At 70.7% G+C, this 53,600-nt stretch carries 47 protein-coding genes and 1 riboswitch; of the genes, 27 read left to right on the top strand and 20 right to left on the bottom strand.

Features of this window, described 5'->3' with window-relative positions; genetic code table 11:
• From ACIBVL_RS42185 to ACIBVL_RS42175, 3 genes are all read right to left on the bottom strand, one after another.
• Positions 1 to 869: alpha-amylase family glycosyl hydrolase (locus ACIBVL_RS42185; protein WP_399106406.1), on the bottom strand; the 869-nt coding region annotated here is incomplete at its 3' end.
• Positions 866 to 2,971 carry an alpha-1,4-glucan--maltose-1-phosphate maltosyltransferase gene (locus ACIBVL_RS42180; RefSeq protein ID WP_399106404.1) on the bottom strand — a complete coding sequence of 702 codons (2,106 nt, stop codon included), beginning with the start codon at positions 2,969 to 2,971 and terminating at the stop codon, positions 866 to 868. The genes ACIBVL_RS42185 and ACIBVL_RS42180, both read right to left, overlap by 4 nt.
• A 173-nt stretch (positions 2,972 to 3,144) precedes the next feature.
• A complete protein-coding gene (locus ACIBVL_RS42175) occupies positions 3,145 to 4,350 on the bottom strand; it encodes a S8 family peptidase (RefSeq protein WP_399106402.1) in 1,206 nt (401 codons plus the stop codon).
• 222 nt (positions 4,351 to 4,572) lie between these two features.
• On the opposite strand from ACIBVL_RS42175, the gene ACIBVL_RS42170 reads away from it, so the two are divergent.
• A complete protein-coding gene (locus ACIBVL_RS42170; RefSeq protein WP_399106400.1) occupies positions 4,573 to 7,197 on the top strand; it encodes a glycosyltransferase family 1 protein in 2,625 nt (874 codons plus the stop codon).
• Positions 7,198 to 7,245: 48 nt separating this feature from the next.
• On the opposite strand, the gene ACIBVL_RS42165 is transcribed toward ACIBVL_RS42170, so the two are convergent.
• From ACIBVL_RS42165 to glgX, 7 genes are all read right to left on the bottom strand, one after another.
• The gene (locus ACIBVL_RS42165; protein WP_399106398.1) at positions 7,246 to 7,527 is read right to left on the bottom strand and encodes a hypothetical protein; all 282 of its coding nucleotides are present in this window, start codon (positions 7,525 to 7,527) and stop codon (positions 7,246 to 7,248) included.
• A 107-nt stretch (positions 7,528 to 7,634) separates the two neighbouring features.
• Positions 7,635 to 8,153, bottom strand: coding sequence for a DUF1990 domain-containing protein (locus ACIBVL_RS42160; RefSeq protein WP_399106396.1), 519 nt, complete (start codon positions 8,151 to 8,153; stop codon positions 7,635 to 7,637).
• A gap of 71 nt (positions 8,154 to 8,224) precedes the next feature.
• On the bottom strand, positions 8,225 to 9,886 hold the full coding sequence (locus tag ACIBVL_RS42155) for a M4 family metallopeptidase (RefSeq protein ID WP_399106394.1): 1,662 nt from the start codon (positions 9,884 to 9,886) through the stop codon (positions 8,225 to 8,227).
• A gap of 286 nt (positions 9,887 to 10,172) precedes the next feature.
• Complete coding sequence (locus tag ACIBVL_RS42150; protein ID WP_399106392.1) at positions 10,173 to 12,215, bottom strand: M4 family metallopeptidase; 2,043 nt, start codon at positions 12,213 to 12,215, stop codon at positions 10,173 to 10,175.
• A 262-nt stretch (positions 12,216 to 12,477) separates the two neighbouring features.
• Positions 12,478 to 14,337: an ABC transporter ATP-binding protein gene (locus ACIBVL_RS42145; protein ID WP_399106390.1), complete on the bottom strand. Its 1,860-nt coding sequence runs from the start codon at positions 14,335 to 14,337 to the stop codon at positions 12,478 to 12,480.
• Positions 14,334 to 16,112, bottom strand: a complete 1,779-nt coding sequence (locus ACIBVL_RS42140; RefSeq protein WP_399106388.1) for an ABC transporter ATP-binding protein — start codon at positions 16,110 to 16,112, stop codon at positions 14,334 to 14,336. The genes ACIBVL_RS42145 and ACIBVL_RS42140 overlap by 4 nt, the downstream gene beginning before the upstream one ends.
• 140 nt (positions 16,113 to 16,252) lie before the next feature.
• Entirely contained in the window at positions 16,253 to 18,487 is a 2,235-nt protein-coding gene (gene glgX / locus ACIBVL_RS42135) for a glycogen debranching protein GlgX (RefSeq protein WP_399106386.1), read from the bottom strand.
• Positions 18,488 to 18,640: 153 nt separating this feature from the next.
• On the opposite strand from glgX, the gene ACIBVL_RS42130 reads away from it, so the two are divergent.
• From ACIBVL_RS42130 to ACIBVL_RS42115, 4 genes are all read left to right on the top strand, one after another.
• Entirely contained in the window at positions 18,641 to 19,885 is a 1,245-nt protein-coding gene (locus tag ACIBVL_RS42130; RefSeq protein ID WP_399106384.1) for an Ig-like domain-containing protein, read from the top strand.
• A 166-nt stretch (positions 19,886 to 20,051) separates the two neighbouring features.
• Positions 20,052 to 21,299: an Ig-like domain-containing protein gene (locus ACIBVL_RS42125; RefSeq protein WP_399106382.1), complete on the top strand. Its 1,248-nt coding sequence runs from the start codon at positions 20,052 to 20,054 to the stop codon at positions 21,297 to 21,299.
• A 75-nt stretch (positions 21,300 to 21,374) separates the two neighbouring features.
• Positions 21,375 to 22,142, top strand: coding sequence for an enoyl-CoA hydratase/isomerase family protein (locus tag ACIBVL_RS42120; RefSeq protein ID WP_399106380.1), 768 nt, complete (start codon positions 21,375 to 21,377; stop codon positions 22,140 to 22,142).
• 206 nt (positions 22,143 to 22,348) lie between these two features.
• Positions 22,349 to 22,957 (top strand): ATP-binding protein, encoded by a 609-nt coding sequence (locus tag ACIBVL_RS42115; protein WP_399106408.1) that lies wholly within the window; start codon positions 22,349 to 22,351, stop codon positions 22,955 to 22,957.
• Between the two features lie 88 nt (positions 22,958 to 23,045).
• Here ACIBVL_RS42115 and ACIBVL_RS42110 read toward each other — a convergent pair whose 3' ends face one another.
• Complete coding sequence (locus ACIBVL_RS42110) at positions 23,046 to 23,978, bottom strand: S1 family peptidase (RefSeq protein WP_399106378.1); 933 nt, start codon at positions 23,976 to 23,978, stop codon at positions 23,046 to 23,048.
• 213 nt (positions 23,979 to 24,191) lie between these two features.
• Here ACIBVL_RS42110 and ACIBVL_RS42105 point away from each other — a divergent pair, with 213 nt between their 5' ends.
• Positions 24,192 to 25,067, top strand: coding sequence for a polysaccharide deacetylase family protein (locus tag ACIBVL_RS42105; RefSeq protein WP_399106376.1), 876 nt, complete (start codon positions 24,192 to 24,194; stop codon positions 25,065 to 25,067).
• A complete protein-coding gene (locus ACIBVL_RS42100) occupies positions 25,067 to 26,254 on the top strand; it encodes a YncE family protein (protein WP_399106374.1) in 1,188 nt (395 codons plus the stop codon). Before ACIBVL_RS42105 ends, ACIBVL_RS42100 begins: the two co-directional genes overlap by 1 nt.
• Here ACIBVL_RS42100 and ACIBVL_RS42095 read toward each other — a convergent pair.
• Positions 26,221 to 26,883, bottom strand: coding sequence for a GNAT family N-acetyltransferase (locus ACIBVL_RS42095; RefSeq protein ID WP_399106372.1), 663 nt, complete (start codon positions 26,881 to 26,883; stop codon positions 26,221 to 26,223). The two genes, ACIBVL_RS42100 and ACIBVL_RS42095, sit on opposite strands and share 34 nt — an antisense overlap.
• A gap of 58 nt (positions 26,884 to 26,941) precedes the next feature.
• Between ACIBVL_RS42095 and ACIBVL_RS42090 the strand changes: the two genes are divergently transcribed.
• From ACIBVL_RS42090 to ACIBVL_RS42075, 4 genes are all read left to right on the top strand, one after another.
• A complete protein-coding gene (locus ACIBVL_RS42090; RefSeq protein ID WP_399106370.1) occupies positions 26,942 to 27,853 on the top strand; it encodes a MerR family transcriptional regulator in 912 nt (303 codons plus the stop codon).
• 58 nt (positions 27,854 to 27,911) lie between these two features.
• Positions 27,912 to 28,124, top strand: coding sequence for an EF-hand domain-containing protein (locus tag ACIBVL_RS42085; protein ID WP_399106368.1), 213 nt, complete (start codon positions 27,912 to 27,914; stop codon positions 28,122 to 28,124).
• Between the two features lie 93 nt (positions 28,125 to 28,217).
• Positions 28,218 to 28,679, top strand: a complete 462-nt coding sequence (locus ACIBVL_RS42080; protein ID WP_399106366.1) for a hypothetical protein — start codon at positions 28,218 to 28,220, stop codon at positions 28,677 to 28,679.
• Positions 28,680 to 28,851: 172 nt separating this feature from the next.
• Positions 28,852 to 29,673 carry an NADPH-dependent F420 reductase gene (locus ACIBVL_RS42075; protein WP_399106364.1) on the top strand — a complete coding sequence of 274 codons (822 nt, stop codon included), beginning with the start codon at positions 28,852 to 28,854 and terminating at the stop codon, positions 29,671 to 29,673.
• On the opposite strand, the gene ACIBVL_RS42070 is transcribed toward ACIBVL_RS42075, so the two are convergent.
• The 5 genes from ACIBVL_RS42070 to gcvT form a co-directional block, all read right to left on the bottom strand.
• Positions 29,674 to 30,216 carry an MOSC domain-containing protein gene (locus ACIBVL_RS42070; protein ID WP_399106362.1) on the bottom strand — a complete coding sequence of 181 codons (543 nt, stop codon included), beginning with the start codon at positions 30,214 to 30,216 and terminating at the stop codon, positions 29,674 to 29,676.
• Between the two features lie 154 nt (positions 30,217 to 30,370).
• The gene (locus tag ACIBVL_RS42065) at positions 30,371 to 31,738 is read right to left on the bottom strand and encodes an L-serine ammonia-lyase (protein ID WP_399106360.1); all 1,368 of its coding nucleotides are present in this window, start codon (positions 31,736 to 31,738) and stop codon (positions 30,371 to 30,373) included.
• 119 nt (positions 31,739 to 31,857) lie between these two features.
• Entirely contained in the window at positions 31,858 to 33,123 is a 1,266-nt protein-coding gene (glyA, locus tag ACIBVL_RS42060) for a serine hydroxymethyltransferase (protein WP_399106358.1), read from the bottom strand.
• Between the two features lie 8 nt (positions 33,124 to 33,131).
• Positions 33,132 to 33,509, bottom strand: a complete 378-nt coding sequence (gcvH, locus tag ACIBVL_RS42055) for a glycine cleavage system protein GcvH (protein ID WP_399106356.1) — start codon at positions 33,507 to 33,509, stop codon at positions 33,132 to 33,134.
• A gap of 111 nt (positions 33,510 to 33,620) precedes the next feature.
• The gene (gcvT, locus tag ACIBVL_RS42050) at positions 33,621 to 34,778 is read right to left on the bottom strand and encodes a glycine cleavage system aminomethyltransferase GcvT (RefSeq protein ID WP_399106354.1); all 1,158 of its coding nucleotides are present in this window, start codon (positions 34,776 to 34,778) and stop codon (positions 33,621 to 33,623) included.
• Positions 34,779 to 34,928: 150 nt separating this feature from the next.
• Positions 34,929 to 35,028: riboswitch (glycine riboswitch) on the bottom strand.
• A 176-nt stretch (positions 35,029 to 35,204) separates the two neighbouring features.
• Here gcvT and ACIBVL_RS42045 point away from each other — a divergent pair.
• The 10 genes from ACIBVL_RS42045 (at position 35,205) to ACIBVL_RS42000 (ending at position 46,646) form a co-directional block, all read left to right on the top strand.
• Positions 35,205 to 35,873 carry an AAA family ATPase gene (locus ACIBVL_RS42045; protein ID WP_399106352.1) on the top strand — a complete coding sequence of 223 codons (669 nt, stop codon included), beginning with the start codon at positions 35,205 to 35,207 and terminating at the stop codon, positions 35,871 to 35,873.
• A 103-nt stretch (positions 35,874 to 35,976) separates the two neighbouring features.
• Positions 35,977 to 36,771 (top strand): enhanced serine sensitivity protein SseB, encoded by a 795-nt coding sequence (locus ACIBVL_RS42040; RefSeq protein ID WP_399106351.1) that lies wholly within the window; start codon positions 35,977 to 35,979, stop codon positions 36,769 to 36,771.
• A gap of 162 nt (positions 36,772 to 36,933) precedes the next feature.
• Positions 36,934 to 37,731, top strand: a complete 798-nt coding sequence (locus ACIBVL_RS42035) for an enhanced serine sensitivity protein SseB C-terminal domain-containing protein (RefSeq protein WP_399106350.1) — start codon at positions 36,934 to 36,936, stop codon at positions 37,729 to 37,731.
• A gap of 371 nt (positions 37,732 to 38,102) precedes the next feature.
• On the top strand, positions 38,103 to 39,110 hold the full coding sequence (locus ACIBVL_RS42030) for an ABC transporter permease (protein ID WP_399106349.1): 1,008 nt from the start codon (positions 38,103 to 38,105) through the stop codon (positions 39,108 to 39,110).
• Positions 39,111 to 39,226: 116 nt separating this feature from the next.
• Positions 39,227 to 41,026 (top strand): ABC transporter substrate-binding protein, encoded by a 1,800-nt coding sequence (locus tag ACIBVL_RS42025; protein ID WP_399106347.1) that lies wholly within the window; start codon positions 39,227 to 39,229, stop codon positions 41,024 to 41,026.
• 110 nt (positions 41,027 to 41,136) lie between these two features.
• Positions 41,137 to 42,135 carry an ABC transporter permease gene (locus ACIBVL_RS42020; protein ID WP_399106345.1) on the top strand — a complete coding sequence of 333 codons (999 nt, stop codon included), beginning with the start codon at positions 41,137 to 41,139 and terminating at the stop codon, positions 42,133 to 42,135.
• On the top strand, positions 42,132 to 43,229 hold the full coding sequence (locus tag ACIBVL_RS42015) for an ABC transporter ATP-binding protein (RefSeq protein WP_399106343.1): 1,098 nt from the start codon (positions 42,132 to 42,134) through the stop codon (positions 43,227 to 43,229). Before ACIBVL_RS42020 ends, ACIBVL_RS42015 begins: the two co-directional genes overlap by 4 nt.
• Positions 43,226 to 44,455 carry an ABC transporter ATP-binding protein gene (locus ACIBVL_RS42010; protein WP_399106341.1) on the top strand — a complete coding sequence of 410 codons (1,230 nt, stop codon included), beginning with the start codon at positions 43,226 to 43,228 and terminating at the stop codon, positions 44,453 to 44,455. Before ACIBVL_RS42015 ends, ACIBVL_RS42010 begins: the two co-directional genes overlap by 4 nt.
• A 95-nt stretch (positions 44,456 to 44,550) precedes the next feature.
• Entirely contained in the window at positions 44,551 to 45,942 is a 1,392-nt protein-coding gene (locus ACIBVL_RS42005) for a M1 family metallopeptidase (RefSeq protein ID WP_399106339.1), read from the top strand.
• A 47-nt stretch (positions 45,943 to 45,989) separates the two neighbouring features.
• Entirely contained in the window at positions 45,990 to 46,646 is a 657-nt protein-coding gene (locus ACIBVL_RS42000) for a trimeric intracellular cation channel family protein (protein ID WP_399106337.1), read from the top strand.
• Here ACIBVL_RS42000 and ACIBVL_RS41995 read toward each other — a convergent pair.
• The gene (locus ACIBVL_RS41995; RefSeq protein WP_399106335.1) at positions 46,555 to 47,787 is read right to left on the bottom strand and encodes an alpha/beta hydrolase; all 1,233 of its coding nucleotides are present in this window, start codon (positions 47,785 to 47,787) and stop codon (positions 46,555 to 46,557) included. The genes ACIBVL_RS42000 and ACIBVL_RS41995 overlap by 92 nt on opposite strands.
• Before the next feature lie 124 nt (positions 47,788 to 47,911).
• On the opposite strand from ACIBVL_RS41995, the gene ACIBVL_RS41990 reads away from it, so the two are divergent.
• Positions 47,912 to 48,772 (top strand): thioesterase family protein, encoded by an 861-nt coding sequence (locus ACIBVL_RS41990; RefSeq protein ID WP_399106333.1) that lies wholly within the window; start codon positions 47,912 to 47,914, stop codon positions 48,770 to 48,772.
• Here ACIBVL_RS41990 and ACIBVL_RS41985 read toward each other — a convergent pair.
• Positions 48,759 to 49,346, bottom strand: a complete 588-nt coding sequence (locus ACIBVL_RS41985) for a TIGR03086 family metal-binding protein (protein WP_399106331.1) — start codon at positions 49,344 to 49,346, stop codon at positions 48,759 to 48,761. The genes ACIBVL_RS41990 and ACIBVL_RS41985 overlap by 14 nt on opposite strands.
• An 88-nt stretch (positions 49,347 to 49,434) precedes the next feature.
• Here ACIBVL_RS41985 and ACIBVL_RS41980 point away from each other — a divergent pair, with 88 nt between their 5' ends.
• Both ACIBVL_RS41980 and ACIBVL_RS41975 read left to right on the top strand, forming a co-directional pair.
• Positions 49,435 to 50,448 (top strand): helix-turn-helix transcriptional regulator, encoded by a 1,014-nt coding sequence (locus ACIBVL_RS41980; RefSeq protein WP_399106329.1) that lies wholly within the window; start codon positions 49,435 to 49,437, stop codon positions 50,446 to 50,448.
• A gap of 114 nt (positions 50,449 to 50,562) precedes the next feature.
• Positions 50,563 to 50,901 (top strand): hypothetical protein, encoded by a 339-nt coding sequence (locus tag ACIBVL_RS41975; protein WP_399106327.1) that lies wholly within the window; start codon positions 50,563 to 50,565, stop codon positions 50,899 to 50,901.
• A 72-nt stretch (positions 50,902 to 50,973) separates the two neighbouring features.
• Here ACIBVL_RS41975 and ACIBVL_RS41970 read toward each other — a convergent pair whose 3' ends face one another.
• Positions 50,974 to 51,600, bottom strand: coding sequence for a TetR family transcriptional regulator (locus ACIBVL_RS41970; RefSeq protein ID WP_399106325.1), 627 nt, complete (start codon positions 51,598 to 51,600; stop codon positions 50,974 to 50,976).
• Between the two features lie 122 nt (positions 51,601 to 51,722).
• Between ACIBVL_RS41970 and ACIBVL_RS41965 the strand changes: the two genes are divergently transcribed.
• Genes ACIBVL_RS41965 through ACIBVL_RS41955 form a run of 3 tightly spaced genes read left to right on the top strand, consistent with a single transcriptional unit; the run spans position 51,723 to position 53,429 of the window.
• Positions 51,723 to 51,890 (top strand): hypothetical protein, encoded by a 168-nt coding sequence (locus tag ACIBVL_RS41965; protein ID WP_399106323.1) that lies wholly within the window; start codon positions 51,723 to 51,725, stop codon positions 51,888 to 51,890.
• Between the two features lie 30 nt (positions 51,891 to 51,920).
• A complete protein-coding gene (locus ACIBVL_RS41960; protein ID WP_399106321.1) occupies positions 51,921 to 52,199 on the top strand; it encodes a DUF4190 domain-containing protein in 279 nt (92 codons plus the stop codon).
• Between the two features lie 60 nt (positions 52,200 to 52,259).
• The gene (locus ACIBVL_RS41955; RefSeq protein ID WP_399106319.1) at positions 52,260 to 53,429 is read left to right on the top strand and encodes a cysteine desulfurase family protein; all 1,170 of its coding nucleotides are present in this window, start codon (positions 52,260 to 52,262) and stop codon (positions 53,427 to 53,429) included.
• Positions 53,430 to 53,600 lie beyond the last annotated feature (171 nt).

Below are 53,600 nucleotides of genomic sequence, written 5' to 3'. Positions count from 1 at the left end.
ACCGGGAAGTGGAACGCCATGTGGCATTCGTCGCCGCCGGACTGGAAGTCTCCGAAGTAGTCGACGACGTCCTCCGGCCACTGGTTGGCCTCCGCGAGGATCACCGTGTCCGGGTAGTGCGAGTCGATCTCCTTGCGGACCCGCCTGAGGAACTCATGGGTTGCCGGAAGGTTTTCGCAGTTGGTGCCCTCCTGCGCGTACAGGTACGGCACCGCGTCCAGCCGGAACCCGTCGATGCCCAGGTCCAGCCAGAACCGCAGCGCGGAGATCATCTCCTCCTGCACGGCCGGGTTCTCGTAGTTGAGGTCCGGCTGGTGCGAGAAGAAGCGGTGGAAGAAGTACTGCTTGCGGACCGGGTCGAAGGTCCAGTTGGAGACCTCGGTGTCGACGAAGATGATCCGGGCGTCGGCGTACTGCTTGTCGTCGTCGGCCCACATGTAGTAGTCGCCGTAGGGCCCGTCGGGGTCCTTCCTCGACTCCTGGAACCACGGGTGCTGGTCGCTGGTGTGGTTCATGACGAAGTCGATGATCACGCGCATTCCGCGCTGATGGGCCGCGTCGACGAACTCCACGAAGTCGGCGAGGTCGCCGAACTCCGGGAGGACCGCGGTGTAGTCGGAGACGTCGTATCCGCCGTCCCTCAGGGGCGATTTGAAGAAGGGCGGCAGCCAGAGGCAGTCGACACCCAGCCACTGCAGGTAGTCGAGTTTGGCGGTGATGCCCTTGAGGTCGCCGACGCCGTCGCCGTTGCTGTCCTGGAAGGAGCGGACGAGGACCTCGTAGAAGACGGCGCGCTTGAACCAGTCGGGGTCGCGGTCCTTGGCGGGGGTGTCCTCGAACGTGTCCTGAACGGGTTCGTTGACGATCATCGTGTGGGTGACCCTCCGATCTGCGGGTTGGACGGTCGCAGGACGGTGAGGACGTGCGCGGGCCGGGTGCCCGGTTCGAGGCGCACGTAGTTGGCCCTGCCCCAGTGGTAGGTCTCGCCGGTGAGCTCGTCGCGCACCGGCACCGACTCGTGCCAGTCCAGGCCGAGTTGCGGCATGTCCAACGAGACCGTGGCCTCCTGGGTGTGGTGGGGGTCGAGGTTGACGACCACCAGAACCGTGTTCGAACCGCTCCTCTTCGAGTAGACGATCACCGCCTCCTGGTCGGCGTGGTGGAAGTGCAGGTCGCGCAGTTGCCGCAGGGCCGCATTCGCCCGGCGGATCTCGTTGAGCCGGGTGATGAGCGGCGCGAGGGTGTCGCGGGTGTTCCAGTCACGGGGCTTGAGCTGGTACTTCTCCGAGTCGAGGTACTCCTCGCCGCCGGGCCGCAGCGGGGTGTTCTCGTACAGCTCGTAGCCGCTGTAGACGCCCCAGGTAGGGGAGAGGGTGGCGGCGAGGACGGCCCGGACGGCGAAGGCGGGCGGGCCGCCGTGCTGGAGGTACTCGTGCAGGATGTCGGGGGTGTTGACGAAGAAGTTGGGCCGCATGTAGGAGGCGGCCTCCCCCGAGAGTTCGGTGAGGTACTCCGTCAGCTCCTGCTTGGTGGTGCGCCAGGTGAAGTAGGTGTAGGACTGCTGGAAGCCGATCTGGGCGAGGGTGTGCATCATCGCGGGGCGGGTGAAGGCCTCGGCCAGGAAGACGACGTCGGGGTCGGTGCGGTTGACGTCCGCGATGACCCGTTCCCAGAAGACGACCGGCTTGGTGTGCGGGTTGTCGACCCGGAAGATCCGTACGCCGTACGACATCCAGTGACGCAGGACGCGCAGGGTCTCGGCGATCAGGCCGTCCATGTCGGCGTCGAAGGCGATGGGGTAGATGTCCTGGTACTTCTTCGGCGGGTTCTCCGCATAGGCGATGGTGCCGTCGGGCCGGTGGTGGAACCACTCGGGGTGTTTGTGCACCCACGGGTGGTCGGGGGAGCACTGCAGCGCGAAGTCCAGGGCGATTTCGAGGCCCGCGGCCTGCGCCTCCCGCACGAACCAGGCGAAGTCCTCGATGGTCCCCAGGTCGGGGTGGACGGCGTCGTGCCCGCCCTCGGGGGAGCCGATCGCCCACGGCACACCGACGTCGTCCGGGGTGGCGTCGAGGGTGTTGTTGCGGCCCTTGCGGAAGGTCGTCCCGATCGGGTGGATCGGCGGGAGGTAGACGACGTCGAAGCCCATCGCGGCGATGGCGGGCAGGCGTCGGGCCGCGGTGCGGAAGGTGCCGTGCGGGTTCTCCGCGGTTCCCTCGGAGCGGGGGAAGAACTCGTACCAGGAGCCGAACAGCGCCCGTTCACGCTCCACGAGGAGCGGCAACGGCTCGCAGGAGGTGACCAGTTCCCGCAGCGGATACCGGGACAGGACCGCGTCGACCTCCGGTGTCAGCGCCGACGCCAGACGGGAGGCCGGCGGGCGGGTCTCGTCGCGCAGGGCGCCGACGGCGGCGCGCAGGACGGCGCGTTTCCCGCCCCCCTTGGGCACACCGGCCAGCGCGCGCTCGTACAGCCGTGCGCCCTCCTCGAGGACCAGTTCGGTGTCCATCCCCGCCGGGATCTTGATCTGGGCGTGGTGCCGCCAGGTGCCGACCGGGTCGCTCCAGGCCTCCACGTGGTACGTCCAGCGGCCCGGCGCGTCCGGGGTGACGTCGGCGCCCCACCGGTCGGTGCCGGGGGCGAGTTCGCGCATCGGGGTCCAGGGGCCGGGCCGGCCCTCGGGGTCCGTCAGCACGACGTTGGCGGCGACGGCGTCGTGGCCCTCGCGGAACACGGTGGCCGAGACCTCGAACGTCTCACCGGTGACCGCCTTCGCGGGCCGGCGCCCCTGCTGGACGAGGGGGCGGACGTCGAGGACCGGGATGCGCCCGACGGCGGTGGCGGGAGCGGCGGAGGATCGCTCCGCGACGGGCGGACCGGTGTCGACGGGGCGCACGGGGAGCGCTTCGGAGACTTCGGTCGCCTTGGTACGGGGTGTCGGGGGTGATGACGAGTGGTGCGTGGCGGGCATGACCGCTCCTGTCCGCATCAACGAGGGTGGGCGGATGGATGTGGGGTCGAGTACCGGGGGAGCCTTCCCACCCTAAACGGGTGAGCATTCCGGCACTTTGTTAACTACTCACGCGTATGTCTACACACAAGACCGGCCCCGTTCGGGACGAACGGAGCCGGTCGCGTGGTCCGTTACGTGAAGGGCGGTACCTGCAGGAGTTTGTTCGGTGAACCGGCCCCCGGACGGGAGACCTTGCCGTTCGCCGCGCCCCCGACCAGTTCCCTCGCGACCTGGGCGGGCGTGGCCCTCGGGTGGTCGGCGAGATACAGCGCGGCCACGCCCGCCGCGTGCGGCGCCGCCATCGACGTACCCGAGGAGGTGGTGCGGCCCGTGTCACCCGTGTACGAGGCGGAGGTGATCGACACGCCGGGGGCGAACAGGTCCAGGGCCGAGCCGTAGTTGGAGAAGCCGGCCCGGGTGTCCCTGCGGTCGACGGCGCCCACGGTGACCGCTTCCCGCACGTCGGCGGGGGATTCGAGAGCGGCGGCGCGGCCTCCGTTGCCCGCGGCCACGACATAGGTGACGCCGGATCTGATGGAGGCGCGGACGGCCGCGTCGAGCTGGGCGTTGTAGGAGCCGCCCAGGCTGAGGTTGGCGACGGCGGGCTTGCGCGCGTGCCGGGTGACCCAGTCGATACCGGCGATGGCCTGAGCGGTGGTGCCCGCGCCCGCGCCGTCGAGGACGCGTACGGCGACCACCTTCGCCTTCCCGGCGACGCCGAGGTCCTCGCCCGCGACGATCCCGGCGACATGCGTGCCGTGCCCGTTGCCGTCGGAGGCGGTGCGGTCGCCGCCGACGAAGTCCCAGCCGTAGCTCGCGCGGCCGCCGAAGTCCTCGTGGGTGATCCGGATCCCGGTGTCGATGACGTACACCGTCACCCCGGCGCCCGCGGACCTGGGCGCTCGGTAGCCGCCGTCCAGCGGCAGGGCCTGCTGGTCGACCCGGTCCAGCCCCCAGGACGGCGGGTTCCTCGCGCCGGCGTCCACGGTCACGCGGGTGTCCTGGACGACCGAGGCGATGCGCGGGTCTGCCGCGAGTCGCCGGGCCTGTCTCGCGCTCGCCCGGACGGCGAAGCCGTTGAGGACCGTGCCGTAGATATGGCTGATTCTCGCCCCGTACGCGCTTACCAGCCGCCGCCCGGCGGCGGAGGACGCGGGTGCGCCCCCCTTCAGCGTCACGAGATAGCTCCCGCCGACGGAGCCGGGCAGCCCGGCGCCGAGTACCTTCCCCTCCGGCGCGGCGTGCGCGGGCAGGATCACGGCCGACAGGACCATGGTCGTGGCGACCGCGGTCAGGCCCCCCGCCCGGCGCAGACGCCGCGATCGCGTCCGTGCCATGGTTGGCGTCCCCCTCCTCCACTCAAGGGGCAGCCTCTCGTGCGGGGTGAAGCGTCACAAGGTGGCCTACGGGGGCTGAATCGGCCATATCGCCGGTTTGTGTGATCCGGCCCGTCTCGGGAAGCCTCCGGCAGGGGCGAGGGCAACACCGGTACGGTTCTGAGCGACCGGACGTACACAGCCGTGCGTCCATCCAGCGAACGCGCCACGCCGAGGTGGAATGTGAAGGCGATCCGTCGATTCACCGTCCGACCCCTCCTCCCCGAACCCCTCAGGCCGCTCAGTGACCTGGCCCGCAACCTGCGCTGGTCATGGCACGCGGAAACTCGTGACCTCTTCCAGTCCGTCGATCCCGAGCGCTGGGCCGCCTCGGACGGTGATCCGGTGCGGCTGCTCGGCAGCGTGCGTCCGGAGCGCCTCGCCGAGCTGGCCGAGGACCGCCGGTTCCTGCGCCGGCTGACCGCGGCCGTCGACGACCTGCACGACTATGTGACCGGTGACCGCTGGTACCAGACCCAGCCCGGCACCGCCGGACTCCCGGCCGCCGTCGCCTACTTCTCACCCGAGTTCGGCATCACCGCCGCCCTGCCCCAGTACTCCGGCGGCCTCGGCATCCTCGCCGGCGATCATCTCAAGGCGGCCAGCGACCTGGGCGTACCGCTGATCGGTGTGGGTCTGCTCTACCGGCACGGCTACTTCCGCCAGACTCTCTCCCGCGACGGCTGGCAGCAGGAGCACTATCCCGTGCTCGACCCCAACGAGCTGCCGGTGACCCTGCTGAGGGAGGACGACGGGACCCCCGCCCAGGTCTCCCTCGCCCTGCCCGCCGGCAGGCAACTGCACGCCCGCATCTGGCTGGCCCAGGTCGGCCGTGTCCCCCTGCTCATGCTCGACTCGGACATCGAGGAGAACGACCTCGGCGAACGCGGGGTGACCGACCGGCTCTACGGCGGCGGCAGCGAACACCGCCTCCTCCAGGAGATGCTGCTCGGTATAGGAGGGGTCCGGGCGGTACGGACGTACTGCCGCCTCACCGGCCACGCACCGCCCGAGGTCTTCCACACCAACGAGGGCCACGCGGGCTTCCTCGGCCTGGAGCGGATCGCCGAACTCTGCGACGAGGGCCTGGACTTCGACTCGGGGCTGGAGGCGGTCCGGGCGGGCACGGTCTTCACCACCCACACCCCCGTCCCGGCCGGCATCGACCGCTTCGACCGCGAGCTCGTCGCCCGCCACTTCGGCCCCGACGCCGAACTCCCCCGCATGGACGTCGACCGCATCCTTCGCCTCGGCATGGAGACCTACGCGGGCGGCGAGCCGAACCTCTTCAACATGGCGGTGATGGGCCTGCGCCTGGCGCAGCGGGCGAACGGCGTCTCCCTGCTGCACGGGCACGTCAGCCGGGAGATGTTCTCCGGCCTCTGGCCCGGCTTCGACGCCGACGAGGTGCCCATCACCTCCGTCACCAACGGCGTGCACGCGCCGACCTGGGTCGCCCCCGAGGTGCTGCGGCTCGGCGCCCGCCAGGTGGGTGTCCAGCGTGCCGAGGACGCGCTGACCGTCGGCGAAGGCGACCGCTGGGACGCCGTCGCCGACATCTCCGACCAGGACATCTGGGACCTGCGGCGCGTCCTGCGCGAGCAACTGGTGGTGGAGGTGCGGGAGCGGCTGCGGGTGTCCTGGCGGCAGCGGGGCGCGGGGACGGCGGAGCTCGGCTGGATCGACGGCGTCCTGGACCCCGACGTCCTCACCATCGGATTCGCGCGCCGGGTCCCGTCGTACAAGCGGCTGACGCTGATGCTGCGCGACCGCGACCGTCTGATGGAACTGCTGCTGCACCCGACCCACCCCATCCAGATCGTCGTGGCGGGCAAGGCGCACCCGGCGGACGACGGCGGCAAACGCCTGGTCCAGGAGCTGGTCCGGTTCGCCGACGACCCGCGCGTGCGCCACCGCATCGTCTTCCTCCCCGACTACGGCATGGCGATGGCGCAGAAGCTGTACCCCGGCTGCGACATCTGGCTGAACAACCCGCTCAGGCCGTTGGAGGCATGCGGCACGTCCGGCATGAAGGCGGCGCTGAACGGCTGTCTCAACCTCTCCGTCCTGGACGGCTGGTGGGACGAGTGGTTCCAGCCCGACTTCGGCTGGGCGATCCCCACGGCGGACGGCGCCGGCACGGACCCCGACCACCGCGACGACATCGAGGCGGCGGCGCTGTACGACCTGCTGGAGCAGCGCATCACGCCCCGCTTCTACGAGCGCGGTCAGGCGGGGCTGCCCGACCGCTGGATCGAGATGGTCCGCCAGACCCTCACCCTCCTCGGGCCGAAGGTCCTGGCCGGCCGGATGGTCCGCGAGTACGTCGAACGCCTCTACACCCCGGCCGCCCAGGCCCACCGTGTGATGGCCCCGGACACCGCGCGCGAACTGGCCGGCTGGAAGACGAGGGTGCGGGCGGCCTGGCACGCCGTGTCGGTCGACCATGTCGAGACGTCGGTCGCCGCGACCACGGCGGAACTCGGCACGACCCTGGCGTTGCGGGTCCGTGTCGGGCTGGGCGACCTCGCCCCCGACGACGTCGAGGTCCAGGCGGTCTCGGGCCGCGTCGACGGGGAGGACCGCATCACGGACGCGGCGGCGGTCCCCCTGAAGCCGGCGGGCGGCCCGGACCTGGAGGGCCGCTGGGTCTACGAGGGCCCCCTGTCCCTGGACCGCACGGGCCCCTTCGGCTACACCGTGCGGATCCTCCCCACCCATCGCCTGCTGGCGTCGGGCGCGGAACTGGGCGTGCTGACCCTGCCCTCGGAGGACGGGGTGGCAGGAGCGGGGGTGTTGCTGCGGTAACCGGTCCGCGGGGGTCGGTGTGTCCGCACCGGCCCCTGTCCGCCGTCGTCACGCCGACGCGGTGACGGCCAGCCGGCGCAGCCGCTCGAAGTAGCGGATCCCCTCGGCGTCGGTGAGCAGCGGCAGCACCCGGTCCAGGTCGGCGAGGCACTCGCGCAGGATGCCCAGCCGCTCGGGGTCGAGGGAACCGCCCTTGCTCTGCCAGACGGACACGCACCCGGCGATGTACACGTCCAGCAGCGCCAGGTCCACGCCCGCCGGTTCCGCGCCCCGGAGGGCGGCCGGGAAGAGCGCGCTCAGGTGCTCCTGGAAGAGGACGTCGGCGCTCATGCCGCCGGTTCGCCCTTCGTCAGCGTTCGAAGTGTGACCATGTGCGCAACCTAGGCGGGCCCGGGGGGCCGCTGTCCGGCCGATCCGGAGGTGTTCACTCCTTCGGGTCATGCCTCCTGGCCGGCGGTCAGCTGCCGCAGGACCGCCCCGCACCGCCGGGCGTACGCCTGCTGCAACCCCCGTGTCGCCGGTCCGCCCGCCCGCGCGTACCACTTCGCCGCGCGGCTGAACGCCGTCACCGTCAGCCAGACCGTGCCGTCGCCCGTGCGGTCGACGAGGAAGGACTCCTCGCCGCACTCGGGGTGGCCGGAAAGGGTGCCGTAGGCCCAGCCCGCGCGTCTGGGCTCCTCCGCCGTCCATATCACCCGGCAGGGGGCCTTGATCAGACCGGCCAGGGTGATGGTGACGTCCACGTCGGGGGCCGCGCGGTCCGCCGTGGCGGCCACGCCGACGCCCAGGGCGCGGTGCATCTCCCAGGTCATGACCGCTTCCGCGGCGCGGCGGAACAGGTCGTGGCCCTCGCCGACGCGGGTGCGGACGTGCAGGGGGCGAAAGCCCTGCGGGCAGAACCCGGGGCGGTCGAGGGTCGCGCCGACGTCGTCGTACGTGAAGTCGTTGGGAGGCATGGGAGACAAGGGTAGGGCGGTACCCGGGGATGCCTTCGTCCCGGGTACCGCCCTTACCGCTCGGGAAGCGACTAGCTGACGTTGACGGCCGTCCAGGCCGCCGCCACCGTCGCGTACTCCGTGCTGCTGGAGCCGTACAGGGCGGACGCCGCGCTCAGGGTCGCCGTGCGGGCGGCCTTGTAGTTCGTCGTCGACGTCATGTAGGTCGTCAGCGCCTTGTACCAGATCTGCAGCGCCTTCGCGCGGCCGATCCCGGTGACCGTGGAGCCGTTGTAGGTCGGCGAGTTGTAGGTCACGCCGTTGATCGTCTTCGAACCGCTGCCCTCCGAGAGGAGGTAGAAGAAGTGGTTCGCGACACCGGACGAGTAGTGCACGTCCTTGCTGCCGACGCTGGAGGACCAGTAGTCCGACGAGCCGCCGTCCTTGCTGGGCTTGTCCATGTAGCGCAGCGGGGTGCCGTCGCCGTTGATGTTGATCTTCTCGCCGATGAGGTAGTCACCGGGGTCGTTGGAGTTGGCCGCGTAGAACTCCACGCCCGTGCCGAAGATGTCCGAGGTCGCCTCGTTGAGGCCGCCGGACTCGCCCGAGTAGTTCAGGCCCGCGGTGTTGGCGGTGACGCCGTGGCTCATCTCGTGACCCGCCACGTCCAGCGAGGTCAGCGGGTGGGTGTTGCCCGAGCCGTCGCCGTACGTCATGCAGAAGCAGCTGTCGTCCCAGAACGCGTTGACGTACGCGTTGCCGTAGTGGACGCGGGAGTACGCGGCCACGCCGTTGTTCTTGATGCCGCTGCGGCCGAAGGCCGACTTGTAGAAGTCCCAGGTCACCTGGGCGCCGTAGGCGGCGTCGACGGCGGCGGTCTGGTCCGTGGTGGAGCTGGAGGCGGCGCCGGTGCCCCAGGTGTCGTCGGCGTCCGTGAACAGGGTGCCCGCCGAGGAGGACGTGCCGTGCGACTTGTTGTACGTCTTGTGGCCGCCGCGCGTGCCGTCGGTCAGCTGGTACGTCGAGCCCGAGAGGGTCGTGTTCAGCGTCACGGTGCCGGAGTAGAGGCTCTTGCCGGTGCCGGTCTCGATGCCCTGGTACTCGTAGAGCTTCTTGCCGGTGGCCGCGTCGGTGATGACGTGCAGCTCGTTCGGGGTGCCGTCGTCCTGGAGGCCGCCGACGACCGTCTCGTAGGCGAGGACCGGCTTGCTGCCGTTGCCCGCCCAGATCACCTTGCGGGGCGCCTCGGAGGCCTTGGTCTGCGCCGAGCCGGCCGCCTTCGCCAGGGTCACGGCCTGCTTCTCGGCCTTGGCCGTGGTCACGGCCGGGGTGAGCGAGGCGACCTTGATGGTGGTGTTCGTCGCCTTGGTGACGCCCTTGGTGGCCCCCGCGGCCGACTCGTGGACGACCAGGTCGCCGCCGAGCACCGGCAGGCCCGCGTAGGTCCGCTCGTAGCGCGTGTGGACCGTGCCGTCCGCGTCCTTGACGACGTCCCGGACGACCAGCTTCTCCTTGGTGCCCAGGCCTATGTCCTGCGCGGTCGCGGTCGCCTCGGCCTGCTTGTCCTGGATCAGGGCGGTGCGGGCGGACGCCGACAGCGCGGTCGGCGCGGCGAGGGGCTTCGCGGCCGCGTCCGAGCCGGTCGGCGCGGCGACGGCACCTGAGGTGAGACCGGAGGTGACCAGGGCTCCGGCCGCGATCGCGGTGGCGATGGCCAGAGTGGTGCGCTTGTGACGCGCGTAGAGGGAGGTCACACAAGCTCCTTGGGTGTGGGGGTGCCCGGACGGCGTGGGGATGCCGACCGAAGCCGTGGTGAAGTTGTGCGGCGGTTGGCAGGAAGCTTGCATCAAGGTCGCGTACATGTCAGGACCCCGATGTGATGTTGACTGAAAAACGACGTCCGAATGAACATTGCCGGAATGTAAACGGAGTTGACCGCGGTAAAGCGCCAACAGGAGGCGGGTAAGCGGCTGGCAAAAAGGTGCCGCCCCGGAGGTTCCCAGACCTCCGGGGCGGCGACTTCGGTGCGGTTCGCCCGGTTTACGGGAACGTCAACTTCCAGCTGTTGATATAGCCGGTGTCCTGGGCCGCGTTGTCCTGGACTCGCAGCTTCCAGACGCCGTTGGCCACCTCGGAGGAGGCGTTCACCGTGTACGTGGTGCTGATGTTGTCCGCGCTGCCGCCGGTGCCGTACGCCTTCAGCGTGTACGCCGTGCCGTCGGGGGCGACCAGCTGCACCTGGAGGTCACCGATGTAGGTGTGCACGATGTCCACGCCCACCTGGAGGTTGGACGGCGCGTTGCCGGTCCGGCCGGACACGGTGACCGAGGAGGTGACCGCCGCGCCGTTGTCCGGAATCGACACGTCGGCGGTGTTCTCGAAGGAGGTGCCGCCGCCACCGCCGCCGCCGCCGTCCGAGCGCGAGCCGACCGCGACGCCCGCCCACGCGTCCTGCACCGCCTTGTACTCGGCGGAGGTGGTGCCGTACAGCTCACCGGCCGCCGCCAGCGTGCCGGTGCGGGCCGCCGCGTAGTTGGTGGTGGTGGTGAACTTCGTGGTCAGCGCGCGGAACCAGATCTTCTCCGCCTTGTCCCGGCCGATGCCGGTGACCGGAAGGCCGTCCGCCGTGGACGAGTTGTAGGTGACACCGTTGATCGTCTTGGTGCCGCTGCCCTCGCTGAGGAGGTAGAAGAAGTGGTTCGCGGGACCGGACGAGTAGTGCACGTCGATGGACCCGATGCCCGAGTACCAGCTGTCCTTCGACGCGCCGTCCTTGCTCGGCTTGTCCATGTAGCGCAGCGGCGTGCCGTCGCCGTTGATGTCGATCTCCTCGCCGATGAGGTAGTCACCGACGTCCGAGGAGTTCTGCGCGTAGAACTCGACCGAGGTGCCGAAGATGTCCGAGGTCGCCTCGTTCAGGCCCCCGGACTCGCCCGAGTAGTTCAGCCCGGCCGTGTTCGCGGTGACGCCGTGGGTCATCTCGTGGCCGGCCACGTCGATGGCGGTCAGCGGGTGGGTGTTGCCCGATCCGTCGCCGTACGTCATGCAGAAGCAGCTGTCCTGCCAGAAGGCGTTGACGTACGCGTTGCCGTAGTGCACGCGCGAGTACGCGCCCACGCCGTCGCCCCGGATACCGCTGCGGCCGTGCACGTTCTTGTAGTAGTCCCAGGTCAGTGCCGCGCCGTAGTGCGCGTCGGCACCCGCGGTCTCCGTGTTGGACGCGGCGCCGTTGCCCCAGACGTCGTCGGAGCCGGAGAAGAGCGTGCCGGTGCCGGAGGTGCCCCGGTTGAGGTTGTACGTCTTGTGGCCGCCGCGCGCCCCGTCGGTCAGGTTGTACGTCGACCCGGACTGGGTGGTGCCCAGCGTCACCGTGCCGCTGTACATGGTGTTGCCGGTGCCGGTCTCGACGCCCTGGTACTCGTAGAGCTTCTTGCCGGTGGCCGCGTCGGTGACGACGTGCAGTTCGTTCGGGGTGCCGTCCTCCTGGAGGCCGCCGACGACCGTCTCGTACGCCAGCACCGGAGTGCCGTTCGCCGCCCAGATCACCTTGCGCGGCGCGCGGTTGGTGGCGGCCTTCTCGGCTCCGTCGGCCTTCGCCAGGGTCAGCGCCTGCTTCTCCGCCTTCGACGCGGCGACGGCGGGCGTGAGCGAGGCGACCTTGATGGCGGCCCGGGTGGCCTTGGTGACGCCCTCGGTGGCGCCCGACTTGGCGGTCTCGACGACGAGGTCGCCGCCGAGGACGGGCAGACCGGCGTAGGTGCGCTCGTAGCGGGTGTGCAGCGTGCCGTCCGCGTCCTTGACGACGTCACGGACGACGAGCGCCTCCTTGGCGCCCAGGCCCAGCTCCTTGGCGGTCGCCGCCTTGCCGGCGTCCGCCTCGCGTATCAGCGCGGCACGCTGGGCGGGGGTCAGGCGCACCGACTCGGCGCCGGGGCGGGCCTGGGGGGTGCCCTTCGGGGCGGCGGTCGCGGCGCCGGACTGCACGGCGGCGGCGATGAGCGCGGAGACGCCGACGAGGGCGACGGCCGCGGTCTTGCGGTACGGGGTGTGGGAGGTGCGTCTGCGAGAGGAACTGCTTCTCAACACTGACTCCTTCTGCGCGGCCGCGGATCACGCGGCCTGGGGAGACCGGGCGGCGGGTGGGCCGTCCGGGCACGACAAAGGCGGTACGCAGAACGGTGTGGCTGTGGGGTTGCTGTGAAGTAGCAGTGGGAAGAGTGGCAGTGGATTGCGCTGTCTGTCAGGAGCGCGTCAGAAACTTGGCCGGAAACGGTTCGTTGTCCGGGCGTTCATGTTCGGTATACGGACGAAGGGGGTGTGGGCGGGACCGACCCGCCGGGTCCTGTCAGGCCAGGCTGTCCCGCCAGGCCCGGTGCAGGTCCGAGAAGCGGCCGGTGCCCGCGACGAGGTCGGCCGGAGTGCCGTCCTCGACGATCCGTCCGTGCTCCATCACCAGCACCCGGTCGGCGATCTCCACGGTGGACAGCCGGTGCGCGATCACCACCGCCGTACGGCCCTTCAGCACCGTCGCCATCGCCGCCTGCACCGCCCGCTCCCCGGGGATGTCCAGCGAGCTGGTCGCCTCGTCGAGGATCAGCACCGCCGGATCGGCGAGCAGCGCCCGTGCGAACGCCACCAGTTGCCGCTGTCCGGCGGAGATACGGCCGCCGCGCTTGCGGACGTCGGTGTCGTAGCCGTCGGGCAGGGCGCTGATGAACTCGTGCGCGCCGATCGCCTTCGCCGCCCGCTCGATCTCCTCCCGCGTCGCGTCAGGCCGCCCGATGGCGATGTTCTCGGCGACCGTGCCGGAGAACAGGAACGCCTCCTGCGTCACCATGACCACCCCGCGCCGCAGCTCGGGCACGGCGAGGTCGCGCAGATCGACGCCGTCGAGCAGCACCCGCCCGCGCGAGGGGTCGTAGAAGCGGGCGAGCAGCTTGGCCAGCGTCGACTTGCCCGCGCCGGTCGAGCCGACGACGGCGACCGTCTGCCCGGCAGGGAGCGTGAGGTCGAAGCGGGGCAGCACCTCGCCTCCGGTGCGGTAGCCGAAGGAGACGCCGTCGAAGACGACCTCCCGGCCGGGGAGTTCGCCCCGCACGGCAGGCAGTTCCCTGGGCGTGGACGGTTCCGGCACGGACGGCGTCTGGGCCAGCAGCCCGGCGATCTTCTCCAGCGAGGCCGCCGCCGACTGGTACGAGTTGAGGAACATGCCGAGCCGGTCGATCGGGTCGTACAGCCGCCGCAGGTACAGCACCGCCGCCGCCAGCACACCCAGCGCCAGCGTGCCGCCCGCCACCCGGTAGGCGCCCCACAGCACGATCAGGGCGACGGCCGTGTTGGCCACGAACCGCGAGCCGATGACGTACCGGGCCATCTCCAGCAGCGCGTCGCCGTTCGTCCGCTCGTGCCGCCGGTTCAGGACCCGGAAGTCGGCGTCGTTGACGGCCTCGCGGCGGAACGCGCGCACCGGCCGGATGCCGTTCATCGTCTCCACGAACTTCACGATCACGGCCGCGATCGCCGTGGACCGCGCCGTGAACACCCGCCCCGCGCGCCGCCGGTAGACCCGCACGAGCTGGTACAGCGGCACGAAGGACGCCACCGCGACCGCGCCGAGCCCCAGGTCCAGCCAGAGCAGCATCGCCGAGATGTACAGGAAGGAGAGGATGACGGTCACCAGCTCCTGCAGGCCCTCGTTGAGGAGTTCGCGCAGGGACTCCACGTCCGTGGTGGAGCGGGAGATGAGCCGGCCCGAGGTGTAGCGCTCGTGGAAGTCGACGCTGAGGGCCTGCGCGTGCCGGAAGATACGGCCGCGCAGATCCAGCAGCACGTCCTGGTTGACCCGGGCGGCCGCGATCAGGAACGCGTACTGCAGACCGCCGGAGGCCAGCGCGCACACCAGATAGCCGACGGCCACCGCGGCCAGCGGCCCGTTGTCCCCGTCCCGGAAGGCCGGTACGGCACGGTCGATGGCGTACGCCACCAGCAGCGGGCCCGCCTGCACGGCCGCCTGCTGGAGCAGCAGCAGGAGCGTGGTGAGGGCGACGCGAGCCCTCATGGGGGCGAGCAGGGAACGCAGCAGCGTGCCCGTGGCGCCGGGCGGGGTGGGCAGGACGTCCTTGTCGAAGGGGTCGTCGGCGGCCTGCGGACGCAGCTCTTGAGGTTGGTCCTCGGTGGTGGGGGAGGAGGTGGTGGGGGCGCTCATCGGTCGTCCTCCTGGCGGCCGTTTCCTGACATGAGGTGGGCGTACTCGGCGTTGCCGCGCAGTAGTTCCTGATGGGTGCCGACGGCGGTGACGCGACCGCCGGAGAGCAGGGCGACGCGGTCGGCGAGGAGCACGGTGGACGGGCGGTGGGCCACGATCAGCGCGGTCGTGTCGGCGAGGACCTGGCGCAGCGCCGCCTCCACGGCGGCCTCCGTGTGGACGTCCAGCGCGGAGAGCGGGTCGTCGAGCACGAGGAACCGCGGTCGCCCCACGACGGCTCTGGCCAGCGCCAGCCGCTGCCGCTGACCGCCCGAGAGACTGAGCCCCTGCTCGCCGACCTGGGTCTCGACTCCCTGCGGCAGCGCGTGCACGAACTCGGCCTGCGCGACACCGAGCGTCCGCTCCAGTTCGGTGGCCCCGGCCTCGTCGTCCGCGCCCATGAGCACGTTCTCCCCGACACTCGCCGAGAAGAGCGTGGGCTCCTCGAAGGCGACGGCGACCTTGGCGCGCAGTTCCTCGCGGGACATCGCGGTGACGTCCTCGCCGTCGAGGGTGATCCGGCCGGCGGTCACCTCGTGCAGCCGGGGGACGAGCGCGGTGAGGGTGGTCTTCCCGCTGCCGGTGGCCCCCACCAGGGCCATCGACTCCCCGGGCCGGATGTGCAGGTCGACCCCGTCGAGGGTGGGGGGCGTGTCGGGGTCGGCGTCGGGGTAGCGGAAGACGACGCCTTCGAAGCGGAGTCCGTCGCCGGCCGTCCGGTCCGCCCGGGCGGCGGTGTCCTTCTCCGGCTCCTCGTCCATCACCTCGAAGTACCGCTCGGTCGCCGTCGCCGCCTCCTGGCTCATCGCGAGCAGGAACCCGATCGAGTCGACCGGCCACCGCAGCGCGAGGGCCGTCGACAGGAAGGCGACCAGCGTGCCCGCGGACAGCTCCCCGTCCGCCACCTGCACGGTGCCCAGCACCAGCGCCGCCCCGATCGCCACCTCCGGCAGGGTCACGATCACGGCCCAGATCGTCGCCAGCAGCCGGGCCTTGCGCAGCTCGGTGCCGCGCAGCGTCGCCGACAGCTCACGGAAGGCCCGCGCCTGACTGCGGTGCCGCCCGAAACCCTTGATGATCCGGATGCCGAGCACGCTCTCCTCGACCACCGTCGTCAGATCACCGACCTGGTCCTGGGCGCGCCGCGCCACGACCGCGTACCGGTTCTCGAAGAGCACGCACATCACCATGACCGGGAGGGCGGGACCCAGGATCACCAGCCCCAGCGTCCAGTCCTGGAGCAGCATGATGGTGACACCGACGAGAATCGTCACGCCGTTGACCAGCAGGAACGTCAGCGGGAAGGCGAGGAACATCCGCAGCAGCATCAGGTCGGTGGTCGCCCGGGACAGCAGCTGCCCCGAGGCCCACCGGTCGTGGAAGGCCACCGGCAGCCGCTGCAGATGCCGGTACAGCTCCGCCCGCATCTCCGCCTCGACATGCGACAGCGGCCGCGCCACCAGCCACCGCCGAAGCCCGAACAGCCCGGCCTCCAGAAGCCCGAGCAGCAGCAGGTACAGGGCACCCAGCCACACCCCCGCCGGGTCCCGCTCGGCGACCGGCCCGTCCACCATCCACTTCAGGACGAGCGGAATCACCAGCCCCACACAGGAGGCGACGACCGCCACGAACGCCGCACTGAACAGCCGCAGCCGTACCGGCCGCACATACGGCCACAGGCGCAGCAACGTCCGCACCGCGGACCGGTTCTTGGTGGTTGCACGAGTCGTCGACATCAGGAGCGAGCCTACGTATCGCCACTGACAACGCCCACCGGGTTTCGGCCCGACCGGCATCGGTCGCTGGTCCTACGACCTGCGCATTCGAGGGTCCGTACCCCCTTCCGGGTGAATTTCGGAAGAGCCGGGGCAGCGACTCACCCCACCACCCGCAGCAACACCACGGCCCGAGGCGGTACGGTCACCTCCACCCCCGCCCGGTGCGTCACGCCCGGTGCCGCCTCCTGCTGCTCACGCGAGGTGTCGACGACCACCTCGTACCGCTCCGCCCACGGCGGCCCCGGCAGGACGAAGCTCACCGGGCGGTCGCCGGCGTGGAGGACGGCGAGGAAGCTGTCGTCGGTGATGGGGGCGCCCTGTTCGTCGCGGCCGGGGATGTCCCTGCCGGAGAGGTACATGCCGAGGGTGGCCGCGGGGGCGTACCAGTCGCCCTCCGTCATCTCCGTGCCCCGGGTCGTGAACCAGGCCAGGTCCCGCAGCCCGTCCGCCGAGTGGGCGCGGCCGGAGAAGAAGGCGCGGCGGCGCAGGACCGGATGGCGGTGGCGCAGGGCGATCAGGCGGGAGGTCAGGTCGAACAGGGCCTTCCAGCCCGGCTCCCGCAGCAGGCTCCAGTCGACCCAGCCGATCTCGTTGTCCTGGCAGTACGCGTTGTTGTTGCCGCCCTGGGTGCGGCCCAGCTCGTCGCCCGCGACCAGCATCGGGACCCCGGTCGACAGCAGCAGGGTGGTGAGCAGATTGCGCAACTGGCGGCGCCGTAGCGCCCGTACCCGCTCGTCGTCCGTCTCTCCCTCCGTCCCGCAGTTCCACGCGCGGTTGTCGTCCGTGCCGTCCCGGTTGCCCTCGCCGTTGGCCTCGTTGTGCTTGCGTTCGTACGACACGAGGTCGCGGAGGGTGAAGCCGTCGTGGGCCGTCACGAAGTTGACCGAGGCGTACGGGCGGCGCCCGCCCCACGCGTACAGGTCGCTGGAGCCCGACAGGCGGTACCCCATCTCCCGGACGTCCGGGAGCGCGTGGCGCCAGAAGTCGCGCACGGCGTTGCGGTAGCGGTCGTTCCACTCCGTCCACAGGGGTGGGAAGGCCCCGACCTGGTAGCCGCCGGAGCCCACGTCCCACGGTTCCGCGATCAGCTTCACCCGGCGCAGCACCGGGTCCTGCGCGATCACCGCGAGGAAGGGGGAGAGCATGTCGACGTCGTGCATCGAGCGGGCCAGCGCGGCCGCCAGGTCGAAGCGGAAGCCGTCCACTCCCATCTCCGTCACCCAGTAACGGAGCGAGTCCGTGATCAGCCGCAACACGTGCGGCTGCACCACGTGCAGGGTGTTTCCGCAGCCCGTGTAGTCGGCGTAGCGGCGGGCGTCCGACTGCAGCCGGTAGTAGCCGCGGTTGTCGATGCCCTTCAGGGACAGCGTCGGGCCCAGTTCGCCGGCCTCCGCCGTGTGGTTGTAGACCACGTCGAGGATGACCTCGATCCCGGCCGCGTGCAGCGCCCGCACCATCCGCTTGAACTCGCCGACCTGCTGTCCCGTCGTACCGGAGGAGGCGTACCCGGCGTGCGGGGCGAAGTAGCCGATGGAGTTGTAGCCCCAGTAGTTGCGCAGCCCCCTGCGCAGCAGGTGGTCCTCGTGCGCGAACTGGTGGACGGGGAGCAGCTCCACCGCCGTGACGCCCAGTCGCACCAGGTGCTCGATCGCGGCCGGGTGGGCGAGGCCGGCGTAGGTGCCGCGCAGCTCCTCCGGGATGCCGGGATGCAGCCGGGTGAAGCCCTTGACGTGCAGTTCGTAGATGACCGAGTCCGCCCAGGGCGTCTTCGGGCGGCGGTCGTCGGACCAGTCGTCGTCATCGTGGACCACGACGCCCTTCGGGACGTACGGCGCCGAGTCCCGTTCGTCGCGCACGGTGTCCGCGACCTGCTGCTGGGGCCAGTCCCGGACGTGTCCGTACACCTCGGGCGGCAGGCCGAACTCGCCGTCGACCGCGCGGGCGTACGGGTCGAGGAGCAGCTTCGCCGGGTTCCAGCGGCCCCCGGTCCACGGGTCCCAGCGGCCGTGCACCCGGAAGCCGTAGCGCTGCCCCGGCATCACGCCGGGCACGAAACCGTGCCAGATCTCGTGCGTCAGCTCCGTCAGCGCGGCGCGTGTCTCCCGGCCCGTCTCGTCGAACAGGCACAGCTCGACCGCCTCCGCCCCGCCCGCCCACAGGGCGAAGTTGGTGCCCGCGACCCCGTCCGGGCCGACCCGGAAGCGGGCTCCCAGTGGCGTGGGCGCGCCCGGGCGCACGGGTACTCCGGGCACCTTCTGGGACACCCCGTTCAGGCGGGTGTCCGGCGTGGCGTGTTCCTCCGCCACCGCCTTCTGCTCGGCTGCGCTGGACACCGTTCAGCCTCCTGCGGCTCGTGGGTACGACGTACGGGCGGGTGTACGGCGTCCCGGCCGCTGCCGCCCCGCGCTGTCGTCCTCCCCCTGTTCTGCCCAGAGCGCGTCTCGTACTCACGTTTCCCCGGAGCGCACCCGGTCGTTCAGTACCTCGTGAGGCACGTACATGGGCGCGCACGGCGCGCGAGCGTCGCAGTGGCCGCCGTAGTGACATGGGCAGGACTCCTGGCCGGGGCCGCGGGCTGCACGGGCGACGGCGGAGGCGGGCTCGACCGGATGCTCGGCAAACCGGCGGCCCCCAGGGACGTCATCAGGGTGACCCCGCAGGACGGCACGAAGGGCGTGCGCCCCGAGGACGGGCTGCGGGTGCGGGTGCCGGACGGGCGGCTGGAGTCGGTGAAGGTCGTGAAGTCGCAGGACGCCCAGGAGTCGAGGGTGCCCGGCCGGATCTCCGCCGACGGGCTGAGCTGGAAGCCGGACGGCGCACGGCTGGCGCTCGCGGCGCGCTACACGGTCGACGTCGTGGCCGTGGACGGCGACGGCAACCGCTCGGCCCGCCGCACCACCTTCACCACGTACGTCCCCGGGGAGCGCTTCATCGGGTACGTCACCCCCGAGAACCGCTCCACCGTGGGCACCGGAATGATCGTCTCCGTGGACTTCAGCCGGGAGATCGAGAACCGGGCCGCCGTCGAGCGAGCCGTGCGGGTCACCGCCGAGCCGGCCGTCGAGGTCCGCCCGCACTGGTTCGGCGGCTCCCGGCTCGACTTCCGTCCCCGCACCTACTGGAAGCCCGGCACCAAGGTCACGGTGGCGCTGCGGCTGCGGGACGTGGAGGGGGCGCGCGGGGTGTACGGGCTGCAGTACAAGACGTTCTCCTTCACCGTCGGCCGCAGCCAGGTCTCCCTCGTCGACGCTGCGGAGCACACGATGAAGGTGTGGCGCGAGGACGAGCTGATCGGCACCGTGCCCATCACGGCCGGGGCGCCGAAGACCACGACGTACAACGGGAAGATGGTCGTCACCGAGATGCTCGAACTGACCCGGATGAACGGCGCCACCGTCGGCTTCAAGAAGAAGGACGGCAAGGGCGAGTACGACATCCCGGACGTGCCGCACGCCATGCGGCTCACCGACTCCGGCACCTTCCTGCACGGCAACTACTGGGCGCAGGCGGACGTCTTCGGGAACGTGAACGTCAGTCACGGCTGCGTGGGGCTGAGGGACACCAGGGGCGGCGGCTCGGACACGCCCGCGGGCTGGTTCTTCGACCGCTCGCTCATCGGGGACGTCGTCGAGGTCGTCCACAGCGAGGACAAGGAAGTCGCCCCGGACAACGGGCTCGGCGGCTGGAACATGAGCTGGGAGGAGTGGACGTCCGAGAGCGACATCGACTGATCTCTCCCCGGACGCAACCATCCCCGCGGTCTCACGGTCCTAGTTGCGACGGAACGGTGACATTGACCTGACACGAAGCTCAAAACCGTGCGGTTAATATGCGCCAGTGATCGCGCGGGAGCGCTGGGGTGGGGGCCTGACCAGGCCTTGCGAGGGGAGAACGACTTTGAACGTGCGACCGATACGGGGGGCGTCGGTTGGCGGACGCTCACGTGGCCGCGACAAGCGGTGGGCGCTGATCGTCGGGGGGACGCTGCTCGCCGTCACGGCGTGCGGTGGGGGCGGCGGCTCGGGCTCCGGGGCCGACGGGAAGGACAAGGGCAAGGGCAGCACCGCCGCTGCCGAGAGCAAGCAGTCGGAGGCGGTCGTCACCATCGCCCCGAAGACCGGGGCCAAGGACGTCGACACCAGCGGCGCCCTGAAGATCACGGCCAGCAAGGGCAAGCTGACCGAGGTCTCCGTCAAGGACTCCAAGGGCGCGAAGATAGACGGCGAGATATCGGCCGACGGGGCGGGCTGGACGCCCGCCACGCACCTGGCCGCGTCCACCAAGTACGAGGTGCACGCGGTCGCGAAGGACTCCGCGGGCCGTACGGCCGCCGAGGACTCCTCCTTCACCACGCTGAGCCCGCAGAACACCTTCATCGGCAACTTCACGCCCGAGGACGGCTCCACCGTCGGTGTCGGCATGCCGTTCTCGGTCCGCTTCACCCGGGGCATCACCAAGCCCGCCGACGTGGAGAAGGCCATCGAGATCAAGACGGAGCCGGCCGTCGACGTCGAGGGCCACTGGTTCGGCAACGACCGTCTGGACTTCCGGCCCGAGAAGTACTGGAAGGCCGGCACCAAGGTCACCGTGAAGCTGAACCTCGACGGCGTCGAGGGCCGCAAGGGCGTCTACGGCAAGCAGTCCAAGGCGGTGTCCTTCACCATCGGGCGCGACCAGGTGTCGATCGTGGACGCCGCGAAGCACACGATGAAGGTCATGCGGGACGGCAAGCTCTACAAGACCATCCCGGTCACCACCGGCAAGCCCGGCTACGCCACCTGGAACGGCCAGATGGTCATCAGTGAGAAGTTCACGGTGACCCGCATGAACGGCGACACGGTCGGCTACGACGGCGAGTACGACATCAAGGACGTGCCGCACGCCATGCGGCTGACCAACTCCGGCACCTTCGTGCACGGCAACTACTGGGGCGGCGGCGCCTTCGGCAACTACAACGCCAGCCACGGCTGCATCGGCCTGCGGGACGTGCGCGGCGGCTACGACGGCTCCGCCCCGGCCGCGTGGTTCTTCAACCACTCGATGGTCGGTGACGTGGTCGTCGTGAAGAACTCCACCGACCCGACGGTCGACCCGGCCAACGGCCTCAACGGCTGGAACATCTCCTGGGCCGACTGGAAGAAGTGATCCACCGACGACGGGCCCGGTGCTGTGACCTACGGCACCGGGCCCGTTGGCGTTAATGGTGGTTAACCTGCTGCCATGACCGTACATCTCGAAGTCGCCGAAGGCGTCGGCACCATCCGGCTCGACCGCCCGCCCATGAACGCCCTGAATGTCGCCACGCAGGACCGGCTCAAGGAGCTGGCCGAGGAGGCGGGCCGCCGGGACGACGTCCGCGCCGTCGTCGTGTACGGCGGGGAGAAGGTGTTCGCGGCGGGCGCGGACATCAAGGAGATGCAGGACATGGACCACACGGCGATGGTCCTGCGCGCCCGCACCCTGCAGGACTCCTTCACCGCGGTGGCCCGGATCCCCAAGCCGGTCGTGGCGGCCGTCACCGGGTACGCACTGGGCGGCGGCTGCGAGCTCGCGCTGTGCGCGGACTTCCGGATCGCCGCCGACAACGCGAAGCTCGGCCAGCCGGAGATCCTGCTCGGGCTGATCCCCGGCGCGGGCGGCACCCAGCGCCTTTCCCGTCTCGTCGGCCCCTCCAAGGCGAAGGACCTCATCTTCACGGGCCGGATGGTGAAGGCGGACGAGGCGCTGACGCTGGGCCTGGTGGACCGGGTGGTGCCGGCGGCCGAGGTGTACACGCAGGCGCACGCGTGGGCCGCGAAGCTCGCGCAGGGTCCGGCGATCGCGCTGCGCGCGGCGAAGGAGTCGATCGACACCGGTCTGGAGACGGACATCGACACCGGTCTCGCGGTCGAACGCAACTGGTTCGCGGGCCTGTTCGCCACCGCCGACCGCGAGATCGGCATGCGGAGCTTCGTCGAGGAGGGGCCGGGCAAGGCCAAGTTCCTGTGAGGGAAAACACCCTCAATGCTGTGACGCAGGTCACTCTGAAAATGACCGTAATCACTTGCAATTGACGAGGCGTCTCATCCGGTTCCCTCGATGGGGCGGTTCAAGAGAACCTTAAGGCGACCTTAAGTCCGCCTTGTCGAGGAGTCCGGCGATCGCCTTCGGGTCGGCCGTCGTCGCAGGTCGGCAGGGGTGGGGGAGGCACCGCACTGCCTGTGGCATATGCCAGGCGAAACCCCCAGGCCGGGGTCGCGCGGGGGGCGTATTCCGGCGGAACGGCCCCGGAGGACCCTCGGGGCGGCCATGATGGGGGCATGGCGGGGCTGGAGGGTGGCGAACAGCCGCGGGGGCCGGGGCGCGTGGCCGCGACGCGCTGGTCTCCTGCGGTCGAGGACGAACGGGCGCTCAAGGCACTGGAGTTGTTCGGCAACCCGACAGAGGGTGAGGTGCCGCTCCCCTCCCGCCCCGAGTCGGCCGCCACGGCCCGCCGCCTCACCCAGGTCGTCGTGCTGCGCCAGTGGGGCCTGACCCCCAAGATGACCGAGGACGCGGTCCTCCTCGTCTCCGAGCTCGTCGGCAACGCCGTACGCCACACCGGCGCCCGGGTCTTCGGCCTCCGGCTGCGCCGCCGCCGCGGCTGGATCCGCGTCGAGGTCCGTGACCCCTCCCGCGGCCTGCCCTGTCTGATGCCGGTCCAGGAGATGGACGTCAGCGGCCGCGGCCTCTTCCTCGTCGACAAGCTCGCCGACCGCTGGGGCGTGGACCTGCTGCCGCGCGGGAAGACGACGTGGTTCGAGATGCGGGTGGCGGACCGTTGACGCCCTGTGGGCGGCGGCCCCGGAGCCGGTTCCCGGAATGCGGACGCGATCTCGACGGCCGTCCCGTCCCCGGCGCAGGCGACGGGGCTCAGTACACGCTCACCCCGTAGGCGCCCAGGGCTTCGGTCACCGGCTGGTAGAACGTCGTGGCGGAGGGCGAGGCGCAGTTGCCCGCGCCGCCGGAGGTCAGGCCCAGCGCCTGACTGCCGGCGTAGAGCGGGCCGCCGCTGTCGCCGAAGTCGGCACAGATGTTGGTGCGGATCATGCCGGACACGGAGCCGTCCCCGTAGTTGACGGTCCAGTTGAGGCCGGTGATCTGCCCGCAGTGGACACCGGTGGTGACACCGCGGCGGCAGGCGCTCTGGCCGGTCAGAGGGGTGCCCGCGCTCGTGATGTCCTGGGCGCCGGCCCTGCCGGGCGGGACGGGCTCCTCGCTGTCGTACCGGACGAGCCCGAAGTCGTCGCCGGGGTAGCGGGAGTTCTCCGTCGTGCCGATGTGCGTGGAGAACTCGTCCGAGAACCAGTCGGTGGCGCCGTCGGTGCAGTGTCCGGCCGTGAGGAAGAAGTGGTTCCCGCTGGTGTCGCGGGTGTTGAAGCCGACGGAGCACTGGAACTTCCCGGCGGGGCCGCTGAGGTACACCCCGTCCCCTCCGGAGAGGTACCGGGCGAGCCTGCCGGGCAGGCGCTCGACGTGGAGCGCGCCGGCCGCGCCGCCCGCCCGCTGCCTGATGGCGTCGACCGCGGTGGTGGACACGGTGCTGTCGGCGGCGAGGGTCACCCTGCCGGACGCGCCGTCCACGGCCCAGGCGGTGCCGGCCACACCGGCGCTCGCGATCACCTCGGCGACCTCGGCGAGCTGCGCGGCGCTGTAGGAGGCGGCCGGGGTGGGGTCGCCGGGGTCGGCGTGGACCGGCGTTCCCGTCAGCGCCGTGGCGGCCACGGCGGCCAGCCCCGACGCCAGGGCGATCAGCCGGGTGCGTCCTGTCGCGCCGCCGCGGGGCGTCGAGCGTCCGATCCTCATGCGGGCCTCCGGAAAGGTGCGGCCGCGCGCCAAGAGTGCCGGGACGGCCGGTCAGTGATCCATTCCGGACGCTAACCGCGCCCCGGGCCCCGGGCGACCCGGACATCGCATCCGGGTGACGCCCCGGCAGCCGGACCCCGCCGGGGACTCCTTCTGCGCCGCCACGCGAGCGAATGACCCCTTTTCTTGCCATTTGCCCCTTAAATGGTGTGGGTGACTTCGACCGACCGCCGTGCCGCGCTCCGGGTGGGTACCGGACTGGTCGCCGGGGGCGCGTTCGCCGCCGCGTGTTCCACGTCCGGCTCCTCCACGGGGCGTTCGTCCGGCCCGTCCCCCGGCGTTTCCTCGCCCGGCTCCCCTTCCGGACCCCCGCGCGGCTCCGCCGCGAGTTCGTCCGGTGCCGTCTCCCCGGGCGCCGGCCGCGCACCCAAGTCCTCCCAGGCCCCCGCGGGCCCCCTGTCCGCCCCCACCCCCCGAGCCTTCCCCGGACAGCCGGCCCAGATCACCCACGGCCCCCGCGACCGCCCCCGCGTCGCCCTCACCTTCCACGGGCAGGGGGAACCGGCCCTCGCCGAGGCCCTCCTCGCCGAGGCCGAGCGGCACGGGGCGCGGGTCACCGTCCTCGCCGTGGGCACCTGGCTCGACCAACACCCCGGTCTCGCCCGCCGCATCCTCGACGGCGGCCACGACCTCGGCAACCACACCCACCGCCACCTCGACATCAACGCCATGAGCGAGGCCGAGGCGAGGAGCGAGATCGTCGTGTGCGCGGCCCGCCTGAAGAAGCTCACCGGATCCGTCGGGACCTGGTTCCGTCCTTCCCGTACCGCCCGTGCCTCCCCGCTCGTGGAGCGGCTGGCCCGGGACGCCGGTTACCCGCACGTCCTCTCCTACGACGTCGACTCCCTCGACTTCACCTCACCCGGCGGCCCCGCCGTCGCGGCCACCGTCCTCCGCGAGATCCGGGGCGGATCCGTCGTGAGCCTCCACTTCGGATACCCGGACACACTCGCCGCGCTCCCCGCCGTACTGGACGGACTCGCCCACCGCGGACTGCGCGCGGTCACCACCACGGAGCTGCTCAGTTGATGCACCCCACACTCCTCACCCGCGCCCTGCTCACCACTGCCGCGCTCACCGCCCTCGCCGCCTGCGGCGCCCAGCCGCAGGGCGACCCGGAGCGGGCCACCACCAAGGCCGCCGGTCCCGCCCCGGTGAATCCGGCGAAGAAGAGGCCGGCCGTCGACGGGCTGCCCGGCATGCCGCCCGTCCTCGATCCGAAGGACGTCTACGCCGCCGACCGGCCGAACAAGCTCTCCCCGGTGGTCAAGGACTTCCCGTCCCGGGTCTACGTCCCCAACACCGAGTCCGACACCGTCTCCGTCATCGACCCGAAGACGTACGAGGTGATCGAGACCCTCCACGTGGGGCGGCAGCCGCAGCACGTCGTGCCCTCCTGGGACATGAAGACGCTGTGGGTCAACAACAACCGCGGCCACACCCTCACCCCCATCGACCCCAGGACGGGGAAGGCCGGCAAGGCCGTCGAGGTGCACGACCCGTACAACCTCTACTTCACGCCCAACGGCAAGTACGCCGTCGTCATGGCCTCCCTCGACCGCGAACTCGTCTTCCGCGACCCGCACACCATGAAGCGGATCAAGACCGAGCCGGTCGGCTGTTACGGCGTCAACCACGCCGACTTCTCTCTCGACGGGAGGTACTTCATCGTGTCCTGCGAGTTCAGCGGCGAACTGCTGAAGGTCGACACCGAGAAGATGAAGGTGATCGGGCAGCGGAAACTGCCCTTCGAGGGCGCCATGCCGCAGGACGTCAAGGTCTCGCCCGACGGCAAGCGGTTCTACGTCGCGGACATGATGGCCGACGGGATGTGGATCGTGGACGGCGACAGCTTCGGCAAGCCGAGGTTGCTGCGCACCGGCAAGGGCTGCCACGGGCTGTACGTCAGCCGCGACTCCCGCGAGATGTACGTCTCCAACCGCGGCGAGGGCACCGTCTCCGTCTTCGACTTCACCAAGAACAGGGTCACCAGGAAGTGGAACCTGCCCGACGGCGGCAGCCCCGACATGGGCGGGGTCTCGGCCGACGGCAAGGTCCTGTGGCTGTCCGGGCGGTACGACGCCGAGGTCTACGCCATCGACACCCGCACCGGGAAGCAGCTCGCCCGCATCCCCGTCGGCAGCGGCCCGCACGGCCTCGCCGTCTACCCCCAGCCCGGCCGCTACTCGCTGGGGCACACCGGCATCTTCCGCTGACGGGCGGTCAGCAGGATCTCCGCGCCCACGGGCAGGTACCCCGCCGCCTGGAACGCCCGCACACTGCGGGCGTTCCCCGGGGCGACCTGGGCCCACACCGGTTCGGTGGCCAGCTGCCGGGCGGCGGTCACCAGCAGCCGCCCGAGTCCCCGGTGCCGTACCGGCTCGTCCACCTCGACCGACACCTCCAGTCGCCCGCCGATCCCACGTCCCGTCACCAGCACCCCGCCGTCCGCCGCCCACACGCGTACCTCGTCCCGGCGGCGGCCGGCACAGCGGACCCGGGGATGGCTCCGATCCTCGATCTCCCGCAGCCGCACCGGCGGCACGCCCGGCAGCGGTGATCCCACCAGCACCGCGTCGATCGTCTCCGCGGTACGCCCCGTGCGTGCCATGAGTGCCGACAGGAACCGCGGGTTCATCGAGGCGGACAGGGGATCGCAGTCGACGCGCCGCAGCTCCTCGCGCACCCACGCCGGGTCCTCGTCCGTGAAGACCACCGAGTGCGCGGTGAAGGCGAGGACCCCCGCGTCGCGGCGGGACATCTGCGGCACGACCGTCGTACCGCCGTCGTCCGGCGGGAAGACACCCCGCGCGGCCGCCTCGAGAATGTCCCGCAACGTCTCCACCCGTACTCCCTTGGAACTCCTTGAGTCTCCACCCACTGGAAGGCCCACACTCACACACATGATCGACGACGGCACCGGACTCCTCACCATCGGAGAGCTGGCCCGCGCCACCGGACTGACCGTGCGCACCATCCGCTACTGGTCCGACGAGGGCGTCCTGACCCCCGTGACCCGTTCCACGGGCGGCTATCGGCTCTACGACGCCGACTCCACCGCCCGCCTGGAACTGATCCGGACGCTGCGCGAGCTGGGCCTCGGCCTGGCCGACGTACGCGGGGTGCTCGCGGGGGAGCGGACGGTCGCCGAGGTGGCCGCGACGCACGTGTCCGCGCTGGACGCGCAGATCCGCTCGCTGAGGGTGATCCGTGCGGTGCTGTCGACCGTGGCGCGACGCGGCTCGAGTGCGGAGGAGACGACCCTGATGAACAAGCTGGCACGGCTGTCGGCGGCGGAACGGCAGCGGATCATGGAGGAGTTCGTGGAGGAGGCGCTGCACGGGCTCGACACCGTCGACCCGGACATCCGGGAGCGGATGCGGCGCACGGCCGTCGATCTCGCCGACGATCCGACGCCCGAGCAGGTCGACGCCTGGGTGGAGTTGGCCGAGATGCTCCAGGACCCCGACTTCCGGGCACAGATGCGGCGGGCCGTCGAGTTCAACGCGGCCGACCGGAGCCCGGACGCTCCGCGCGGTCAGGCCATGTGGTTCGCCAAGCGACTGGTGGAACTGGTGGGCCCGGCGCGGGAGCGCGGCACCGCACCCGAGGGGCCCGAGGCCGAGGAGGTGCTGGGGGAACTGTTCGGTGACGCCGACTGGAACGCCGTACTGGAACGCATGACGGCCGGGTTCAACGAGCGCGTCGCCCGCTACCGCGAACTGCTGGCGATCGTCAACCGGCAGGCGGCGCCTCCGCACGCCGAGGACTTCGCCTGGGTGGTCGCCGCACTCCGCGCTCGCGCGGGCCGTTAATCTGACCTGCGGCACTACGCCAGCACGACAGATAAACGCGACACAAAGGGGCGGACCGGTGGCCGACATCGAAGAAGCACGCAAGCACTTCCAGCGCATCGACACGGACGGGGACGGTTTCATCACCGCCGGCGAGTTCAAGACCGCCCTGGCCCAGGAGGGCGACTGGAACGTCACCGAGTCGGTCGCCGAGGCCATCATCAGGACCCGTGACCTCAACGGGGACAAGGTCCTGTCCTTCGACGAGTTCTGGGCATACCTGAACAAGTGAGGTGAGGGGGCGTTCCGCGAGGGGCGCCCTCCTTTCCTGCACGTCATGCGACCGAACGTGTTTGCGACCCGGGTCAGGGGCAAAGCGAAGTCCATGACTGAACCGAACTCCGAGACGAAACAGGAGCACGCCGCCAGGCGTGCGACCGCATCCAAGGCCCGGCGCGCGGCGGACAAGGCGACCGCCCCCGTCGCAGGGGCCGCGAAGAGTGCTGCGGACAAGGCGGATGACGCCGCGTCGGCCGCCAAGTCCGGGGCCGAGCGTTCCGCCGACACGGTCGGCGGTGCGGCGCACGGTGCGGCCCGCGGCGTCGAGGCCGGCCGTCAGGCACTGGTGGCGACGACCGGCCAGGTCGCGGCCACGGCCAAGGCGGCCACCGGGCAGGTCGCCGCCACGGCGAAGACCGCCTGGACGGTGATCGCCCACCGCAAGCTGATCGCCGCCGGTGTGGGCGCAGGCGTGACCGTGCTGACGGCCGCGTCGTACGCGGCGGGCCGCCGCTCCGGCCGTCACACCCACGGCCCGATCACCCGGCTCACCGGCGGCCGGATCTGACGCTCCGCGTGCGCGGTGGGCCCGGCGGCCCCCTTCCCGACCGGGCCCGCCGCGCCGAACCGGGGAGGCGGCCCGCGGCCCCCGCGGCAACTCCCGGGCAGTCGGTCGGGTCCACGCCACGATGAACCGCCCCACCCGGGACACACGCCCCAAGTGAGGACGCCGAGGGGCTATGGGCGTGGCACCGCGGTACGGGACCACGCCCGTGGGAGCCACCGGGCGAGGGCCGTGGAATAGCCGGCGGCTGACCCGGGTTGACGCCCTCGAGATGCATGCACATGCATCCAACCGAGTGCACGTATGGACGCATCGACGACGGGAAGGCCCTGGCATGAAGATCGGCATCATCGGCGCGGGCAACATCGGCGGCAACCTCACCCGGCGGCTCACCGCCCTCGGCCACGAGGTCTCGGTCGCGAACTCACGCGGACCGGAGACCCTGACGGAACTCGCCGAGGAGACCGGCGCGACACCCGTCACCGTCGAGGAGGCGGCCCGCGGCGCGGAGGTCGTCGTCGTCACGATCCCGCTCAAGGCGATCCCGAGCCTGCCCTCCGGCGTCCTCGACGGGGCGGCCGGGGACGTGGCGGTGATCGACACCAACAACTACTACCCGCAGCAGCGCGACGGCCGTGTCGCGGCGATCGAGGACGAGGGCCTCACCGAGAGCCGCTGGACCGAGCGCCACCTCGGCCACGCCGTCATCAAGGCCTTCAACGGCACCTACGCCCAGGACATCCTGGACCGCCCGCTCCCCGCCGGCGCGCCCGACCGCATGGCCCTGCCGGTGGCCGGGGACGACGAGGCGGCCAAGGCGAAGGTCCGCGCCCTGATCGACGAGCTCGGCTTCGACACCGTCGACGCGGGCGGCATCGACGACTCCTGGCGCCAGCAGCCCGGCACCCCGGTCTACGGCCTGCGGGGCGGCGTGGACGAGGTCACCAAGGCCCTGGCGGAGGCGAGCCCGGAGCGCACGGAGGCGTTCCGGGGATAGCTACACGACCTCCAGGGGCCGGTGCGGCCCGTCCGGCAGCTCGACCGTGATCGGATCCCCGGGCCGCACCACGCCCCCGCTCAGTACGACGCTCATGATCCCGGACCGGAAGACCGGACGTCCGTCCGCGTCCCGCCCGACGACCTGCTTCAGCAGCCCCTTCCGGAAGCGGTCGATCTGCGCGCAGGGATTGCGCAGCCCGGTCACCTCGACCACCGCGTCCGCCCCCAGCCGCAGCCGCGCCCTCACGGGCAGCCCCAGCAGATCCAGCCCCCGAGTGGTCACGTTCTCCCCGAGCTGCCCGGCCCCCACCTCGAACCCGGCCGCCCGCAGCTCCTCGAACAACTCCTCGTGCATGAGGTGCACCTGCCGCAGATTCGGCTGCGTCGGATCCCTCTCCATCCGGAACCGATGCTTCACCGTCACCCCGGCATGCACGTCCCCCTCCACCCCGAGCCCCGCCACCAGCGTGATGCTGTCCCGGTTGGGCTTGGTGAAGGAGTACGTACCCTTCCTGCTGACAGCACTGACCGACCCACTCATCCTCAGCAACTCCCCTCTCCCCGCGATTCCTCCCGAACCGCAGGTCGGAGCCTACGGGGAGGCGGTGCCGTCGGACAGGGACCGCGGTGCGCACCGCCGCCGGGACATCCCCGACAGGCAGCGGCACCGGAGCCGGCGCCAGGGGTCCGTTCCCTCAGCACTCGATGATGTTGACCGCCAGCCCGCCCCGGGCCGTCTCCTTGTACTTCACGCTCATGTCGGCGCCCGTGTCCTTCATCGTCTTGATGACCTTGTCGAGGGAGACCTTGTGGGAGCCGTCGCCGCGCATGGCCATGCGGGCGGCGGTGACCGCCTTGACCGCGGCCATGCCGTTGCGTTCGATGCAGGGGATCTGGACCAGGCCGCCGACGGGGTCGCAGGTGAGGCCGAGGTTGTGTTCCATGCCGATCTCGGCGGCGTTCTCGACCTGCTCGGGGCTGCCGCCCAGGACCTCCGCCAGCGCGCCCGCCGCCATCGAGCAGGCGGAGCCGACCTCGCCCTGGCAGCCGACCTCGGCGCCGGAGATCGAGGCGTTCTCCTTGAAGAGCATGCCGATCGCGCCGGCGGCCAGCAGGAACCGTACGACGCCCTCCTCGTCCGCGCCGGGGACGAAGTTGACGTAGTAGTGCAGGACCGCCGGGATGATGCCGGCCGCGCCGTTCGTAGGGGCCGTCACCACCCGGCCGCCGGCCGCGTTCTCCTCGTTCACCGCCATCGCGTACAGCGTGATCCACTCCATGGAGTGCGCCAACGGGTCGCCCTCCGCCCGGAGTTGGCGGGCCGTCATGGCGGCGCGGCGGCGGACGCGCAGGCCGCCCGGCAGGATGCCCTCGCGGGACATGCCGCGGGAGACACAGTCCCGCATCACCTGCCAGATCTCGAGGAGGCCCTCGCGGATCTCGCCCTCAGTGCGCCAGGCCCGCTCGTTCTCCAGCATCAGGGAGGAGATCGACAGACCGGTCTCCTTCGTCAGACGCAGCAGCTCGTCGCCCGTGCGGAAGGAGTACTTCAGGACCGTGTCGTCGAGCTTGATGCGGTCCGCGCCCACCGCGTCCTCGTCCACGACGAAGCCGCCGCCCACCGAGTAGTACGTCTTCGACAGCAGCTCCGACCCCGAGGCGTCGTGGGCCAGGACCGTCATGCCGTTGGCGTGGTAGGGGAGAGCCTTACGGCGGTGCAGGACGAGGTCGTCGTCGAAGGAGAACGGGATCTCGTGCCCGCCCAGCAGGTTCAGGCGGCCCGATTCCTTGATCCGCTCCACCCTGTCGTCCGCCGTCTCCACGTCCACCGTGCGCGGCGAGGAGCCCTCCAGGCCCAGCAGAACCGCCTTCGGGGTGCCGTGGCCGTGGCCGGTGGCGCCGAGCGAGCCGTACAGCTCGCAGCGGACCGAGGCGACGCCGTCCAGCAGACCCTCGTTGCGCAGGCGCCGCGCGAACATGCGTGCCGCGCGCATCGGGCCGACCGTATGGGAGCTGGACGGGCCGATGCCGATCGAGAACAGGTCGAAGACCGAGATGGCCACGGGAGACTCCTAGGGTTACGGCGGACGCCGCTGTCCGTCGGGTGGTGCAGAAGGGTTCTCGCCGGGTGCCCCGCCCACCCGTACACGCAAGAGTGTGCGGGGCAGCCGCCGAAAGGGAACTACTTGTTCAGAACGGGGTACAGCGGGTGCCTGTCGGCCAGGGCCTTGACCCGTGCCTTCAGCGACTCGGCGTCGTAGGACGGCTTCAGCGCCTCGGCGATCACATCCGCCACCTCCGCGAAGTCCTCGGCCGTGAAGCCGCGGGTCGCGAGGGCCGGCGTGCCGATCCGGAGACCGGAGGTGACCATCGGCGGGCGCGGGTCGTTCGGGACGGCGTTGCGGTTGACCGTGATGCCGACCTCGTGCAGGCGGTCCTCGGCCTGCTGACCGTCCAGCTCGGACTCGCGCAGGTCGACGAGGATGAGGTGGACGTCGGTGCCGCCGGAGAGGACGTTCACGCCGGCCTCCCGGGCGTCCGCCGCCGTCAGGCGCTCGGCGAGGATCCGCGCACCGTCCACCGTACGGCGCTGGCGCTCCCTGAAGTCCTCCGAGGCCGCCACCTTGAAGGAGACCGCCTTCGCCGCGATCACGTGCTCCAGGGGACCGCCCTGGAAGCCCGGGAAGACGGACGAGTTCAGCTTCTTCGCGAAGTCCTTCTTGGCGAGGATGACGCCGCCGCGGGGGCCGCCGAGGGTCTTGTGCGTGGTGGAGGTGACCACGTGCGCGTGCTCGACGGGGTTCGGGTGCAGGCCGGCCGCGACCAGGCCCGCGAAGTGCGCCATGTCCACCCACAGGTACGCCTCGACCTCGTCGGCGATCCGGCGGAACTCCGCGAAGTCCAGCTGCCGCGGATACGCCGACCAGCCGGCGATGATCACCTTGGGGCGGTGCTCCTTGGCGAGCTTCTCGACCTCGGCCATGTCGACCAGGCCGGTCCCGGCGTCCACGTGGTACGCGACCACGTTGAACTGCTTGCCGGAGAAGTTCAGCCGCATCCCGTGGGTCAGATGGCCGCCGTGCGCCAGGTCCAGGCCCAGGATGGTGTCGCCGGGCTGGGCCAGCGCGAACAGGGCCGCCTGGTTGGCGGAGGCACCCGAGTGCGGCTGGACGTTGGCGTACTCGGCGCCGAACAGCTCCTTGATCCGGTCGATCGCGATCTGCTCGGCCACGTCGACGTGCTCGCAGCCGCCGTAGTAGCGGCGGCCCGGGTAGCCCTCGGCGTACTTGTTGGTCAGGACCGAGCCCTGCGCCTCCATCACCGCGAGCGGAGCGAAGTTCTCCGAGGCGATCATCTCGAGCGTGGACTGCTGGCGGTTCAGCTCGGCGTCGACCGCGGCGGCGATCTCCGGGTCGAGCTCGTGCAGGGGCGTGTTCAGAACAGTCATGTGGGTCCTCAGCCGGCGGTGAAGGCGGTGTACTCGTCGGCGGAGAGCAGCTCCTCCGGCTCGCCCGCGACGCGTACCTTGAACAGCCAGCCGCCCTCGAAGGGGGCGGAGTTCACGAGCGCCGGGTCGTCGACGACGTCCTGGTTGACCTCGACGACCTCGCCGTCCACCGGCGAGTACAGGTCGCTGACCGACTTGGTCGACTCCAGCTCACCGCAGGACTCGCCCGCGGTCACCGTGGAGCCGGCCTCCGGGAGCTGGACGAAGACCACGTCGCCGAGCGCGTTGGCCGCGTGCTCCGTGATGCCGACCGTCGAGACGCCGTCCTCGGCGGCCGACAGCCACTCGTGCTCCTTGCTGTAGCGCAGCTGCTGGGGGTTGCTCATGGCCTGAATTCTCCTGTACGCGGGAGTGTGCTGATGAAGGGGGGACTACGGAACACGTGCGTGAGCAGCGGAAATGTGCGCAGGGTCACGCGCACCCACCGCTGTCAGTCTCTACTTCCGGCGCTTGTAGAAGGGCAGCGCCACGACCTCGTAGGGCTCGTGACTGCCCCGGATGTCCACGCCGACGCCCGGCGTGCCCGGCGCCGCGTGGGCGGCGTCGACGTACGCCATAGCGATCGGTTTGCCCAGCGTGGGGGAGGGGGCGCCGGAGGTGACCTCGCCGATCACCTCGCCGCCCGCGACGACCGCGTACCCGGCGCGCGGCACCCGGCGGCCCTCGGCGACCAGGCCGACCAGCACGCGCGGCGGGTTCTGCGCCGCACGCCCGGCCGCCTCGGCGAGCGCCTCGCGCCCGACGAAGTCGCCCTCCTTCTCGAACTTCACGACCCGGCCGAGCCCCGCGTCGAAGGGCGTCAACGACGTGCTCAGCTCGTGCCCGTACAGCGGCATGCCCGCCTCCAGACGCAGCGTGTCCCGGCAGGACAGACCGCAGGGGACGAGACCGGCACCCTCGCCGGCCTTGGTCAGCGCCTGCCACAGCTCGACCGCGTGCTCCGGCTTCACGAACAGCTCGAAGCCGTCCTCGCCGGTGTATCCGGTGCGCGCGATCAGCGCGGGGACTCCGGCGACGGTGCCGGGCAGGCCCGCGTAGTACCTCAGGCCGTCGAGGTCGGCGATGGGGGCACCTCCCGGATCGAGCGAAGTCGAGACTCTGGGGGAGAGCGCCTTGACGATCGCCGGCGAGTTCGGGCCCTGGACGGCGATCAGGGCGTAGGCGTCCCGGTCGTCGCGCACCTGGGCGTCGAAGCCCTCGGCGCGCTCGGTCAGGGCGTCCAGCACCACCTGGGCGTTGGAGGCGTTGGCGACCACCATGTACTCGGTCTCGGCGAGCCGGTAGACGATCAGGTCGTCCAGGATGCCGCCGTCGGCCCGGCAGATCATGGTGTAGCGGGCGCGGCCCACGCCCACCGAGGCGATGTCGCCGACGAGGGCGAAGTTCAGCAGGGCGGCCGCCTGCGGACCGGTCACGGTGATCTCACCCATGTGGGAGAGGTCGAAGAGCCCGGCCTTCGTACGGACGGCGTTGTGCTCGTCGCGCTCGGAGCCGTAGCGAAGGGGCATGTCCCAGCCGGCGAAGTCGGTCATCGTCGCGCCGAGCGAGCGATGCAGGGCATCGAGCGCGGTACGACGGATTTCGGTACTGCTCATCGGACGGTCGTCTCCCAGGGCAATGACGGGCGAGGTCGTTCCTCCCCATCTGTCATCGGAACCTGAGAGGTTCGCCATGACCACGAACGTGACCACGGTTTGCACCTTGGGTGGGGCCACCGCAGACGGCGGCCCGCTTTTCAGATGTGCCTCGCCCGCGCGGTAACGGGGCCTGAGAGATTCAAGGGAGGGACTTGCTCCTTCGGCGCCCCGGCGAAACTGCTGCTGGGGACTCTCCCGCGCGGATTCAAACGGCCGGTATGCAGTTGGCGCGCACATCATTGCACGCATCGCCCGTCCACGGCAGGGCGGCATCTGTAACCGGGCTGTGGCAGGACGCGCACGAAATGGCGAGACAGCGGGTATTACCTTCTCTTTACACTTGACGGGCATGGGATCTCCGAGCCCCAGGGGAGGACGATCACGGTGAACAGGACCACGGCGTACGCCACGACCACGGGCATCGCACTGCCGAAGCAGCCCGCCGTCCCGGCCCGCGACCAGTGCGCCGAGCGCCCGGCACCCGTCGTCCGCGACCTGCGCGAGCGGGCCGGCCACAGCCCGCACGGCCTGCTCTTCGGCCCGCGTGACCTGGTCGTCGTCACGGGCTTGCCCGGCAGCGGCAAGTCCACGCTCATGCGGCGCGCGGTCCGTGGCATCCGTATCGACTCCCAGGACACCCGCGACCGCTGGGACGCCCGCGCCCCGCGCTTCCTGCCCTACGCCGTCTACCGCCCCCTGGTCCGCCTCGCCCACTACGCCGGACTGCGCCGCGCCCTGCGCACCGGCGAGGGTGTCGTCGTCCACGACTGCGGTACGCAGACCTGGGTGCGCGACTGGCTGGCCCGCGAGGCCCGCCGCCGCGGCGGCACCCTGCACCTGCTGCTCCTCGACGTCAGCCCGGACACGGCGATCGAGGGCCAGCGCGAGCGCGGCCGGGGCGTCTCCCGGTACGCGTTCCTGCGCCACCGCAGGGCCGCCGCCCGCCTCATCCGCTCGGCGGAGAAGGGCCGACTGCCCGCGGGTATCGGCTCGGTGGTCCTGCTCGACCGTCCCGCGGCGGACACCCTGAGCCGGATCGCCTTCACGGGCTGAGCCCCACCGACCCCGGCAAGCGGGACTCCAAGGGCCGAGGAAAGTCCCCCGACACCCGCTAGCCTTTCAGCCACAGCAGCGGTTCCCAGCAGGCGGTAGGCAGATGGACTTCCCCCCGGCGGACTTCCCGGTCTCCCCGGACTTCCCGGCGCAAGCACACCCCCACCCGCACGGCGGATGGCCCGGCAACGAGCTGGAGGAGGTGCTCTCCGCCTCCCTCGGCGTGCCCGGCGCGGGCGGACGCATCGTGGAGGTGCTCGGCCGCAGCTTCGTCTGGGTGCCCCTGCCCAGCGGCGGCGGCCCGCACAGCGGCCCCCTCGACCTGCCGACGCTGGAGCTCGAGGGCCAGGCGTACGTGCCGGTGTTCAGCTCCGAGGAGCAGTTCCGGCAGGTCGTCGGCTCCCACATGTCGTTCACGATCGCCCCGGCCGTCGAGTTCGCCCGCGGCTTGCCTCCGCAGGTCGGCATCCTCGTCAACCCGGACGGAGTCGTGGGCATCCCGTTGCCGCCGCCGGCCGTGGCCGAGCTGTGCCGGGCCGGCCGCACCGTGCTGGACGGCCCCGCGAGCGGCGGCCGAGTCCGCCTCTTCGAACCCGACTGGCAGGACGACCCGGTGGACTTCCTCTCCGCCGCCTCCGCCGAGTTCGAGACGACGGGCGTGGTCCTCACGGCCCGCCGCTGCCTCGCCGTCGTCGAAACGGCCGACCCCGTCATGTTCGTGGGCGTCGAGGTCACCCACCTGGACGGCGACCTCCGCGAACTCCCCCTCGACGCCCTGGGCCGGGCGATGGGCCGGGTCCCGGTCAAGTGGCCCGTCAACCTCATCCTCCTGGACGTGGCCCAGGACCCGGTGGCCGAGTGGATGAGGGAACGCGTCCGCCCCTTCTACACGCGCTGAGGGGCCCCTCCAGGGCGCGGGGCCGTATCGATGTGCGGCTCCGCCGCCGGGCGCGACCGGCCACACACGACCCGCACTCGCGAACGCACAACGGGTCCCGGGCTCCAGGGCGCTTAAGCTGGACTCCGACGCGGGGCAAGACAGAAGAAGGGGCGGTAAACGGTGAGCGCCAGCGGCATCGCGGCCGGACAGGTCGAACACATGCTGCGCCAGGTCACACCCGGGCGCTACGACGCCTACGAGGCTCTCCTGCGCGCGCTCGCGACCCCCGCCTCCGGCCAGGTCTGGATGCTCCTGTGGCACGGCCAGGCCGGTTCCCCGGACGCCCAGTACGGGAACATGGAGGTCGACGGCCACGGTTACGCCCCCTGCGTCACCTCCGCCCAGGAACTGAGCGCCAGCGGCTGGAACCGCTCGTACGAGGTGATCGACGGAGTGGACGTGGCCCGCACGCTCTACCCCGACCACTACGGCCTCTGGCTGAACCCGCACGCGCCGGGCGGCGGCGTCGGCATCCCCTGGCTGGATCTGCGCCGCATCGCGACGGGCCTGGACCGTCAGCCCGCCGGCCCCCTCCGCCTCTCCGAACCCGGCATCGAGATCCCCCAGTTCTACGCCCTGCTCGCGCAGAACGCCCACCGCACCCCTGCGGTGCGCGCGTTGCGCCGCGCCTGGGTTCAGCCCGCCCTGGGCGCGCCCTATCTCGCCATCGGGCTCGACGTGTACGACACCTCGCCGCCGGCCGTGGACGCCGTACGGGCGATGATGCAGCAGTCGATCGGGGCCGTACCGGACGGGCTGCCGGTGTCGACGGTCGCCATGACCGACGAGCACGACCCGGTCGTGATGTGGATGCGCGCCAACGCCCGCCCGTTCTACGACCGTGAGGCCCACGTCCCCGCCGCACCGGCGCAGGCGCCCGCGGGCGGGTACGGCTACCCGCCCACCGGTCGTTACTGAAACCGGGCAATCCGCGTACCCCGGACATGAGTCGGGTGCGCGCGACCGTGTCGCCCCCGGACATCGTCGTCCCCTCGTTCCGCGTGTTCACCCGGAGATCTTCGCGCGTAGATGACGACGATAGATACGGTTCCGGGTAGTTGTGTCCGGTTACGTCGCCGTCCGCCCCCCGTTACCCATCGTCCGGATAACGGAATCCCTTTACCCGCATCACGTTTACGCATCCTTTCGCCGCCAACTCTGGCTACAGATCGCCAAAGCGTTGAAGACTCCCGGTCCAGGGGACTTCGTCCCTGTGTACGACGGACGATCACGCCGCCACAGCGGCAAGTGTGGGCCGGCCACCGCCGGTTGAGAGGGGTCCCTGCCAGATGACGGCACCATTGCACGAGCCGACCGCGGAAGCGGCCCCGAGCGCGGCCGACGAAGCGGCGGTCGCCACCGCCGGCGCCAAGGCCGTTCAGGGCCGTTCCCTGGGCCGGATCGCCTGGGAGCGCCTCAAGCGGGACAAGCTCGCCCTGACGGGCGGCATCGTGGTGCTCGTCCTGGTCGTGGTGGCGGTGCTCGCCCCGGTCCTCACCAACCTGCTCGGCCAGGACCCGAACGAGTATCACGAGAACCTCATCGACCCGCTGTTCGGCACCCCGACCGGCTCCCTCGGCGGCATCAGCGGCGACCACCTTCTCGGCGTCGAACCCGTCAACGGCCGCGACATCCTCGCGCGCGTCCTCTACGGCGCCCGGATCTCGCTGCTGGTCGGCTTCCTCTCCGCCATCGTCGCGGTCATCCTCGGCACCGTCCTCGGCATCCTCGCCGGCTTCTTCGGCGGCTGGGTCGACTCCGTGGTCAGCCGCGTCATGGACGGTCTGCTCGCCTTCCCCCAGCTGCTGTTCATCATCGCGCTGGTCTCCGTCATGCCGAGCAACCTGCTGGGGCTCACCGGTTCCAGCGTGCGCGTCTTCGTGATGATCGTGGTCATCGGCTTCTTCGGCTGGCCGTACATCGGACGCGTGGTGCGCGGTCAGACCCTTTCACTGCGCGAGCGCGAGTACGTGGAGGCCGCCCGCTCCCTGGGCGCCGGGCGGCTGTACATCCTCTTCAAGGAACTGCTGCCCAACCTCGTCGCCCCGATCGTCGTCTACACGACGATGATGATCCCCACCAACATCCTCACCGAGGCGGCCCTCAGCTTCCTGGGCGTGGGCGTCAAGCCCCCCACCGCCTCATGGGGCCAGATGCTCTCGAGCGCGATCGACTACTACGAGTCCGACCCCATGTACATGGTGGTCCCGGGTGTGGCGATCTTCATCACCGTGCTGGCCTTCAACCTCTTCGGCGACGGCGTGCGGGACGCGCTCGACCCGAAGGGATCCCGGTGACCCACCGGACCACCGAGCCACCCGCACCGCCGCACCACACCCGCACGACAGCCGCACCCCAGACGTTCCCGTGGCATCGACACGGGGTCTCTCATCTATCCGGAGGATCCGAGATCGTGACTACCCAACGCACCTCAGGGCGGCGGAAGCAGGCGTTTGCCGCTGCCGCCGCGGTCGCCGCGCTGCTGACCACTGCGGCGTGCGGCGGCGGTGACAGTGACAGCGGCAAGGGTTCGGCCAACGGCGCCGCCGGCTACAACGCCGCGGTCGAGAAGGTCGCCCAGGCCTCCCTCGCCAAGAAGGGCGGCACGCTGAAGTTCGGCGGTGCCCAGGACGCCGACTTCTGGGACACCACGCGCGGTTACTACGGCTTCATGTGGAACTTCGCGCGCTACTACAGCCGTCAGCTCGTCACCAACAAGGCCGCGCCGGGCCAGGCCGGCTCCGAGCTCACCCCGGACCTCGCCACCGGTCTCGCCAAGGTCACGGACGACGGCAAGACCTACACGTACACCCTGCGTGACGGCAGCACGTGGGAGGACGGCAAGCCGATCACGTCCAAGGACGTCAAGTACGGCATCGAGCGCGTGTGGGCGCAGGACGTGCTGTCCGGCGGCCCGACGTACCTGAAGGACATCCTCGACCCCAAGGGCGAGTACAAGGGTCCCTACAAGGACACCTCCAAGGACAAGCTCGGTCTGAAGGCGATCGACACGCCCGACGACAAGACGATCGTCTTCCACCTCCCGGAGGCCAACTCGGACTTCGAGGACATCCTCTCCCTGGTCTCGGCCTCCCCGGTCCGCCAGGACAAGGACACCAAGGCCAAGTACACGCTGCACCCGTTCTCCTCGGGGCCGTACAAGTTCCAGTCCTACACCCCGGGCAAGGACCTCACCCTGGTCCGGAACACCGCGTGGAAGCAGTCCTCGGACCCCGTCCGCAAGGCCTACCCGGACAAGATCACCGTTCAGTTCTTCTCGGACGCCAACCAGCTCGACCAGCGTCTGATCAACGGTGACATCGACCTCGACATCAACCAGACCGGCATGTCGCCGCAGGGCCGCACCACCGCCCTGAAGGAGCACAAGGCCAACCTGGACAACCCGACCACGGGTTACATCCGTTACGCGGTCTTCCCGCAGAGCGTGAAGCCGTTCGACAACATCGAGTGCCGCAAGGCCGTGATCTACGGCGCCGACCACGTGTCGCTGCAGACCGCGCGCGGTGGCCCGGTCGCCGGTGGTGACATCGGCACCAACATGCTGCCGCCGTTCCTGCCGGGTGGCGAGGGCCAGAAGTACGACCCGTACAACATCGCCGGGTCCGGCAAGACCGGCGACGCGGCCAAGGCCAAGGAGGCCCTGAAGGCCTGCGGTCAGCCCAACGGCTTCAAGACCACCATCGCGGTCCGCAACAACAAGCCGGTCGAGGTGGCCACCGCCCAGTCGCTCCAGGCGTCGCTGAAGAAGATCGGCATCACCGCCGACATCGACCAGTACGACGGCTCGCAGACCTCCGGCATCATCGGTAGCCCCACCAACGTGAAGAAGAAGGGCTACGGCATCATCATCATGGGCTGGGGCGCCGACTTCCCGTCGGTCCAGGGCTTCGGTCTGCCGCTGTGGGACAGCAAGTACATCTCCGAGAGCGGTAACAACAACTACGCCCTCATCAAGGACAAGACCATCGACGGTCTGTTCGACTCCTACGTCACCACCCTGGACGACGCCGGCAAGGCCAAGATCGCCACGGAGATCAACCACAAGGTGATGGAGGGCGCGTACTACCTGCCCTTCACCTTCGAGAAGACGATCAACTGGCGCTCGGACAACCTGGCGAACGTCTACACCAGCGCGGGCACGAACGGCACGTACGACTTCGTGAACCTCGCTCTGAAGAACCCGAAGAAGTAGTCCCGGCACACCCGCCGAACGGCACGAAAGGCAGGTGAAGGCCGGCGCGGCGTGACCGCGGGCCATCGGACGACCTCCGGTGGCCCGCGGTCCGCGGCGGGCCGAGAGCTGTGCTCGCTTACCTCATCAGGCGGTTGTTCGCCGCCGCAGTGATGCTCGTGGTCATCGTCATGGTGGTCTTCGGCATCTTCTTCCTGATCCCCAAGTGGGCGGGCGTCGACATCGCGCTGAGCTTCGTGGGCAAGCAGGCCGACCCTGCCGCCATCGAGGGCGTACGGGAAAAGCTCGGCCTGGCCGACCCGATCTACGTCCAGGTCTGGGAGTTCTTCAAGGGCATCTTCGCCGGCCGCACCTACACGGGCGGCGGGGACACCATCCACTGCGCCGCCCCGTGCTTCGGATACTCCTTCCGCAGCGAGCAGGCCATCTGGCCGGTGCTCACCGACCGCTTCCCGGTCACCCTGAGCCTGGCGCTCGGCGCGGCCGTGCTGTGGCTGGTCTTCGGTGTCGCGGCCGGTGTGCTCTCCGCCCTCAAGCGGGGCAGCCTGTGGGACCGCGGCGCGATGGTCATCGCGCTCTCCGGGGTCTCCCTGCCGATCTACTTCACCGGCATGATCGCCCTGTCGGTCTTCGTGTACGGACTGGACCTCTTCGACGGGCAGTACGTGCCCCTGGAGGACAGCTTCTCCGGCTGGTTCGGCGGGATGATCCTGCCGTGGATCACCCTCGCGTTCCTCTACGCGGCCATGTACGCCCGGATCACCCGGGCCACCATGCTGGAGATCCTCGGCGAGGACTACATCCGCACGGCCCGCGCCAAGGGCCTCAAGGAGCAGGTCGTCATCGGCAAGCACGCCATGCGCTCCACGATGACGCCCATCCTCACCATGCTCGGCATGGACCTCGGCGCCCTGATCGGCGGCGCGATCCTGACCGAGACGGCGTTCAACCTGCCCGGTCTCGGCCAGGCCGTGCTGGGCGCCATCAAGAACCAGGACCTGCCCGTCATCCTGGGCGTCACCCTGATCACCTCCCTCGCGGTGCTCGTCGCCAACCTCGTGGTGGACATCCTTTACGCCGTGATCGACCCCCGAGTGAGGCTCGCATGACCGACCTCAGCAAGACCGGCGCGGCCGTGGGCGAGCCCACCCCCGCCTCGCCCGCCCCGACCTCCTTCCTCGAAGTGCGCGACCTCAAGGTGCACTTCCCCACCGACGACGGCCTGGTCAAGTCCGTCGACGGGCTCAGCTTCCAGCTGGAGAAGGGCAAGACCCTCGGCATCGTCGGCGAGTCCGGCTCCGGCAAGTCGGTGACCTCGCTCGGCATCATGGGCCTGCACACCGCCGGCCAGTACGGCAAGCGCAAGGCGCAGATCTCCGGCGAGATCTGGCTGAACGGCACCGAGCTGCTGTCCGCCGATCCGGACTACGTCCGCAAGCTGCGCGGCCGCGAGATGGCGATGATCTTCCAGGACCCGCTGTCGGCGCTGCACCCGTACTACACGATCGGCCAGCAGATCGTGGAGGCGTACCGGATCCACCACGACGTCGACAAGAAGACCGCCAAGCGCCGCGCGGTCGAGATGCTCGACCGGGTCGGCATCCCGCAGCCGGACAAGCGGGTGGACAACTACCCGCACGAGTTCTCCGGCGGTATGCGCCAGCGCGCGATGATCGCGATGTCGCTGGTCAACAACCCCGAGCTGCTCATCGCGGACGAGCCGACGACCGCCCTGGACGTGACCGTCCAGGCGCAGATCCTCGACCTGATCCGCGATCTGCAGAAGGAGTTCGGCTCCGCGGTCATCGTCATCACCCACGACCTGGGCGTCGTCGCCGAACTCGCCGACGACCTCCTGGTGATGTACGGCGGCCGCTGCGTCGAGCGGGGCCCGGCCGAGAAGGTGTTCTACGAGCCCCGGCACCCCTACACCTGGGGTCTGCTCGGCTCGATGCCGCGGCTGGACCGTGAGCAGCAGGAGCGCCTGATCCCGGTCAAGGGCTCCCCGCCCTCCCTGATCAACGTCCCGTCCGGCTGCGCCTTCAACCCGCGCTGCCCGTACGCGGACCTCCCGAAGGACAACGTCACCCGCACCGTCCGCCCCGAGCTCGCCGAGGTCGGCAGCCGGCACTGGGCCGCCTGCCATCTGGGCACGGAGCAGCGGGAGCGTATCTGGACCGAAGAGATTGCGCCGAAGCTGTGAGTGACGAGAAAGCGGTGACGATTCCCGCGCAGGCTGGCGAGACCCGTCGTGCCGACGGCGAGGTGCTGCTGAAGGTCACCGGGCTGCAGAAGCACTTCCCGATCAAGAAGGGCCTGCTCCAGCGGCAGGTCGGTGCGGTGCACGCGGTCGACGGCCTGGACTTCGAGGTCCGCGCCGGTGAAACCCTCGGCGTGGTGGGCGAGTCCGGCTGCGGCAAGTCGACGATGGGCCGGCTGATCACCCGCCTGCTCGAACCGACCGGCGGCAAGGTCGAGTTCGAGGGCAAGGACATCACGCACCTCGGCGTGGGCGGTATGCGTCCGCTGCGCCGCGACGTCCAGATGATCTTCCAGGACCCGTACTCGTCGCTGAACCCGCGGCACACCATCGGCACGATCATCGGCGCTCCCTTCAAGCTCCAGGGCGTGACGCCCGAGGGCGGCATCAAGAAGGAAGTGCAGCGGCTGCTGTCGGTCGTGGGCCTCAACCCCGAGCACTACAACCGCTACCCGCACGAGTTCTCCGGCGGTCAGCGCCAGCGCATCGGCATCGCCCGCGCGCTCGCGCTCAATCCCAAGCTGGTCGTGGCCGACGAGCCGGTCTCGGCCCTGGACGTGTCGATCCAGGCCCAGGTCGTCAACCTGCTGGACGACCTCCAGCAGGAGCTCGGCCTGACGTACGTGATCATCGCGCACGACCTCTCGGTCGTCCGGCACGTCTCGGACCGGATCGCGGTGATGTACCTCGGCAAGATCGTGGAGCTGGCCGACCGCGACCTGCTCTACAAGTCGCCGATGCATCCGTACACCAAGGCGCTCATGTCGGCGGTGCCGATCCCGGACCCCAGGCGCAAGAACGCCAAGAGCGACCGGATCCTGCTCAAGGGCGATGTGCCCTCGCCGATCTCCCCGCCGAGCGGTTGCCGCTTCCACACCCGGTGCTGGAAGGCGACGGAGATCTGCAAGACCAAGGAGCCGGCCCTCGTCGAGCTGCGGCCCGGCCAGCAGGTCGCCTGTCACCACCCGGAGAACTTCGCGGACCAGGCCCCGCAGGACACCGTTCTGCTCACCGTCGCGAAGGAGGCGGCGGAACTGGTGGCCGACGAGGTCCTCGCGGAGTCGGCGGAGACGTCGGCGGCGGTGGCGGCGGAGGTCGCCTCCTCGGAGGAGGAGCCGGAGTCCACCGAGGTCGCCAAGACCGAAGGTCAGGAGTCAACCGACAAGTAGCGCATGACGAGTTGGCAAAGTCATGCACATGCCTGAACGGGAGAGGCCAGAGTCGTCCGTGTCCGACCTATCGGCACGCTCGAAAGGGACGCCCCTTGTTACTCTCCCGTTCGGCACGTTTCACAGCCGTCGCCACCGCGGCGGCTTCTTTCTTCGCCGTCGCCGCGTCCTCCGCTCCGAGCCCCGGAGCGGCCGGCATCGGCGATTCCTACTTCCCGCAGCTGGGCAACGGCGGCTTCGACGCCCGCCACTACGACCTCGCCCTCGCCTACAACCCCGACACCGACCGCCTCGACGGCCGTACGACGATCACCGCCCGCGCCACCCAGAGCCTTTCGTCCTTCGATCTGGACCTGCAGAAACTGGAGGTCACCCGGGTCGAAGTGAACGGCAGACGCGCACAGTTCACCCGGAACGGCGACGAGATCGAGGTCACCCCGCGCGGAGTGCTGCGCAAGGGCCGGGACTTCACCGTCGCCGTCACCTACGGCGGCATCCCCGAACCCCTCGGCGGCCCCATCGTCTTCGGCTCGGACTACGGCTGGATGAAGACCGCCGACGGCGTCTTCGTCGCCTGTGAGCCCAACGCCGCCTCCACCTGGTTCCCGTCCAGCGACCACCCCTCGGACAAGGCCACCTACGACATCCGGATCAAGGCGCCGGAGGGCCTGACCGCCGTCTCCAACGGCCGGCTGGTCTCGACGTACGACAAGGGCGCCTCGACGTACACCCACTGGCGCGAGAAGAAGCCGATGGCGTCCTATCTCGCGACCGCCACGATCGGGAAGTTCGACGTCAGGACCGGGACGACCCCCGGCGGCACCCCGATCTACGTCGCGATCGACCCGGTCCTCGCGAACGCCAACAACGTCGACGTGTACGGCGTGACGGCCGCCGCGACCGACTACTGGTCGCAGGTCTTCGGCCCCTACCCGTTCGAGGAGACCGGCGCGATCGTCGACGACATGCCGCAGGCCGGGTTCTCGCTGGAGGTGCAGTCCAAGCCGGTGTACTCGGCCGTCCGCAACGAGACGACGATCGTGCACGAGCTGGCCCACCAGTGGTTCGGCGACTCGGTCTCGGTGGCGCACTGGAAGGACATCTGGCTGAACGAGGGCTTCGCCACCTACGCGCAGTGGCTGTGGGCGGAGCACCAGGGCACCCGCTCGGCGCACGACTCCTTCCTGGCCGGCTACAACGCCCGCCCCGCCGACAGCGCCTTCTGGCAGATCACCGTCGGCGACCCGCAGCGCGACACCATGTTCGCCTCCGCCGTCTACCAGCGCGGCGCGATGACCCTCCAGATGCTGCGCGAGCGCATCGGCGACACGGCCTTCTTCAAGCTGCTCCCCGCCTGGACGAAACTGCACCGCTACGTCAACGCCGAGACCGCCGACTTCATCCGTCTCGCCGAGAGGATCTCCGGGCGGCAGCTCGACGACCTCTTCGAGACCTGGCTCTTCACCACAGGGAAACCGGCCCTGTGAGCCGCACTTTGTAAGGCGTACTGCGCCCGGCAGGTGACAATGTAAGGGTGCTCCAGCAAATCTTCAGTCCCTCCGTCCAGCACACGCTCGACCTGATCGGCATCTTCGTGTTCGCCATCTCCGGCGCGCTGCTGGCCGTCCGCAAGAACTTCGACGTCTTCGGCATCGCCGTACTCGCCGAGGTCACCGCGCTGGGCGGAGGGCTGTTCCGGGACCTGGTCATCGGGGCCGTACCCCCGGCCGCCTTCACCGACCTGGGGTACTTCCTCACCCCGCTGCTCGCCGCCCTCCTGGTGATCTTCCTCCATCCCCAGGTGGAGCGCATCCAGACGGCCGTCAACGTCTTCGACGCGGCGGGCCTCGGACTGTTCTGCGTCACGGGCACCACCAAGGCGTACGACCACGGCCTCAACCTCACCGCTTCGGCGGCCCTCGGCCTCGCGACCGCCGTCGGCGGCGGTGTCCTGCGGGACGTGCTGGCCAACGAGGTGCCCTCGCTGCTGCGCTGGGACCGCGACCTGTACGCCGTCCCGGCGATCGTCGGCGCCACGATGGTGGCCGTCTGCATCCGCTACGACGTCCTCACCCCGCTGGCCAGCGGACTGGCCGTGGTCACCGCCTTCGTGCTGCGGTTGCTCGCGATGCGGTTCCACTGGCGAGCTCCTCGCGCGTGGAACCGGCGGTCGACGGTGCGCGAGGAGTAGTCCTCCGGGCGGTGATCCGGTGCTGGTCCAGCTGCATGGTCAGCCAGCGGAACGCCGGCACCACCTGCGGCCGCCACAGCGCCATGGTGTGGCCGCCCGCGCTTTTCGGGATGTACACCACGTGCACGGTGGTCGGGGCCTTCGCCTCCCGCTGGAGCGCGATACCGGCCTCGTAGCCGTCGTGCGGCTGGCCGGACACGTACAGCGCCACGGGGGGCGCGGTGGTGGCCCGGGCGAGCATCAGATACGGGTTGGTGGCCCGGCGCAGTGCCGGGTCCTGGGCGGTCAGCGAGTCCCGCTCGCCGATCGGGTCGTTGTAGCCGGACATGCTCACCGCCGCCCGGTAGCGGTCGGGATGGGCGACGGCCAGCCTGACCGCGCAGTGCGCCCCGGCCGAGTACCCGGCGACCGCCCACCCCTTGGGTGCGGGCATGGCCCGGAAGTTGTCCATGACCATCTTCGGCACGTCGACGCTCAGCCAGGTGTCGGCGTTGACCGTGCCGGGCACGTTGGCGCAGCCGGTGTCCACGCCGGGCAGCAGGGTGGTGCGCGGCGCGACCAGGATGAACGGCGCGACCTTGCCCTCGCGCATCAGCGGGTCCAGCTGGGTGGGCGCGTGCAGCGACCCGAACCAGGACTTCGGCGAGCCGGGATAGCCCGGCAGCAGCTCCACCACCGGGAATCTGCGGTGGGCGTAGGCGGGCTCGTCGTACTGCGGGGGCAGCCAGACGTAGACCTCGGCGTTGACGCCGGATACCCGGCCCCGGAGCTGGGTGACGCGCACGCCGCCGGCCGCGTGCATGCCGGGTCCGTCGGCGCGGGTGAACTTCTGCCTGACCTTCGGCAGCCGGTCCAGCGCGATGCCTCCGGTGCCGTCGGCGCCCAGGTTCGCGGCCTGCTGCACATGGTTGCCCGTGCCCAGGAGGTCGTCCCAGCTGTCGTAGAGGTTGTTGGCGTTGTTGACCAGTACGAAGACCAAGGCCACGGCCGTCCCCTGGGCGAACATCAGCATCAGCACCCGGGCCGCGCCCCGCAGGACCCTCGGTCCCCGGATCCGCGACCAGAGGGCGAGCGGGAGCGCGACGGCGACGACGGACAGCGCGACGAGGCTGTAGAGGAACGTACTTCCGGTGAGGCTCATGTCCCTCTAGAGGGAGGCCCGGCATCCCGGGTTTACGGAGGAGTGCGGACACTTACCGAGAAATTGCCCACACCTCACCTAAGCAAAGCTACCGCTTAGTAGGCATCTGTTGTACCGTTCAGCCATGTCAGAAGCAGCAACCGCGGGGGCCGTGCGGGCCACCATCGGCGACAGCGAGTTCGACCGCGACACCGCGCTCACCCGGCGCGCCCCCGGCGTCTACGAGCTCGACCTCTCGGCCGGCTGGACCATCCTCGGCGCCGTCAACGGCGGCTATCTGCTCGCCGTTCTCGGCCGAGCCCTCGCGGACGCCCTGCAGCAGCGGGACCCGTTCACGATCTCCGCCCACTACCTGACCGCCTCCCGGCCCGGCCCGGCCGTCGTCCGCACGGACGTGGTCCGCACCGGCCGCACCCTGTCGACCGGCCAGGCCTCGCTCTTCCAGTACGACGAACAGGGCGCGGAGGTCGAACGGATCCGCGTCCTCGCCTCCTACGGCGACCTGGACTCCCTCCCGGACGACGTCCGCACGGCGGCCGAACCCCCCGTCTTCCCGCCGCTCGACCAGTGCTTCGGCCCCGAGGACGGACCCACCCCCGTCGACGACAGCTCCGCCATCGCCGACCGCCTGATGCTCAAACTCGACCCCTCAACCCTGGGCTGGGCGCTCGGACAGCCCTCCGGCAAGGGCGAGATGCGGGCCTGGTTCGGCCTGAAGGACGGCCGCGACCCCGACCCGCTCTCCCTCCTGCTCGCCGTGGACGCCCTGCCGCCGACCGCCTTCGAGATCGGCCTGCGCGGCTGGGTCCCCACCGTCGAACTCACCGTCCACGTCCGCTGCCGCCCGGCCCCCGGCCCCCTCCGTGTCTCCATCACCACCCGCAACCTCGCGGGCGGCTTCCTGGAGGAGGACGCCGAGGTCTGGGACAGCGCGGACCGCCTGGTGGCCCAGTCGAGGCAGCTGGCGAGGGTCAGGCTCGGCTGAGGGGCTCTCGTCCCAGCCAGGCCGCCAACCGTTCGTAGGCGCCGGCCTCTTCGGGGGCGGTGCGGGCCGAGTCGAAGGGTGTGTGCGCGTCGCGCTCGGGGTCGGGAAGGGTGCGGTGGCCCACCGCGAGTGCGAACTCGGCCAGTTCCCCGTCGAGTTCCTCGGGGCGGCCGAGGGACTCGTTGAGGTCCCAGGTGTGGGTGACGATCTCCATCACATAGCCGGCGAGAGCCGCGTGCCCGGGCACCTCGCCCCAGGGCACCCGCACCGGCGCGGCCATCCGGTCGTCGCTCTCCCAGGCCTTGAGAACCCGGGCCCTGACCTCGTCGTAGGCCTCCGTCCAGCCCTCGTCCTCGACGCCCTCGGTGAACGCCGGCTCGGCCAGCCCGTCGCCGCCCTCGCCGACGATGGCGATCCGGCGGGTGCCGCCGACGATGTGGCTCAGCAGCGTTCGTACGTCGAACTCGCTGCAGGGGGTCGGACCGGTGAGCTGTTCGGGCCGCACGGCCCGGATCAGGGTGGCGGCCTGTTCGGTCGCGCGGGTGTAGAGGGGGCGGGGGTCGGTCGTGGTCATGGTCCCAGGCCTTTCCGAATGGCGGTTACGGACTGGATGCTGGACCCATAACCTGACAGTTTCCGTCAACATTTGCGATGCTGCCGGAGTGAAGTCCGACCGCCTCCTGTCGATCCTGCTGCTCCTGCAGACCCGCGGCCGTGTCCCCGCGCCCGAGCTCGCCGAACGCCTCGAGGTGTCGGTGCGCACGATCTACCGGGACATCGAAGCCCTGTCCGCCTCCGGTGTCCCCGTCTACGCCGAACGCGGCCGGCACGGCGGCATCGAGCTGCTCCCCGGGTTCCGTACGGACGTCACCGGCCTGACCGCCGACGAGTCCCGCGCCCTGTTCATCCTGGCCGCACAGGGCGCCCACGCCGCCCTCGGCCTGGACGCGGCCCTCGGCTCCGCGCTGCGCAAGGTGATGGCCGCGCTGCCCGCGCCGCACCGCCCCGCCGCCGAGGCGACCAGCCGCCGGATCCTCGTGGACGCCACCCGCTGGAAGGGCGGGCCCCGGCCGGCCGTCGACCTCGACGTCCTGCAGGACGCGGTCTTCTCCGACCGGCGGCTGCGCCTGCGCTACCGGCACAGCGGCCACGATGAGCCCAGCACGTACACCGTCGACCCGTACGGCCTCGTCTCCAAGGCGGGCGTCTGGTACCTCGTCGCCGACCGGCGCGGCGCACCCCGGCTGTTCCGCGCCGACCGGGTGCGCTCGGCGACGGTGCTGGACGATCCCGTGCGGCGGCGGCCGGGCGTCGAGCTCGCCGACGCCTGGGAGGTGCTGCGCCGCCGGGTCGAGGAGCGTCCCGGAGGGCTCGACGTCACCGTGCGGGTCCGGCGCGACCGGCTCGACATGTTCCTGCGCCTGAACGCCTCCGTGCTCGTCGAACTCCCCGAGGGGCAGGAAGGCCCCGAGGACGGTGACTGGGTGACCGCCCGGCTGTCGTACCAGGCCCTCCCCGAGACCCGTCAACTCCTCGCGTTCTCCGACCGGGTGGAGGTCCTCTCACCGCCGGAAGTGCGCGAGGAACTGCGCGCGGCGGCCGCTCGTGTCACGGAGCTGTACCAGCGCACCGATGGCTCGCAAGGTGTGAACTCGCAGGTCGGCGAGGACTTTTGAGGCGGGCTTCACCCGATTGACAGGCTGCGGACAGAGGGGACTCAACCAAGCCCCAGTCGCCGTTGGTTGAGTGCCCGCCTCAGGACTTCCTCATCGTGCTTGGAGCTGTCTCTCATGAAGCGTGTGCGTCTTCTCCCCGCCGTGGCCCTGTTGGCGCTCTCGCCGCTCGCCCTGGTGGCCTGCGGCTCGGGCGACTCCTCGTCCTCCAGTGGCGACTCCGGTCGGCGGACCCAGAGCTGCCAGACACCGTCCGGAGCGCCCTCGGGGGCTCCCAGCGGTGCCCCGTCGGGCGCCCCGAGCGGTGCCCCGTCGGGCCGGCCGACCGGCACGCCCACCGGTGTCCCCTCGGGCGCCCCGAGCGGTGGCCCCGGCGGTGGCGGTCAGGGCGGCCCCGGCGGCGGTCAGGGCGGCTGCGGCGGTCCGGACGGCGGCCAGGCCCAGCAGCAGGGCTGACCGGACGGTCATCCGCGACAGGGGCGGCGCACCCGGCGACGGGTGCGCCGCCCCTGTCGCGCGCCCGGTTCCTCAGTCCAGCCAGTGATGGCGGCCGATGCTGATGAGCCGCATCTGGCGGGCCGCGCGCAGGGCGACGCGCTCGCGTTCCGCCGGCGAGGACTCCAGGGACTCCAGGAAGAGCGAGGCCGTGATGAGCATCTGGTCGACGTAGAGGTGCGACAGCATCAGCAGGTCGTCCTCGCTCCAGCCCTCCGCCTCACGGTCCTTGGCCAGCTCGTCCTTCACCTCGTCGGCGAACCGGCTCAGTTGGTCCCGGATCGCCTCCCGCACCGGCTGGACCCCGCCGTGCCGCTCCCGGGCGATAAAACGGACATGGGTGGGGTACGCGGTCACATGACGCTCTATCAACTCCACAGCGCGGGTGATGCGTTCCTCGCTCGACTCGGCGGCGGTCACCGTGGTGCGGATCATCGGGTGGAGACTGCCCAGCGCCTCCTCGACCAGCGCGACGCCGAGGTCAGCGGTGGAGCGGAAGTGCCGGTAGAAGGCGGTCGGGGCGACCCCGACGGCACGGGTGACCTCACGCAGGCCCAGGCTGCTCAGGCTCTGCTCCTCCAACAGGGCGAGCGCCGCGTCCAGGAGCGCCTGCCGGGTCTTCTGCTTCTGGGCCTGTCGGATGCCGAGGGTGTGACTCATGTCATCCAGTTAACAACTGTTCTCCGGAATTGAAAAGCCATAGGAGGCGCTAGGCTGGGAAGTCAGTGAACAAGTGTAACTACAACTGTTCACCCAACTGTAACGGAGGGGGATCCGATCCCATGCTGTTCCTCGTCGCCGCACTGCTGCTGCTCGGCGTGGTCATGGGCACCGTGGCCCATGCGCCGCTCAGCTTCACGCTCGTCGCCGCCGCGGTGATCGCCGTCTGGCTCGGCATCTTCGCGCTCCGGGAGCGTCACGCCCGTCGCAGCCGCACCTCGACCCACTGACCGGCACCGTCCGACAGGAGCTGAACGACCATGCACCTCACCGCACCGGCCACCGACCGCGGCACCCGTCCCACCGGCATCCGTGACACCGACGGCATGGCCGTCGCGTCCTTCATCCTCGGACTCCTGGGCCTTCTGGTCCTCAACATCTTCCTCGGCCCGATCGCCATCGTCCTGGCCTCGCTGGCCCTGGTCCGAGGCACCACCCGCCGCGGGCGCGCCTGGCTCGGCCTCACGCTCGGCGTCGCCGACCTCCTGGTCCTCCTGGCCTTCATGCAGGCGGACTCGTCGGTGTCCTGGGGCTTCTAGGGGGGAGTCGCGTGGGCGGCCCGGGGGTCCTCGAGGGCGCCCCGTAGAATCGTGCCCACCATGGCATACCTCGACCACGCCGCGACCACCCCGATGCTCCCGGAGGCAGTCGAGGCACTCAGCGCGCACCTGAGCACCATCGGCAACGCCTCCTCCCTGCACGCCTCCGGCCGCCGAGCGAGGCGAACGGTCGAGGAGGCCCGCGAGACCCTCGCGGAGGCGCTCGGCGCCCGCCCCAGCGAGGTCGTCTTCACCTCCGGCGGCACCGAGGCCGACAACCTCGCGGTCAAGGGCCTGTACTGGTCCCGCCGCGACGCCGACCCGGCCCGCACCCGGGTGCTGGCCAGCCCCGTCGAGCACCACGCGGTCCTCGACGCCGTGCACTGGCTGGGCGAACACGAGGGCGCACGCGTGGAGTACCTCCCCGTCGACGCGTACGGCCGCGTCCACCCCGAAGCCCTCCGCGAGGCCATCGCCCGCGACCCCGACGACGTCGCCCTCGCCACCGTCATGTGGGCGAACAACGAGATCGGCACGGTCATGCCGGTCCGTGGACTCGTCGACGTCGCCGCCGAGTTCGACGTTCCGCTGCACGCCGACGCCGTCCAGGCGTTCGGCCAGGTCCCCGTCGACTTCGCCGCCTCCGGCCTCGCCGCGATGACCGTCTCCGGCCACAAGATCGGCGGCCCGTACGGCATCGGCGCCCTCCTCCTCGGCCGCGAATACACCCCCGTCCCCGTCCTGCACGGCGGCGGCCAGGAACGGCATGTGCGCTCGGGCACCCTCGACGTCCCGGCGATCGCCTCCTTCGCGGTCGCCGGCCGTCTGGCCGCCGAGCGACGCGAGTGGTTCGCCCGCGAGATCGGCGCCCTGCGCGACGCCCTGGTCGCCGCGGTCCGTACGGCCGTCCCGGACGCGATCCTCGGCGGCGACCCGGCACCGGAGGGCCGCCTCCCGGCCAACGCGCACTTCACCTTCCCCGGCTGCGAGGGCGACTCGCTGCTCCTCCTCCTGGACGCCCAGGGCATCGAGTGCTCGACCGGCTCGGCGTGCACCGCCGGCGTCGCCCAGCCCAGCCATGTCCTGCTCGCCACCGGCACCGCCCCCGACCTGGCCCGCGGCACCCTCCGGTTCTCCCTCGGCCACACCTCCACCGAGGCCGACGTCGAGGCCCTCGCCAAGGGCATCGGCCCGGCGGTGGAACGGGCCCGCGCGGCGGGACTGACGTAGGGCCTGTCACGGCGGTCCGCCGCCGGCGGTGGAAGTGCCGGCGGCGGACCGCTGATGAGGCCGGACCCGAGAGGTGCTAGCTTGATCTTTAACCTGTGCGGCGGGGTCGTGGGGTTGTTGACTTCTTGGTTCGCTGTTTCGTAGTGCCTGGTTTGCGGACGGTGTGCACGT

The sequence above is a fragment of the Streptomyces sp. NPDC049687 genome, assembly GCF_044465285.1.
Lineage (GTDB): Bacteria > Actinomycetota > Actinomycetes > Streptomycetales > Streptomycetaceae > Streptomyces.
This window is presented reverse-complemented; position numbering and strand designations above follow the sequence as displayed.

Coding starts and splice junctions, on each gene's coding strand:
- ACIBVL_RS42180 (WP_399106404.1), bottom strand. CDS start 2,971: ATGCCCGCCACGCACCACTCGTCATCACCCCCGACACCCCGTACCAAG.
- ACIBVL_RS42175 (WP_399106402.1), bottom strand. CDS start 4,350: ATGGCACGGACGCGATCGCGGCGTCTGCGCCGGGCGGGGGGCCTGACC.
- ACIBVL_RS42165 (WP_399106398.1), bottom strand. CDS start 7,527: ATGAGCGCCGACGTCCTCTTCCAGGAGCACCTGAGCGCGCTCTTCCCG.
- ACIBVL_RS42160 (WP_399106396.1), bottom strand. CDS start 8,153: ATGCCTCCCAACGACTTCACGTACGACGACGTCGGCGCGACCCTCGAC.
- ACIBVL_RS42145 (WP_399106390.1), bottom strand. CDS start 14,337: ATGAGCGCCCCCACCACCTCCTCCCCCACCACCGAGGACCAACCTCAA.
- ACIBVL_RS42140 (WP_399106388.1), bottom strand. CDS start 16,112: ATGTCGACGACTCGTGCAACCACCAAGAACCGGTCCGCGGTGCGGACG.
- ACIBVL_RS42120 (WP_399106380.1), top strand. CDS start 21,375: ATGACCGTACATCTCGAAGTCGCCGAAGGCGTCGGCACCATCCGGCTC.
- ACIBVL_RS42110 (WP_399106378.1), bottom strand. CDS start 23,978: ATGAGGATCGGACGCTCGACGCCCCGCGGCGGCGCGACAGGACGCACC.
- ACIBVL_RS42100 (WP_399106374.1), top strand. CDS start 25,067: ATGCACCCCACACTCCTCACCCGCGCCCTGCTCACCACTGCCGCGCTC.
- ACIBVL_RS42090 (WP_399106370.1), top strand. CDS start 26,942: ATGATCGACGACGGCACCGGACTCCTCACCATCGGAGAGCTGGCCCGC.
- ACIBVL_RS42080 (WP_399106366.1), top strand. CDS start 28,218: ATGACTGAACCGAACTCCGAGACGAAACAGGAGCACGCCGCCAGGCGT.
- ACIBVL_RS42075 (WP_399106364.1), top strand. CDS start 28,852: ATGGGCGTGGCACCGCGGTACGGGACCACGCCCGTGGGAGCCACCGGG.
- ACIBVL_RS42070 (WP_399106362.1), bottom strand. CDS start 30,216: ATGAGTGGGTCGGTCAGTGCTGTCAGCAGGAAGGGTACGTACTCCTTC.
- glyA (WP_399106358.1), bottom strand. CDS start 33,123: ATGACTGTTCTGAACACGCCCCTGCACGAGCTCGACCCGGAGATCGCC.
- gcvH (WP_399106356.1), bottom strand. CDS start 33,509: ATGAGCAACCCCCAGCAGCTGCGCTACAGCAAGGAGCACGAGTGGCTG.
- gcvT (WP_399106354.1), bottom strand. CDS start 34,778: ATGAGCAGTACCGAAATCCGTCGTACCGCGCTCGATGCCCTGCATCGC.
- ACIBVL_RS42040 (WP_399106351.1), top strand. CDS start 35,977: ATGGACTTCCCCCCGGCGGACTTCCCGGTCTCCCCGGACTTCCCGGCG.
- ACIBVL_RS42030 (WP_399106349.1), top strand. CDS start 38,103: ATGACGGCACCATTGCACGAGCCGACCGCGGAAGCGGCCCCGAGCGCG.
- ACIBVL_RS42015 (WP_399106343.1), top strand. CDS start 42,132: ATGACCGACCTCAGCAAGACCGGCGCGGCCGTGGGCGAGCCCACCCCC.
- ACIBVL_RS41995 (WP_399106335.1), bottom strand. CDS start 47,787: ATGAGCCTCACCGGAAGTACGTTCCTCTACAGCCTCGTCGCGCTGTCC.
- ACIBVL_RS41990 (WP_399106333.1), top strand. CDS start 47,912: ATGTCAGAAGCAGCAACCGCGGGGGCCGTGCGGGCCACCATCGGCGAC.
- ACIBVL_RS41985 (WP_399106331.1), bottom strand. CDS start 49,346: ATGACCACGACCGACCCCCGCCCCCTCTACACCCGCGCGACCGAACAG.
- ACIBVL_RS41975 (WP_399106327.1), top strand. CDS start 50,563: ATGAAGCGTGTGCGTCTTCTCCCCGCCGTGGCCCTGTTGGCGCTCTCG.
- ACIBVL_RS41970 (WP_399106325.1), bottom strand. CDS start 51,600: ATGAGTCACACCCTCGGCATCCGACAGGCCCAGAAGCAGAAGACCCGG.
- ACIBVL_RS41965 (WP_399106323.1), top strand. CDS start 51,723: ATGCTGTTCCTCGTCGCCGCACTGCTGCTGCTCGGCGTGGTCATGGGC.
- ACIBVL_RS41960 (WP_399106321.1), top strand. CDS start 51,921: ATGCACCTCACCGCACCGGCCACCGACCGCGGCACCCGTCCCACCGGC.
- ACIBVL_RS41955 (WP_399106319.1), top strand. CDS start 52,260: ATGGCATACCTCGACCACGCCGCGACCACCCCGATGCTCCCGGAGGCA.